This window comes from Halorhabdus sp. CBA1104, assembly GCF_009690625.1.
GTDB lineage: Archaea > Halobacteriota > Halobacteria > Halobacteriales > Haloarculaceae > Halorhabdus.
Map to the genome: position 1 here is coordinate 1,179,066 of NZ_CP033878.1, position 55,834 is coordinate 1,234,899.

Consider the following 55,834-nt stretch of genomic DNA (forward strand, 5'->3'; position numbering starts at 1 on the left):
GTGCTCGACGACAGCCGTCGGATCGGCGAGCGAACCGCCATCGGCAACCGCGTCCTCGTCGGCCCCGTCGATCGGCGTGTCGACTGCACCAGGCTCGACCGCTGGACTCACGTCACCGGCCTCGCTCCGGGCCGAGTGGCCGGTCGGGATCTCTGCCGTCTTCATGTCTCGGCCGGCGGCGTGATAGCCCGCGCGCTTCCCGAAGACGAACAGTTCGGGCAGGGCGTTGCCACCTAACCGATTCGCACCGTGAACCGAGACGCAGGCACACTCACCGGCGGCGTACAGCCCGTCGATGCACGTCTCGCCGTTCTCGTCGGTCTCGATGCCGCCCATCTGGTAGTGCTGGCCGGGTTTGACCGGCATGGGCTCTTCTAAACCATCGACGCCCTCGAAGTCCGCCGCGAGGTGGAGGATGTTCTCTAAGCGATCCATGATCCGCTCTTCACCCAGATGGCGCATGTCGAGGTGGACGTATTCGTCCTCGACACCGCGACCCTCGTTGATCTCGGTGAGTTCTGCCCGCGAAACCACGTCACGCGAGGCGAGTTCACCCTCGTTGTTGGCGTAACCGCGCTCGAACATGAATCGTTCACCCTCCGAATTGTAGAGGATCCCACCCTCCCCGCGGACGGCCTCGGAGATGAGGACGCCCGTCGACGGGAGAGATGTGGGATGGAACTGCACGAATTCCATGTCTTCTAAGGGCACGCCGGCACGGTAGGCCATCGCCTGGCCGTCGCCAGTGTTGGCGACGGCGTTGGTCGTGTGGTCGAACACCTGCCCGAGTCCACCGGTCGCCAGGATGACGCCATCGCGAGCACGGAATCCCTCGACTGCGCCGGTCTTGATATCGTAGGCGGCGACACCGTGACAGGTCCGGTCCTCGGGATCGTCTTCGTCAGTCACCGCGAGATCGGTGACGTACCACTCCTCGTAGACCTCGATCCCGCGCTTTACCACCTGCTCGTACATCGTGTGCAGCAGGTGATGGCCCGTCTCCGCACCGGCGTAGGTCGTCCGTGGATACGAGAGGCCACCGAACGGACGCTGTGAGACCGTCCCATCCTCCTCGCGGGAAAAGGGCATCCCCCAGTGTTCGAGTTGGATCACGTCCTCCCGGGCGTCTTTCGTCAGGGTCTCGATCGCCGGGGCGTCCCCCAGGAAGTCAGACCCTTTCATGGTGTCGTAGGCGTGATCCTGCCAGGAGTCCTCGTCCTGGAGAGCGGCGTTGATCCCACCCTCGGCCGCGCCTGTGTGGCTGCGGACTGGGTGGAGTTTCGTCACGATGGCTACGTCAGCCCCTTCCTCTCTGGCCGCGATCGCTGCTCGTAACCCCGCGCCGCCCGCACCGACGACGATGACGTCGTGTTCATGCATTGTAATCACCAGAATTTGATGTCTTCTTTGATCGCTTCGCGTTTCAGTTCCTGAATGTGCTCGGTCAGGGGGATGTCCTTCGGACAGACCTCCGTACAGGAGAACTGGGTCTGACACCGCCAGACGCCGTGTTCCTGTTCGACGATCTCGAGTCGCTCTTTGCGTCGGTCCTCGCCCTCGCGGTTGTCCATGACGAACCGGTAGGCCTTGTTGATCGCCGCCGGGCCGAGATACTGGTTGTCGCCCGCAGCGACGTTACACGACGAGGTACACGCGCCACACTGGATACACCGTGTCGAGAGTTTGATCTTCTCGCGGTTCTCTCTGGTCTGTCGCTGTTCGTCGAGGGCGTCTTCGGGTTCCTCGTCGGGGTCGAAATACGGCTCGACAGCGTCCATCTGCTCGTAGAAGTGCTGCATGTCAACCACGAGGTCCTTGACGACTTCCTGATGGGGCAGCGGTTCGATCTGGACCGGCACATCGAGGTCGGAAATCTGGGTCTGACACCCGAGCCGTTGGGAACCGTTGACGAACAGCGCGTCCGATCCACAGACACCCTGCCGACAGGAGTGACGGAAGGTGAGACTCGAATCGAACTCGTCGCGGGCGTAGATCAACGCATCGAGCACCGTCATGCCTTCTTCGAGAGGCACGTGGAAAGCATCAAAGCGTGGCGTCGTCTTGCCTTCGACCTCTGGATCGTACCGGTAGACCAGGATCTCGACCGTCTCGACATCTTCGGCCGCCGCGTCCGCCGCTTGCTCCTCGCGGGCGGTCGCCCGTTGGCCTTTCTCTCGGAGCCGTCGCTCCTGGTGAGATTTTTCTCCCGTGTCTGGCACCGACGGTTCCGGGTCGGTATCGGTGGCCGGTGGCGTCTCTGTCTCTACGTCGGCCGCTGCTTGTGGGTCCGGTTCGGCGTCACTGTCGGTACTCATAGGCTAATCCCCGCCATTGCGATTGCCACGCGGAATCCCTGGACGATCAACAGCAGACCAGCAAGCGAGAGGCCAAAGCGGGCGACGCGCTTTTGTGTTCCCGAGATGCCCTGGTTGACCAGCGCGTTGTACACGCCATTGACGCCGTGGAACGTCGCAGTGATGAGAAACACGATCATCGTCAGGAAGTACCCGAACTGACTCATCCGGGCTTGGGTACCTGCAAGCGTGATCTCGGCAGCGTGGTTGACGAAGTGCAACAGGAAGAAGTGAAAGGCAAGCGTGCCGATCAAGACGACAGCCGTGATCCGTTGGAGGAACCAACTCCACCCACCGGATTCGAACGAAGAGTAGTATTCCGCCATCGATCACACCCCCGCAAGGAACGTTGGGACACTGGCGACGGCGATTGCACCCGTGACGATCAACGAGACGTAGAAGCTCAGATCCTGGCGCTCGAGTCCGAGCCCCAAGTCGATGAACAAGAGTCGAATGCCGTTGAGCATGTGAAAGACCGCAACGGCGAGCAACCCGACTTCGAGCAGTCGCACGATCAAGAGGTCTTCGAGCCCCGAGAGCGTCGTGGTGTACAGATCCTGGGGCGCGGCAGCCGGGTCAGCGCCGATAGCAGTACTCAACACGGCGATGTGTGTAAACAGGTAGCCGACGAGCACCCAGCCGGTGAACTTGTGGAGGACCCACGCCCACATCCCGGCGGAAAACTCCCGCCAGCGACCGACGTCCTCGACGGCCCCACGGTCGTACGTTTGTGCCATACGCACAAGCGACGGACCGGACCATGATAGTTGTTGTCCCCAGGTAACGCTTCGCCGGTTCTCAGGCACAGACAGCGTTCCATTTCGTCCGTTTCTTGGCCAGGAGTTCAGAATGGGGGCAAAAGCCGCTCGTCCCAGGAGCGATTATTCGACGATCGTCGAGTCCGCGACAGTGATCGTCTCGGTGGCGACGATATTTCGTGAAGATCTACCGATAGATACCGTGTACTCGCCATCGTCGACCGTCCAGGCCGCGCCGTCTTCGTCGTAGTAAGCGACATCCCGCTGATCGATGTCGAGCGTGACAGTCGTTTCTTCGCCAGCGGCGAGTTCGACCGACTCGAAGGCCGCGAGTTCCTTGGGCGGCCGCTCGACGGAGGGATCGTCCTGGCCGAGATACGCCTGGACGACCTCGTAGCCGTCCCGATCGCCGACGTTCTCGACGGTCACCTGGACGCTGGCTTCGGGGCCATCGCCCGACTCGACGGACACGTCCGTGTATTCGAAGTCGGTGTAACTCAGGCCGTGGCCGAACGGAAACAGCGGCTCGATGTCCGCGTTGTCGAAGTGTCGGTAACCGACGAACACGCCTTCGGAGTACTCCGCCTCGAAGTCGATGCCGGGGTACTGAGCCTCCGTGCTCGCTGGGTAGTGGTCGGTCCGGCGGGCGAAGGTGACCGGCAGGCGGCCGCTGGGATCGACGTCGCCGAACAAGACCGAGGCCGTGACGTGGCCGTCCTCCTGGCCGGGGTACCAGGTCTCGACGATCGCGTCGACCGCACCGGCCCAGGGCATCCGGACCGGGCCAGCCGTGTTGCAGACGACGACCGTCTTCTCGGCCACGTCGGCCACAGCGGCCACTAGTCGATCTTGCTCGTTTGGGAGCCACAGCGAGCGGTCCTCGCTTTCGGAAGCGTTGTCCTGGACGACGACCACGGCGACGTCGGCAGACCCAGCAGCGCGAGCCGCCGCGTCGATCGACGGCTCCTCGTCGTCACCCGACAGTGCATCGTCGATCGCGTCTGGAACCGAAAACCCGAGGGCCCCGTCGTCTTCGTCGTGGGGCTCCTCGATCCGTTCGACGCCACGCTCGAAGGTGACGGTCGTCCCGCTGTCGGTGCGCTCACGGATCCCATCGAGCGGGCTGATGGCAGCAGTGGGATCGACCTCGGAGCTCCCACCGCCACCGATCTTGGCCGTCTCGGCGTTCGGTCCGAGGACAGCGATCGAATCGAGGTCCTCGTCTAGGGGCAGGACGCCGTCGTTCTGGAGGAGGACTGTCCCACGCTGGGCGACGCGACGAGCGATCGTCTCGTGGGCAGGGTCGTTGACCGAGCCCGCTGGTTGCTCGTCGTCGAACATACCAAAGCGGTCCATCTGGGAGAGCGTGCGGGCGATCTTCTCGTCTATGGCGGTTTCGGGGACTTTGCCGCCCTCGATGGCTTCTCGGAGCGGGTCCTCGAAGACGCTGCCCTCGAAGAGATTCGGGTTTGCCCCGTCGGGAAGCCACGGTTTCGCAGCGAGTTCGGCGAGTGTCCCTTTTGGTGCGGCATCCGGCAACGCACCGATCGCCTCGTGGATCCGACTCTCGCTTTCCTGCCACTCGTGGACCGGCACGCCGGGCATGTCCAGATCCAGTCCGCCGTGAGCAGCCGCCACGGCGTCGGTCGTCGCCCACCAGTCCGAGACGACGAAACCGTCGAAGCCCCACTCGTCTTTGAGGATATCCGTGAGTAATCGTTCGTGTTCGGTGGCGTAGGTACCGTTGATCCGGTTGTACGATGCCATCACCGAGGCGACGTCGGCTTCTTTGACTGCGGCTTCGAAAGCCGGGAGATAGATCTCTCGCAGCGTCCGCTCGTCGATCTCGGCGCTGACAGCGTGTCGCTGACGTTCCTGATTGTTGGCCACGTAGTGTTTCGCCGTCGCCATCGCGCCGGCCGACTGGACGCTCTCGATGGTCGCGACAGCGAGTCGACTCGAAAGGTGTGGGTCCTCACTGTAGTACTCGAAGGCACGACCGCACTCGGGAACCCGAATGATGTTGCACCCGGGAGCCAACAGGACGTCCTGATCGGCCCCGCGGACTTCCGTGCCGAGGGCCTCGCCCTGCTCGCGAGCCAGATCAGTATCCCAGGCGGCTGCCAGTGCGATCGAGGCGGGGAACGCCGTCGCGGTGACCGCCCGGACGCCCATCGGGCCGTCGACCAACGAGAGCGACGGAATCCCGACGCGATCGTTGGCTGGCAGGTAGCCCGTCGCCAACTCGGCCGGGTCGCGGTCGCCGTGCACGAGGTCGATTTTCTCCTGTAGAGTGAGCTTCTCGATCAGCGAAGCGATCCGGCCGTCGGGTGAATCCGTTTCAGTCATGGATGAGCTCTGGTCGGGCGTCGGGCCGGCCCACCGAAATAGCGTGACCGTGCTGGAATCGCAACGACCACTGGCGATCAGGCTGACGCCCCTTCGTGTTTCTGCTTCACTCTCCGGGACCTTAGTAATTAGTGAAATCGTTCTTCTAGTATTTAGCACAACACGGGTACGCAGATGCACGGTCACAAATTGCCTCGATCACGGTACTGCTGTACTGCGGTGTCCACCGCACTGAAGCTGTCGAATTAATACATTTAAGACCGCACCAGCCATCGAACGCGTAAATGAGAGACCGGCAAGAAGACACGGATATTGAGCGGGCAATCGTCTATCTGGTCACGTCTTTCGAAGCGTCTGGAGCGAATCCAAAGCCCGTTGTCCTGCACAGCGTTCGCGTTGGCATGGATCTCTACAACCGGGGGTACGAAAAACAGATCGTGATCGCTGGCTTCCTCCACGATCTGATCGAAGACACCGACGTGACGAGAGACGATATTGCGGCCCATTTCGGGGCGGAAGTCGCAGCGATCGTAGCCGCAACGAGCTTCGACAGAGCGATCGAGGACTACACAGAGAGATACCGAGACACGTTCGACAGGTGCGTCGAGATGGGGCGCCCACCAGTACTCGTGAAAGCGGCGGATACCCTCGATAATAGTTCCTACTACCACCTCGCCGACTCGAAGGAATCGAGAGCGAATCTCGTCGAGAAGCTGGCGTCTTTCATCGATCGGTCCGAGCCTTATATTGGCGAGGAACGCCTTCACGAGGAGCTACAGGACAGCTATGCCGCGGTGGTAGCTGCGTGTGACAGCGTAGATGAGTGACTCAAGGCAATATTGATTTCATCGCCAGATAGATGAACGAAGGTGCGAGCTGTGTACGGCTGTGATGCTCGGCTACGTTCTCTCAGAAGTTTTGCGAGGGCAGATGCCCCCAAAGGGAGAATCCTCTTACACTGTTTGGGCGGGCCGCGTGGGCCCAGCAGTGCGAGGGATGCGATTTGAACGCATGGACCACCGGAAAACGATGACCTCACTCCGTTCGGTCTTGCGTCTTCCGAGCCCTCGTTCGTTCGCGATGCTCACTCACGAGGACCCTACGGGAGCGGATATTGCGTCCGCTGCCGTTTTCATGGTGGATTATTTGAATTGGCGGAATTTTTGCTTCTCGACGGTTCAAATTTTTAAAATACTGAAATCGGCATGCGAGGATACCGCACATATTTGCAAATCAATCTAATGGCATAGCCATGCCTCTTTAACCGTGTATCCTGAACTCCCATAATAAGTATCAATGACGTTCAGTGAGAACTCTCGACTCAAATACCCAGACTCGGACACTCCTATCTGGAGGTACGTGGGTTATCCACAGTTCAACTGGATCCTCCAGACAAGACAGCTACACTTCCATCAAGCTGCTGACCAAAAGGATCCTTACGAAGGCGGCATCCCGAAAGCTGTAGAGGAAAAGTACAGGGAGGCCGAGGAAACAAAGTTCTCGTTTGATGAATACAAGGAAGTTGCTGAACACTCAAGGGAAATTACCTTCCTCAACTGTTGGCATATCAACGACGGCGAATCTGCTGGGATGTGGGATCTGTACGGACGGTCAAATCGTTCTATAGCGATTGAATCCACTGTCGGGAACCTTGATGAAGCTCTTGAAACAAGAACTGCTTACCCGATAGGTGCAGGACACATCAGATATGCTGACTACGACTCTTCCTGGGAAGAATTGGACCAGTGGTCAAAGAAAGCGTTGAACGAAGTAGTTTTCCAAGACAGTATCAACTTCAAAGACCTATTTCACTTGAAGAGAGACAGTTTCAGGCACGAACGCGAGTTCAGGATATACGGATATTTTTCTGAATATCTGGACAACGAACTCTTCGAAATGGAGCAGTTGCGTGACTACGAACCGCCTTTAGGAATTGAAGAATCAGATAATTATTCAATCTATGATACAGTGCCGGATGGCAATGGATTCAACGTCGACATTGATGTGGATCAAATGGTTGAGAAGGTCCATGTCGCCCCAGATGCACCCGGATGGGTCGTTGACTCAGTGAAGGCAACGCTATCGAACGCATACGACCTAAATATGAGCTGTTCGGACGTGCAATCCTCGGACCTATATGAGGATCCTTGGGAGAACCAGTAGCCGATTTCCCAAGTGTTGCCCTCTTCGAGGATCTTTACCTCTTTAGCAACAGTTTGCTGTATACACTATCTATATTTCACGAATATATTCTGGAGTTAAATAGGTATGTGAGCCAATATGACGGTGATATACCTGCTAGAATTGACTACCTAACCATGCTTTCAGAGAAGTTGTTGCGAGGGAAGACCGCTCCAGCTCACGGCGCGGCGCGCCGTTCGCTTCGAGGTCGCGTCGCGACCTCGCCGACCTTCCTGCACTTGCGAGGGGCCGCGTGGGCCCAGCAGTGCGAGGGATGCGATTTGAACGCATGGACCCCTACGGGAGCGGATCTTGAGTCCGCCGCCGTTTCCAGGCTTGGCTACCCTCGCACGCATAGGAGAGAACTTCGTTCGTGGGGTTAAATCACGCGGTTTCGATCGGCGGCGAGAGGCAAACGTCGCACCGACCGCCAGCTACTTTTGTGGCCCCTGGGAGCAAAAACCCCGGACCGCAGTCACTATCTTCGACGGCATCACGTACGGATTCCGATTGATGGGCTCTATCCTCGGCGTGTTGGTGGTCGGCGTGACCATCATGGTCGTCGGATATGGCATCAAGACCCAGGCCGGTGGTGGGGCCTACAGCGACCCCTGCTGGGGGAACGGGAGATGGGAACCAGCAGCGGCAAGCCCACCCAAACCAGCGATCCCACCACCAGAGACAGCAACCGCACCAGTCACAGCACCCCAACAATCCGCAAGGTAGCGACCGGCGGCGGCAATAGTCACCCGCCACCGTGGACTTACCCGGCCTGGTCTCCTTTCTGGGCGTGATGGACGAGCACACCCGCGATAACTCGGTCGAGCCGCCCCAACACGGCACACCCGCGGGCTGGGATCCCGATGGAGACCAGTGGACGCACGCGACCCTTCGGCGATCGGTCTGTCACGGCGTCGCCCTGTACAATTCGGGAGCGTATCACGAGTCTCACGACTGCTTCGAAGCCGAGTGGTACAATTACGGACGTGGCTCGACCGAGAGTGCGTTCCTCCACGGGATGGTGCAAGTCGCTGCCGGGGCGTACAAGTATCACGACTTCGACAACGACGCGGGGATGGCGAGCCTCTTCGAAACGGCCCTGCAGTATCTCAGCGATGTCCCACGAGACTACTACGGCGTGGACGTCCTTGCAGTTCGGACCGTACTCACGCAGGCGCTGGATGCGCCAGCATCGCTGGACGGATGGGCGATCTCTCTCGATGGCGGGCAACCAACTGCGAGCGAGGCCGATTACCGATTTGCCGAGTCACTGGAGTAAACGCCCAGCCCAACACCGTCATCGAGTGTCAGCCCATTCGAAAAAGACACGCGGTAGAGAGTGCTCCTCGAAGTCAGGAAAATCTGCGTTGGCTCTCTTTGCCGCCGGGTGTGTCCACTACGGCGTGGATGGGAAGACTGCCGTGTGGTCGATCGGCGAGGCGACACCTGAGTGGCGGAAGGATTCGTTCGGAAAAGAAACCCCAGACGTCGAGGGCTCAAAGGCCCAACGAGGCAGTCAGCAGGCACCCTTCGCGGAAAGCGGCAAGCCTTTGTGGGCCACGGGCGAGGATCGGAACATGGCTGACAGTTACGACACGGTTTCAGTCCCCGAGGAGGGACAGCCCATCGAAGTCCTCGACGAAGAGGCAGACGAACTCGACATTCCGGAAAATCCGATCGTGCCGATCATTCACGGTGACGGGATCGGGAAAGACGTCGGCCCGGCCGCCCAGAAAGTCCTGGACGCTGCCGCCGAGGCCACCGGCCGCGAGATCGCCTGGATGCGCGTCTACGCCGGCGAGTCCGGCCGCGAACGCTACGACGAGAACCTGCCCGACGACACCGTCAACGCGATCGACGAATTCCGCGTCGCGATCAAGGGGCCGCTGACGACGCCCGTTGGCGCGGGCTTCCGGTCGCTGAACGTCGCGCTCCGACAGACGCTCGACTTCTATGCGAACGTTCGGCCGACCTACTATCTCGACGGCGTTCCCTCGCCGATGAAAGCCCCCGAGGAGATGGACATGGTGACTTTCCGGGAGAACACCGAGGACGTCTACGCCGGCATCGAGTGGGAGGAAGGCACCGAGGAAGTCGAGCAAGTCCGGGAGTTCGTCGAGAGCGAGATGGGCTACGACGAGACGATGCACGACGGCCCGATCGGCATTGGCATCAAGCCCATCACCGAGCACGGCTCGAAGCGACTCGTCCGGAAGGCCATCGACTACGCCCTCGAACACGACCGCGAGAAGGTCACGCTCGTCCACAAGGGCAACATCATGAAGTTCACCGAAGGGCAGTTCGGCGAGTGGGGCATGGAGGTCGCCGAGGAGGAGTACCCCGACGAGGAAGTCTTCGCCGCGCCGGACTCGCTGTGGGAGACCCAGGACGAGGTCGACATCCCCGAGGATGCCGTCATGGTCGAAGAACGGCTGGCCGACGCAATGTTGCAGTGGATGCAACTGCGCACCGACGAGTTCGACGTCCTTGCGATGCCGAACCTCAACGGCGACTACCTCTCAGATGCCGCCGGGGCTCAGATCGGCGGGCTCGGCATCGCGCCGGGTGCGAACTTCGGCGACGCCCGCGTGCTGGCCGAGCCGGTCCACGGGTCCGCGCCCAAACGCGCTGGCCAGAACATGGCCAATCCGACCGCGATGATTCTCTCCGGTCGCCTCATGTTCGATTACATGGGCTGGGACGAGGCCGCTGACCTCGTGCGTGACGCCGTCGAGGAAACGATCTCCGCGGGCAAGGTCACCTACGACCTCGAACGCCAACTGGAGGACGCCGAGAAGCTCGGCACCGAGGAGTACGCCGAGGAAATCGTCGCGAATATCGAGGAACTCGCGTAAGACGGACAGTTTATTCGATTTTTTCGCACTCGTGTAAACGCAACGCCCTTTGCTGTCGATCGAGAATTCTCGCCAGTCACGACGATGGACGATTCCGACTATCGCATCGAAGGTAGCGGCGACCGCGAGGACGCCTACGAGGTTCGCTTTGCGGTCTTCGTCGAGGAGCAGGGCGTCGACCCCGATATCGAGGTCGACGAGCACGAAGACGAGGCGATCCACTTCGTGGCCTACGCGGACGACGAGCCTGTCGGGGCCGCCCGACTGCGTGAACCCGAGGCCGGCGTCGGGAAGGTCGAACGCCTTGCCGTCCTGCAATCCCATCGGGGGAACGGACTGGGCAAAGCCCTCATGAACGCCGTCGAGCGCGAGGCCCGTGATCGTGCCCTCACGACGCTGACCCTCCATGGCCAATTGCGTGTCGCCGAATTCTACGAGTATCTGGGCTACGAGCGCGCCAGTGAGGAGTTCATGGAGGCCGGGATTCCCCACGTCGAGATGACGAAGTCACTCGAGGCGTAGCCAGAGCGTTCAAGTCGCTCCCAAGACAGGGGCGTGTATGTACGCGGTCGTCGGGTGTTCGGCTTGCAGTGCACTGTGGGTGGTCGAAGGACGCCCCGAGACGACACAGTGTCCGCGCTGTGGGAAACGACGGCAATTCGACAGGCTCAAGAAGTTCGTCGAGACAGCAGAGGCCGATGCAGCCAGAGAGGTCAGGGCGGCGATGCTCGCCGAGCGCCAGGACCTGGGTGATGCCTTCGATGGACTGGATTCGTACGCGGAGATGGACGACCGCGTCCACGAGGACGTGATCGACGACGAGACGTATCTCGAATCGAAAGGGGTCGATAGCGAGCAGGTAAACGCGGCTGCCGACCGGGCGAGTGCGGGAGCGACGACGGGCCCAAGCCGCCGGGAGGTCGTCGTGGAAGCGCTCGAACGTCTCGACGAACCGGACGAAGATAGGGTGTGTCGGTACGCGAGCGAGCACGGCGTGTCAGAATCGTACGTGCGACAGGCACTCCAGTCGCTGGTCAGGTCGGGCCAGGTGACCGAAGAACGCGGGACGTACCGGCTACTGTGACGGCCGACAGGCGAGTCCGGCTGCCCACAATCGCACGGCTGTCACCACACGAACACTCCGGCCACAGCGCGGGCTGAGTGAAAGTGCCGTGAGCGATCCCGGCATAGCCGTCCCGTGTATCGCACAGTTTGAAGGGGGACGAGAGCAAACTCTGGAAGCGTGACCCAAGGAGACCTCGACGATTCGACCGTCTCGGTGCCGATCGTCGCTGGCCTCGGTCTCGTGGCGACCAGCGTCGTCTTTGCCGGCCGGACGGCTGCCGGCGTGACCGTTCGAATCAGCGGCTACGACGTGATCGCCCTCACAGCAGGCACACTGGCAGTCGGTCTCGGTGTCTGGGGCTTGCTCGCTGCGACTCGGGGGCCTACAGACGGGGTGTGGGCGCACTGTCGGGGTCGGCGGGCATGGCGATGGTCTTTCTGGCTCCACAGGCCCGCTCTGGCCCCCTGTTCGTCGGGACTGGCGCCATGATACTGGTTCTCAGTGGACTGTTTATGATCGCGGAAGGGCTTGGATACGAACTCGTCGCGGTCGACGATGACGAGGATGGTGAATCGAGTACAGCCCAAGAGTCAGAGATGGACGCCTGATTAGCGGCCGAGTTCTTCGTGGGCACTCGAAAGGTGTCGGGAGGCGAGTGCACCCAGCAGAGACAGTTCACCCGCAAGCGACGCGGCGGCAATGACCTCGGCGAGTTCGTCGGCGTTCGAACCGACCGGATCGCCACCACCCGCGACGCCGAGGATCGACAACGCTTCGGACTGGGTTGGCAGTGCGGTCCCACCACCGACGGTCCCCACTTCGAGCGACGCCAGCGTCACGCTGGCGTACAACCCGTCCTCACGGGCTTCCAGACTCGTAATCGCGTTCGATCCCTCGACTACTTGCGCTTCGTCTTGGCCCAGCGCGAGGAACGCGGCCCCGACGATGTTCGCCACGTGGGCGTTAAAGCCCAGACTGCCGGCTTTGGCACTCCCAACGAGGTTTTTCCGGGTGTTGACCGCCGCGATATCTTCGCTGGTCGCGTGAAAGCGGTCCGCGACGACCGCGTCCGGAATGAAGACGTCCGCACCGACCGTGTATCCCCGGCCCTCGACAGCATTGATAGCCGCGGGTTTCTTGTCCGAACAGAGGTTGCCCGACAGCGCCACTAGCTCTGCCGGTGTCTCGTCTTCGACGAGTTCACTCGCTGCGCGGCTCGCGATCGTGACCATGTTCATCCCCATCGCGTCACCCGTATCGTAGCGGAATCGGAGAAACACCGAGTCACCGACGACGTACGGCGTCACGTCCTCGAAGGCAATGTGGGGGTCGGTCTCCTCGGCGACGGATTCGATCTCGGCCTCGTGGTCGCGGACCCAGTCAGCGACCGCGGTAGCCTCGGCAACGTTGTCGACGGTAAATACCGGCGCGCGGGTAATTCCCGACTTCGCGATCGACGTCGTCGCACCACCCGCCTCTCGGATCGCAGTCATACCACGGTTGACACTCGCCACGAGCGCACCTTCGGTCGTCGCCAACGGGACCCGATAGTCGTCGTCGGCTACGTCGCCATCGACCGGGAGCGGTCCCGCAACGCCGAGTGGTACCTGGATCGCGCCGATCATGTTCTCGATATTGGGCTCGGCGTCGGCAGCATCGATCGAATACGAGCCGACCGTCTCCAAATCCGCCTCCGTCTCGGATTCGATGTAGGCTCTACGTGCACTCGCTGCCTCGTCGGCAGGCGCGTACTCGTCGAGTTCGTGCAGACGAAGTTCACCGCTCCGGAGACGCTCGAGGAGGTCAGTCGCGTCAGCCATACGCGTACACTCGACGGCTGGCCTCCTAACAGTTTGCGTTCCGGACGGCAATACCGAAGCGCCTCGAATCCGGAAACCAGTAGCTTGAAGGATCCTATCGTGCCAATTCCCGACGGAATAAGCTCAAACGAGTAGACTGCCATCTAGCGGACTGGAAGTCGCCTCCAATCGCGCCCGGGACATCAACAGTGGCCCTGGAACGGCAAGCCCGGGAAATGTAGAGACTCCCATCATAATGGTGGCGAGAATTCCAGTATATGCTGGAAAGATATCATCTACTAAATTTTCGACGGATATACACCAAAAGTGTGTTAATGCGATGGGTTTTGGCGAGGATACAGAATCTGATATGTGGTAATGGGATGTTGATAGATGTCGAATGAATGGCAACCGGCTAATATATACGAGGTGTTGTCAGATGATCGTGCGCGTCAGATCCTCGTCGCGACCAACGACGCCCAACGATCGGCCCAAGATATCTCCGATATCTGCGATGGAAGTCTCTCCTCGATCTATCGCCGTCTCGATATTCTGTCCGAATATGACTTGCTCGAAAAGGAGATCCGGATCGACCAAGACGGACACCATCACAGCGTCTACGAGCCGGATTTCGAAGCGATCGAAGTCCAACTCGACGACGACGTTATCGAAGTCACCGTCGACCGTGGTGGAGAGACAAACACGCACGTCGAAGAGTGGCAGTCACTCGATTTTTGAGGGTTTGGCGGCCGACTGCCCGGGCAACCAACGTGATCAGAATGGCCGTCGAGTGTGTTCAGTGAGTCAATACGAGTAGTTTGTCGTCAGCCCTGACGAGGCAAAACGGACCTGGCGGCGAGTTGAACGTGTGTGTCTGTTTCTCAGAGATGAGGAGTTTCTCGAAGGGCTTCGAACAGGCCGGGCAAGCAAACCCTTCGCGGTTGGCCAGATACATGGTTTCTCGGTCCTCGCTCAGCAGTTTCAGTCCGTGTCGATACTCGTGGACGTCGAAGCCGCCGTTCACGTCCAGCTGTTCCATACGTGCTGTAGGAAAACGAGCGCCTTCAATCCAGTCGTCCTCAGGCTGCCGCGCCGACGTACAGCGCGACGACCAAGAAGATCCAGACGGCATCGACGAAGTGCCAGTACATAGAGACTGTGCTCACGGACGTGTGACGGTGCTCGGTGTACTGGCCAGCGAGGCCGCGAGCGTAGATAATTCCCAACAGAATGGCCCCGAGCGTCACGTGGGCACCGTGGAGGCCTGTCAACCCGTAGAAGGCGCTCCCGAACGTCCCTTCAGTGATCGAAAAGCCCTCGCCGATGATGAACTCGTAGTACTCGTAGGCTTGGCCGGCGATGAATACGACTCCCAGGGCCAACGTCACGCCGAGCAACTGCATGAAGCGTTTGCGATTCCCTCGGCGGAGATAGACGTGGGCGAAGTGTAGCGTCACACTGCTGGCGATCAGGATTGTAGTGTTGATCAAGACGAGACTGCCAAGCAGGTGGGGCAGTTCCTGGGGCGGCCACGCGCCAGCCCGAATGAAAAAGTAATAGACGAACCCGGCGCCGAAGGTGGCGATCTCCGAACCCAGGAACAGCAACATCCCAAACCGGAGCGCACTGGATGAACGCGTCGCGGTCCCTCGCTCCCAGAAGTCGGCGACGAAGGCGTGATACAACCAGCCGTACATCCCGACCAACAACAGCAGGACGCTGCCTGCGATCGTCGCCGGCCCGACGATCGAGCCAACCAGCGCGTCTTCGCCCATGCCGAGTACCCACAACGCGACCCCGACGTAGAAGCCCGCCCCGCCGACAGCGGTGATGAAGGGCCACCAGCTGGCCTCGCCGAACCCGCGGGGCCAGTCCTCCTCGGCGGGGAGGTGATGGCCGTCGTGTCCGTCTGAATCCTCTACGATGCTCATGGGAACTGCTACCCAACCGACGGCTAAAAAGCCACCTTCGGGGGACCCTTTTGCCGGCGTCCGGCCTGTGAGGGCGCTCCCGGACGCCACCGTTCGGAACTTACAGGTCCCCGACCGCCGTAGGCGCTGGCAATGGACTGGCGCCCTGGACGTGTGCTGGCCCGATCAGCGTCGGCAGGTGGGTGGGTCGTCGCGTTCCTCGTCGTCACTGGATCGGGGCGCGCTCACGGCGGCAGCCTGGGGGCGGCCGCACGGGAGTCAGTCACCGTCCCGACGTGGCTGTTTTTGCTCACCGGCGGGGCGGCCGTCGGGGCGTCGTTCTTGTTGGCCTCGTTCGTCACCGACCGACGCCTGATCGATGCGCTGCACGACTGGCAAGTGGCGATCCCGGTTCCCCGCTCAGGCTTGCCCATTGCCCTGGTCCGCATCGTGGGCGTCCTGGGCCTCGTTGGCATCGTGGCGATCGGCTACCTGGGACCGACCCAGGGACTGGGTAATCTCGCCGTCCTCGCCGTCTGGGTCGGCTGGTGGGCGGGCTATACGGCCACGACATACCTGCTGGGTGGCACCTGGCACGTTCTCAACCCCTGGCGGACGATCGCGACCTGGCTGCCGTCCCTCGATCGATCGCTGCCGAACGTGGGGGCCTGGCCGAGCGTCGTCGGCCTCCTCACGCTCATCTGGATCGAAGTAGTGAGTCCGCTTGCGGACGCGCCCGCGTTGCTCTCGACCGTGGTCTTGGGATACTCCGCCGTGACACTTGGCGGGGCTGTCGTCTTTAGCTCTGAAACGTGGTTCGAGCGTGTCGACCCGGTGACCCGCGTGTTCCACTACTACGGCCACGTCGCGCCGATCGCGACCGGGCAGACGGCAACGGCCACTGATCGAGCGACCCTTGAGGGGGGCCGGCTCTCGGTCCGGGGGCCAGGCATCGGGCTGACGCGAGCCAACCTGGTCGGGGACACCAGTGAGGTCGCCTTCGTCGTCGCGCTACTGTGGTCGACGACCTACGACGGGTTCGTGACGACGCCCGCCTGGCGGGCGATGGCGCGTCCACTGGTCGAGGTGGGTATCCCGGCTCACCTCTTGTATCCGCTCGTCCTCGTCGCAGGGTTCGTGTTCTTCCTTGCAATCTACCGCCTCGCCGCCCAATACGCCCGGCAGACCGGCGAGACGTACACGTCCGCGCGAACTCTTGCCAGGCGATTTGCTCCGCCGCTGGTCGCGATCGCGGCCGGGTACCATCTCGCCCACTACCTGGGCTACTTCCTCTCACTGGTGCCCGTGCTGGTGACGGTCCTCGGTTCGCCGCTATCGGCCCCCGCGACCGTGCCCGTCCTCTCGCTGCCGGGGTGGTTCGGCGCGGTCCCGGTCGCGAGCGTCCTTGCGGGCCACCTGCTTGCGATCTGGATCGCCCACGCGACCGCCTTCGAGTTATTCCCGGGCCGCTTGCAGGCGATCCGAAGCCAGTACCCCTTCATCGCGGTGATGGTGCTGTATACGATGACCAGCCTCTGGATCGTCACCCAACCGTCCATCCAGCCGCCGTTCCTCTGATCATGTCCACCACCAATATCGACGAGATAGCGTTCGACGTGCCCGAAGACGCTGAGGCCCACCGGTGTCCAGAGTGTGGCCGCCCGTTCGTCCGCGAGGAGTTGTTGGCCCTCCATCGCGGCTACGAGCATCCAGACGCTCTGGAAGAAACAGCAACAGCGGCCTTCGAGGAAGCCTACGAATCCGAGAACGACCAGCTTGCGGTCTTCCGTCTCGAGGCCTTGCTCGCGCTGATCGTCCTCTACTTCCTGTTGTTGATGACCTACGCGCTGGTTTGACCGACCGCGGGACAGCTCGGTGACCGACCACTCGTTATTGGTCGCGATCGCCGATCGACACCCCGGCCACCTGCTCGAAGAACTTCACGACCGCAGCCATGTCTTGGCCGCCGTGGCCCATCCCGCTCGCGGCGCTGAACGTTTCGCGGGCGGCAGCGGTCTGTGGCAGGGGAACACCACTCTCGTTGGCTTCATCGACGGCGTATCGGAGATCTTTGAACTGGAGGTCGATCGGGAACCGGGGCTCGAAATCGTCCGCAGCGATGTTTTCACCCTTGATCGAGAACAGCGGCGAATCGACGGCTCCTGCTTCGACGACGGTCAGCATGTCGTCGTAGGCGAGTCCCTGGGCAGTCCCAAAGGCCAGGGCTTCCGCGAACGCACTCATCATGTCCCCGAGCAGGAGATTGACGAACAGTTTCATACGGGTTCCGTCTCCGACCGCGCCACAGTCGACGACAGGCTCGCCGATAGCTGAGAGAATACCCTCGACCTCCGCGATGAGGGTATCAGGACCGGCAGCGAGGACGGTAAGCGTCCCTTTTTTGGCCGGGCCGACCGTCCCCGAAACCGGTGCGTCGACGTAGCGGCCGCCGACGTTGTGGACAGCTTCGGCCGCGGCTGCAGTCGCTGCCGGGGTAACGGTACTCATCTGGAGGACGATCGTTCCATCTGTTAAGCCGTCGAGAACGCCGTCTTCTCCCTCCAGAACGGCCTCTAAGGCCTCGTCGTCAGTAACCATCACGATCACGACGTCGGCTCGTTGGGCGACTTCGGCGGGGGAATCAGCCACGTCGTGGCCGGCATCGGCGAACGGTTCGGTCCGCTCGCGCGTCCGATTGTACACGCACAGCGGATAGCCAGCGTCGCTAACGTTCTGGGCCATCGGCGCGCCCATCGCACCGAGACCGATGACTCCGACTGTTTGGGTCATGCTGATGACGGTTGCTGTCCCAGCGATAGAAACGTAACGAAGGAGGTGTCGAGCGACAACGCTGATAGTGGTCGGGTGAGAACGGGGCCACATGAGCGAGAACGCTTGGGTCGACCAGATTGCCGCCGAACGGATGCAAACCGACCAGGAATTCACGGAAGAAGTGGCAACATCGCCGCTGTCCAGCCAGCAGTGGGGCCTCGTCATGACTGCTGTCGAGTTTCAGATCGATGGGGCGGCACAACCAGAGACAGCCCAACTCGTTGCCGACACGGGGAAACTTTCGAGCGTAATGCCGGAACTCCGGCGAATGGAAGATCGTGGGGGCGGCGGGATTTCGGCCGACAACGCTGGCACAGCGGCCAGTAGCGGCGGGCTGCTCGACGGTATCAAAGGTGCTCTCGGGCTCGGAGGCGGCCAATCCGACGCACTTCAGGCGGCAGCCGAGGAGTTGGTCGGAAAGTACACCGACCGGTTACAGTCACGTCTCGATGAGCGCGGTCGATGGGCAGAGGTCTGTGAGCAGGCCCAAGAATCTTAACCCTCGTCTCCGGCGCGAAACAAGGGTAGCTCCTCGGCCTCGTAAATAGTAAGCAACTCGGTGACCAGTCCGTCGGAAGACTTCCCGTCTACCCGGAGCCCGTCGAGACGCGCGATGGGCTCCTCGTCGAGTTCGACGGTTGGCACACAGGTCGTATTTTTGACGGCAATCGTCTTAAGCGAGGGAGCAGTACGAACGTGCTGAATGGCAACAAGTAGCGAGGGACGCGTACGACAGCAGAGAACGAGCCGAGGTGACCGCTGGTGACCGGTCCACACCAGGGACAGCCACTCGAAACCGCCGGGACGTCTATCGATGCGGCGGCTGCCGCGGTCGTCCTCGTCCACGGCCGGGGCGCGACAGCGGGGAGCATCTTGCAAATGACCACCGAGTTGCCGACCGACGGTGTGGCGTATCTCGCCCCACAAGCGGCCCGAAGCACCTGGTATCCCAACCCGTTCACCGCGCCGGTCGATACTAACGAGCCGGGACGGACCTCGGGCCTGCAAGCGATCCGAGCAGCGATCGACAGGGCTGCAAACGCGGAGATCCCACGGAGCGCGATCGCTCTCGTGGGCTTCTCACAGGGCGCGTGTCTCGCCAGTGAATTCGTCGCACGCGAACCACGACGGTACGGGGGCCTCGCGGCACTCAGCGGCGGGCTCATCGGCGAAACCATCGAGCCCGAAAGCTACGAGGGCGATCTAGATGGGACGCCGGTCTTTCTGGGCTGTAGTGACGTCGATCCACACATCCCCGCCGAGCGCGTCCACGAGACGGCGACGGTCTTTGAACGACTGGATGGTGACGTGACCAAGCGGCTCTACGAGGGCATGGGCCACGGAATCAACGAAGACGAACGGGCGTTCGTCGCCGACATGATTGCCGAACTATCCGCAGGCAACGAACGGGAAACGTAACCGACCGACGAAAAGGCGACGGTCGTTACTTATAAAGGCTCTGTCCGGCACTGCCGGCGACGTCAGCCAGGCCGGCGTAGACCTCGGCGATGCGCTCGCGGACGTCACGACCGCCGACGCGCGGGTCGAAGCGGTCCTTGTTCGGCGACCACTCGACGTCGTTGAAGAACGAATCGCGCTGGTCTTCGACGCCCTCCGGCGGGACAATATCGTTCGCTTCCTCCCGGTAGAGGTCGAACAGCGTTCGCGTGTACTCGTACTGGTAGCGTGTGTCCTTGTTCACCTTACAGATGCCACGGTTCATGAAGTCCGACAGCTGGTCGGGCTGGAGACCCGAGGAACCGTGCAGGACCAGCGGCGTCTCAAGACCGTGATCGGCGAGTGTCTCGTGGATCTCGGTCGCGAGGTCGGGCTTGAGATCGAGGTCTTTGCCCTTGGCGACGCCGTGCTGGGTGCCCACGGAGATCGCCAGCAGGTCCGTGCCGGTCCGGTCGACGAACTCGACGGCCTGCTCGGGATCGGTATAGAAGGCTTCCTCGGCGACGATCTCGTCTTCGACGCCTTTGATCTGGCCGAGTTCGGCCTCGACGAGGATCTCTTCGTCGGCCTGCTCGGTCTTTTCGACGACTGCTTTCGAGCGGGCGATGTTCTCCTCGAAGTCCTCGTGGGAAGCGTCGATCATGATCGAGGACGGAATGGCCGTCTCGACTTGCATGTCGATGAAGTCCATATCCGTCTGGTGGTCCATGTTGAGGAACACGCCGACGTCGTACTGTTGGGCGATGACGTCGATGTAGTTCCCCATCGCGCGTAGCCCCGCCTCGGCGTCGCCGTTGCCGGCAAACCGGCACGCGCCGGCGCTCATCTGGATGAGGAGGTCGGAGTCGGCCTGTTCGGCCCCCTCCATGAGTCCCATCATCGTGTTCGGTTCCGCGACGTTACTTGCGACGAGTCCGAACCCTCCGTCTAGGGCCTCGTCGTACACGTCCGCGAGTTCGTCTCCGCCGTAAAACGCCATCAGTAGGTCACCATCGAGACCTTTCGCTGCCGGCGTTAAAACATATGCGAAAATCGCCGCGACCGTGGGTTCAAATCGGGATGCGTGAGACAGGAGTTACCCGCGCATCGACCACACGCGAACGTCGTCCATCAGTGCTTCCGGATCGAGTTCCCGGATACTCGGCCCCTTGACTTGCACGAGGTGGGCGGAGGTTGCGACGCCCGAACGCAGGGCATCTTCGTCGTCCCAGCCCTGTTCGTAGGCCCACAGCGCACCGGCGAACATCGAGTCCCCAGCTCCGACCGTATCGACGACATCGACGTCTAAGGAGGGCGCATACAGCGTCTCCTCGGGCGTGACGAGGACGGCCCCTTCGGCCCCCATCGATGCGAGCACGCGCTCGTAGCCCCACGACTGGAGTTCCTGGGCGGCTTCCGCACAGTCGTCGATCGTCTCGATCTCGATGCCGGTCGCGTTTGCCAGCTCCTCCCGGTTTGGCTTACAGTATTCGTAGGTGTGTTCCAGCTCGGGCATCAACTCGCCGTGGATGTCTAAGGCCGTCTCCCAGTCGCCGGCTTCGGCGAGTCGATCGACGTCTTCGGCATCCATGCCTGGCGGCAGACTCCCACCGACGTTGATCAGCGACGGATCGTGTTCTTTGAGTGTTTCGATCAACTCGTCGACTTTCGCTTCTGGGACTTCCGGCCCGGACTGGTTGAGCTTGTACTCGTTCTCGGGCGGGAGAACCGTCGTGTTCATCCGGGTCGGATCCTCGACGTCGACGAAGTCCGTCGGGACGTCGTAGGTCTCGAGGTCCTGTTCGATGAAATAACCGGTGAATCCACCGACGATACCCGTCGCGACCGTCTCGGAGTCCAGTGCCCGGAGGAACTGTGAAACGTTGATGCCGTTGCCCCCCGAGTCGAACTGGGCATCACTCGAGCGTTGTACCGTGTTCGCTTCGAGTGCTTCGTCGATAACGATCGTCTGGTCGACCGCCGGATTCGGTGTAACTGTCAGTATCATGGTTCGTTCGTCTCCGAAACGTCGGTCTCGGCCCGACGTTTCCTGTCCCTCGAAAAATTACGCTACTGTCCCTTAAGACAGTCGGTCTTTCCGAGCGCCCCAGAACCGTCCGACGAACGCGGGAGAGGAACTGATCGAGACAGCTTACAGCCGATCGAGTACAGCCTCGGTGAATTCCGTCGTCGAGGCCTCCCCGCCGAGATCAGCGGTTCGTGGCCCGCCTTCGAGCGTCTCCAGCACTGCCTGTCGGACCCGAGCCGCGTCGGCGTCGTACTCGAAGTACTCCAGCATCATTGCCGCAGAGAGGATCATCGCGCTGGGGTTGGCGACGCCCTCGCCAGCGATGTCCGGTGCCGAGCCGTGGACCGGTTCGAACAGCGCGTTGTCCTCGCCAATGTTGGCGCTTGGGAGCATGCCAAGCCCACCGACGAGGCCGGCAGCGAGATCCGAGAGCACGTCGCCGGCGAGGTTCGGCGTGATGATCACGTCGTAGTCCTCGGGGTGCATCACCAAGTGCATCGCCAGGGCGTCGATGAGTGCCTCGTCGTACTCGGCGTCCATCTCCTCGGCAACCTCTGTGGCAGTGTCGACGAACAGCCCGTCGGTCTTGCGCATGACGTTTGCTTTGTGGGCGAGCGTCACGTGATCGGCATCGTGTTCGTCGGCATACTCGAAGCCGTACTCGGCGATCTTTTCCGAGGCGTCTTCCGTGATGAGGCGGGTCAGCGTCGCCACGTCGTCGGTGAGATCCGATTCGATACCGGCGTAGACACCCTGAGTGTTTTCCCGGATGAACACGAGGTCGGTTTCGGGCTTGACGGCGTCGACGCCAGGGTAGGCCCGGGCGGGACGAACGTTCGCGAACGAGCCGACATCCTCGCGCAAGGGGAGGATGATGTCGGCAGCGAGTTCGCCCGCCGCGCCGAACAGTGTCGCGTCGGCCTCGCGGGCCAGTTCGCGTGTCTCCTCGGGCAGGGGCGTCCCCTCTCGTTCGTAGACTGCGTTGCCGGCCCGACCTTCCACGAACTCGAAGTCTCGATCGAGCGCCTTCAGAACGTCCAATGCGGCCGGCAGCACTTCCTGTCCGATGCCGTCGCCAGGGATGGCAGCGATCTCTTTCGTCATGGCGATACCTCTCAGTGGGGACGAAAAGAGGGTGTCGATCCGTCGCACGATCCGCCCGGGAGAACTACACGAGCCGCAAAATCAGGACCCGAGCACAGGACGCTCATCGAGCGTTCCGTCGTTGCGTGGTTGGGCAATCAGGTTTCGTCGGCCAACTCCGCACCCAGCCCCGTGTAGGCGGCCGGCGTCAGCGCGGCCAGTTCTTCTGCGACAGCGGGATCGATATCCAACTCCGCGAACAACGCCCGGAAGTCCGCGAGCGTGACGTCCTCGCCGCGAGTGAGCGCCTTGACCTGTTCGTAGGCGTCACCGTGGCCCTCCCGACGGAGGATCGTCTGGACGGCCTCGCCGATGACTGCCGGCGTTGCCTCGAGTTCGTCTCGCATCACCTGCTCGTTGGGAACGACCTTGCCCAGGCCGCTTTCGAGTTTGCGATAGCCGATCAGGCAGTGGGCCAGGGCGACGCCCATGTTCCGCTTGACCGTCGAGTCCGAGAGGTCCCGCTGGAGCCGGGAGTTGGTGACGTAGCCGGCCAGGAAGTCGAGGTCGCTGTTGGCCTTCGAGAGGTTGCCCTCGCTGTTCTCGAAGTCGATCGGGTTGACTTTGTGGGGCATCGTCGAAGAGCCCGTCTCGCCATCGGCCGATTGCTGGCCAAGGTAGCGATCGGAGACGTACAGCCAGGCATCCAAGTCGAGGTCGAGCAGGACACGATTGGCTCCCTGTAGGGCGTCGAACAGCGCCGCGAGGTCGTCACACGGGTTAACCTGCGTCGTGAGGGGTTCGTGTTCGAGGCCCAGCGACTTGACGAACGACTCGGCGAAGCTCGGCCAATCGACATCGGGGTAGGCAACGTGGTGGGCTGCGTACGTGCCGGACGCGCCGGCGAGTTTGCCCGCGAGGTCGTCACTGGCTTCGATCCGGCCGATCGCACGCCCCAATCGAGACGCGTAGACGGCCATCTCCTTGCCAAAGGTGGTCGGCGTGGCCGGTTGGCCGTGCGTGCGAGCCAGCATTGGCGTCTCGCGGTACTCCTGTGCGAGCTCGACCAGTGCGTCCCGGACGTCCCGCAATGCGGGCAAGAGGACCGCCTCGACGGCCGGTTTGAGGAGCAATCGGTGGGCGAGATTGTTCACGTCCTCGCTGGTGAGACCGAAATGCAGCCACTGATCGGCCTCGAGGCCCGCCGGCTGGCGTTCTCGAAGGAAGTACTCGACGGCCTTGACGTCGTGATTGGTGGCGTCGTAGGTTTCGGTGCCCGCCGTCTCGATCTGTTTGACGAACGCTGCATCCTCATCGTTGAAATCCTCGTAGATGGCCCGGAGCGCCTCGCGCTGGTCGGCGTCGATTTCGAGTGGCGTTGCGTCCAGGTCCGCGAGGGCGATCAGGTACTCGACTTCGACGCGGACGCGAGCGCGGATGAGCGCGGACTCGCTGGCGTAGGGAACCAACGGTTCCGTGTAGCGTGCATACCGGCCATCGAGTGGCGAGACGGCCGAGAGGGGGTCGCGGTCGGTCATAGCTCAGGGTGTGGCCAGTGGGCGATTAAGGTTGCCGGTCCGGAGTTTCGATCGACAGGATTTACTGCACCCACTGAAAACGACCTGATGCCCGGTGGGGTGGCAGAGCGGCCTATTGCGCCTGCCTTGAAAGCAGGTATCCTCACGGATTCCTGGGTTCAAATCCCAGCCCCACCGCTTGTGAGGCAACGAACGTGACTGAACAGCGGTGCAACTGGGGTTGCGCCCTGCCAGTCGCAGTCCCGGAACGGCCGAGCAACGCGAGGCCGCATGCCCGGAACGTCTGGCTCCGGTTCAAATCCCAGCCCCACCGCTTGTGTGGGAACGAACGTGACCGAACAGGGGTGCAACTGGATTTGAAGTAGAGAAGGTGGAGCGTGAGCGTAGCGAACGACCACCTTCGCGTGGTTCAAATCCCAGCCCCACCGTCAGACTGCTCTCGTCGTCTGACGAGTCCTGCCTCGCAAGGCTCGCCAGGACACCGTATTTTGACGCGAGCAATCCGCGAGCGTCAAATCCGTCAACTGGGATTTGAAGTACGGCAGACGCGCCTAACGAAGTGAGCACGTTTGCCATCGGGTTCAAGTCTTGATCGACTTGTTACTCTCGTCGCTCGAAGATTGCCTCGCTATGCTCGGCAAGATGCCGTTTTTGACGTGAGCTGACCCGGAGTGCCACAGACAGCAACCGAGTCAACGATAGCAAGAACTTTGTAGTGCGTGAACAAACACCATGAGTTAGGGATGTCTCCCGAAACCTGTGCCGTCTGTGGCGGGACAGTCCCGTTCGACAGCACGGTACATCTGCTCGTCCATACTCACGACGAGGGGGGAGCGATCGATTACTACGTCTGTCAGTCCTGTTACGAGGAAGATGTCGCGCCCCTGGTAGCCTGAATTTCTTGATTGTACACCCAGTGGTCGTGGTATCACGGCTCTCGGAAGGGTTATCCGCCTATCAGCCCTACAATTGTTTGCAATGGCAGACGGAAAGGTGGATTTCTTCCACGACACTGGCGGTTACGGTTTCATTACGACTGAGGACGCCGAGGATGACGTTTTCTTCCACATGGAGGACGTTGGCGGCCCGGACCTCGAAGAAGGACAATCGATTGAGTTCGATATCGAACAGGCCCCCAAAGGGCCCCGCGCGACGAACGTCGTCCGCGCATAACTCATCACGCCGCTGCCTGATGGCAGCACTGTGATTGCGATCCATTACTTCAGAAAGACTACGTAGCGAGCGACAGCCTCGTGGTGGGATGTTGAGACGGCAACCGATCAGTGGACGCTTCCGTGACAATTAAGTTGTGTATACAACTATTTTGGCCATGTCCGATCGTGAGTTCATCGCCTGGCACGTGTCCCTGGCGGGGCGAGCCCTCAGCCGGACGATCGAAGACGAACTGTCGGCATACGATCTGGGCCGCGGCGAGTACCGCGTCCTGTTCGCGCTCACCGAGCGCGAGGGAGTTACGCAGACAGATCTCGTCGAGAAACACCATCTGGAGAAGAGTTCGATCGCCCGGGTCGTCGCCCAACTCGAGTCGAAGGGCTACGTCGAGACACGGCCGGACCCCGAGGATCGTCGCCGAAAGCGACTCTACCTGACAGAAGCCGGCCGTGATCTTCGCGAGGAGGTCACGGCGGTGAAGGATCGCGTCGACTCACAGCTAACCGACGGGCTGTCGCCGACTGAAGAAACCAGGCTCGTCGAGTACCTGCGGACGGTGTGTCGGAATCTGGACGTAGCGTTGCCGGAGGATGAATCGTGACCACGAAATCCATACGGCGTCGTCTCCGGGACCGCATCTCGCTGTCGCCCTCGGCAGGCGCTGCGCTCTGGGTGATCGTCGCCTCGGGGACGCTGACGGTGATGGCGGGGGCGATCCTCGGCCCGGTGGTCAACCAAATCCAGTCCGGGCTTGGCGTCAGTCAGTCCCTGGCCGGGCTCATCATCACGACCCACGGGCTGTTTATCGTCCTCACGAGTCCGATCGCCGGCGTCCTCATCGATCGATACGGTCCGCGAAAACCGTACATCCTCGGGCTGATCGTCTACGCCGTCGCCGGCGGTGCCGGACTCGTCGTCACATCGTTCCCTGTCTTGCTCGTCACGCGGGCAGCCTTGGGCGTCGCCGTCGCCTTCGTCTACACGGGCGTGACCGTTCTCATCTACAATCTCTACGAGGGGAGACGGAAAGACCGCGCGATGGGGCTTCGCGCGAGTGCCAACAGCGTCGGCGCGTCGGTCTGGCCGCTCGTCGGCGGGATCCTCGGGACGCTCTCCTGGCAAGTACCCTTCGGCGTCTATCTCATCGGCCTGCCACTCGGCGTGTTAGCGTTCCTCTTCGTCCCCGAGCCGGCGATGGCGTCGACCAGTTCGGAAACGGACGAGTCAAGCAGTAGTCTCGGAGCGCTCGTGGACGTGATCACGGGGACGCCGCTGCTCGTTTTCGTGTACCTGCTGTACTTCCTGGCGAACGTCCTGCTGTATTCGATCATCGTGTTCTATCCGGGCGTCCTGGCGACCTTCGGCATCGAGTCGTCCTTCCAGATCAGCCTGTATCTCTCGGCGATGGGCGTCGCCGGCGGCGTCAGTGCCGCGCTGTACGATCGGGTCCGGCAACGGTTCTCATACGGGCAATTGGCGCGAATCGCGCTGGTCCTCTGGACGATCGGCTTTGCGATCGTGCCGATCGCGGAATCACCACTCGTCGCTATTCTCCCGGTCGTCCTGTTCGGACTCGGCCAGGGACTGGTCTTTCCGACGGCGATGCTCTGGGTTGAAGAACTGGTCCCACCCGACCGGAAGGGGCAGTTCAGCTCCTACATCGCCATGTTCGGCTACGTGGGACAGTTCCTCTCGCCGGTACTGTTCGGTCCCGTCGCCGCCGGTTTTGGAGTCGCTGCGGTCTTCGGCGTGGCTGCCGGCGTGGTCGCCACGCTTCTTGTCGGAACGACCGTCTGGTATCTAGCCTGATCAAGTGTCGTTCGCTGGCCCGTTGTCCGTCGAGGACTCACCGACAACGACTCGATCAGGGATGTCGGGATCGGGCTCGCGGCCGACGGTCAGCAATCGCTCGGTGAGGGTCAGATCTGCCTTTGCGGGGTCTGGTTTCTCCATCGTCTCGTACTCGACAGCTATCCCCTCCTCGGTCGAAGCGAAGCGAGCGATACTCAACCGGAACGACGGGTGAAACACCGGCGGGAGCAGCCCCGCAATGACGGGACGGCGATGGAAGCGTTTGAGCCACGAACCAGTGTTGACGATCGCCCGGCCGTCGACCGTCTCGACCGAGGGTCGATGGGTGTGCCCGTAGCAGAAGACCGCGATCTCCGGGTTTGCCTCGAAGAGGTCAGTCGCCGCGTCGACGTAGGGCTCGCTCGGGTCGACGGTGAACTCCGTCTCGACGAGGCCAAACCGGTCGATCGTCCGCTTGAAGTCCTGAAGGATGAACCGCGAGGGAATCCAAACGAGAACCAACACGCCCACGATAGCCACGTTGATGGCCAGCACGGCGAGTGCGAGCGTTCCGGCCGACCCCAAGCGGCCGAAGGTACCCTCGATCGTCTGGGTCGGTAGCGACCAGACGCCGACCAGATCGAGGCCGGCGGCGATCGCGACCAGCGCGCTCAAGTTGAACAACAAGAGAAAGGGGACAGCAGCGTACCGGAGGAGGGGATGCATCTCGTTGTAGAAGTACTTCGAGAGGAACCAGACCGGGACGCGCTCGGTCGGGGTCACTGCCTGGATATCTTTCAGCCAGTTGCCTCGTCCGCGGTCGGACACCTGCCCGGCACGACTTGTCACCAGCGTGTTGTAATAGTAGCCTAAGGGCTTCTCGTGGGGATTGCCAAAGTCTTCGAATCGGTTGTTCGGGTCGCGTTGGTTGCCGTGTTCGAAGTATAGCAGGCGGTCATCGATCGAGCGCGTGAGGGACTGGTCCTGGGCGAGATCGACGTTGTAGGCGGCAAATCGCTCGACGTAGGCGTCGTAAGCGGCGAGTTCGTGATCGTGGTTGCCCGGCAGGAGCGTGATTTGAATGTTTTCGCCCGTCGCGCGCAGTTGTTCGAACAGCTCCGGATACCGCTCGACCAGGGCGTCGAACTTCTCGATACCCTCGATCGTGGTGAACTCCCAGAGCCCGAAGGCGTCCCCGTTGATGAGTAATTCGGCGTTCTCGTCGGTCTCTTCTAAGCGTTCGAGGAAGGCGAGCAGCTCGTCGAGAAACTCGACGTGTTCTAACTGTTCGTCGCCACCGATATGGAGGTCGCTGATCGCATAGTAGACCGGTTCGGCGTCGGCCATCGTCTGAGCGTGCGCGCCCAGCCCCAAAACATCTCGGGAGTGGCCTTGGCGATTCGCAACTACTTTGCTGGCGGCCCGCGCCCCATCGCACATGAAGCTCGCCGGAATGGCCTCGAACAGGGGGCGCAACCTGCTGAATATCGCCGACTGCGCGCCGGGTGGAGCGGAGTTCGCCGTCATCCTGACCAACGATGCCGACGCGCCGGTCCTGGAGGAAGCCGCCGACCGTGGTATCCCGACCGAAGTCGTCGAACAGGGCGAGGACGAAAGTCGGGCGGACCACGAACAGCGCGTTCTGGATGCGCTGGCCGACTACGAGTTCGATCTCGTGGCCCTGGACGGCTACATGCGCATCCTCAGCGAGACATTCCTTGAGGGCGCGCCGACGACGTTGAACGTCCACCCCGCACTCTTGCCGGCATTCAAGGGCATGAGTCCCCACGAGGACGTCCTCGATGCGGGCGTCAAGACGACCGGCTGTACCGTCCACGTCGTGGACGATTCTGTCGACGATGGCCCAATCGTCACCCAGGAACCCGTGCCCGTCCACGAGGGCGACTCCGTCGACGATCTCAAGAACCGAGTCCTCTATGAGGCCGAGTTCAAAGCCTATCCGCGCGTGATCGAGTGGTTCGCCGAGGATCGCGTCGAGATCGACTGGGATGCAGGCACGGTCGCCGTCGAGGGCGACGACGGCGGGGCCTATCCCACACGGCGGCTCGATAGCGACGACCGCGTCCGTCAGCTCCGGTACGGCGAGAACCCCCACCAGAACGCCGCCCTCTACGCTGATCGCACCTGCGACGAGGCCAGTGTCGTCCACGCCCCCCAGCGCAACGAGGGCGCCAAGGGCATGGGCTATAACAACTACAACGACGCCGACGCCGCGCTGAACATCGTCAAGGAGTTCGACGAGCCGGCCTGTGCGGTCATCAAACACACCAACCCGGCGGGTTGTGCGGTCGCCGACTCGATCAGCCAAGCCTACGCCGACGCCCTTTCGACCGACCCCAAGAGCGCCTTTGGCGGGATCGTCGCCCTGAATCGGGAGTGTGACGCGGCGACGGCCGAGCAGATCATCGACTCGTTCAAGGAAGTCGTCGTCGCGCCTGGCTACACTGACGATGCACTGGACGTTCTCTTCGAGAAGGACAACCTCCGAGTCCTGGACGTCACAGAGCAGTTCGACCCCACCGAAGCCCTGACCGAGAAGCCGATCGTGGGCGGGCGGCTCGTCCAGGATCGGGACCTGCAGACGGTCACCGCGGACGATCTGGAGGTTGTCACCGAGCGCGAGCCGACCGACGAGCAGATCGAGTCGCTCCGCTTTGCCTGGCAGACCATCAAACACGTCAAATCGAACGCGATCCTCTTCGCGAAAGGCACCGAGACAGTCGGCGTCGGCGCGGGCCAGGTCTCGCGGGTCGATGCGGTCGAAATCGCGAAGATGAAAGCCGACAGCGACGCCGAAGGCAAGGACGCCGAGGGTGCCGTGATGGCCTCCGATGCCTTCTTCCCGTTCCCGGACGGGATCGAGGCGGCCGCCGAGGCAGGTATCGAGGCGATCATCCAACCCGGCGGGAGCGTCAACGACGACGACGTGATCGCGAAAGCCGACGAACTCGATATGGCAATGGTGTTTACGGGATCGCGCGCCTTCCGCCACGATTGAGTCTCGGAACGGGACTGCCCCTCGCGCTGAGACGGCAGCAAAATGAAGTCGTTTTATATAAGCGGACGGAACCGCTTTACGCACGCATGAGACGGAAATCGTTCGCCCTGATAGCCCTCGCAGGACTGTTACTTCTCGCGGGGTGTAGTAGTGGGGCTACGACGACAGACACAGGGTCAGACCAGATAACGAAGGCGGACGTGCTGTCGGCGATGGAGTCGACCGAGACGTTCCACGTCGACTCCAATACGACGACGGAGACGAACGCCAACGGGAGGACCCAGACCCAGACGGTCTTGCTTTCGGGGCAGTTGGATCGAGCCACCGAAGAATTGCAGATTAACCAGACAGTAGAGGCGAGGGGGGCGACTCAAAAGATCGGTATCTACCTGATTGACGGAACTCTCTACCAGCACGGCGCCGCCTACACCGCTCAGTACGGTTCCGAGTGGGTCCAGAGCAATCAGACCACTGGCGTCTTTTCCCAAATTGACTCGCTGAGCCGTCAGCGATCCCTGCTCGCGAACGCGACAGTTACCCGGAACGGCACTGAAACGGTCAAGGGAACCGAAACACACGTACTTGAGGCTGATGTCGACATTGACTCGGCCCAGGCGGCGTTGCAAGCCCAACTCCAACAGCAAGTGCCCGGAAACACCGAACTAAACGTCAGTGACGTGACCCAGCGACTCTGGGTCAACCCGGAGACAAATCGACCGATCAAGACCGTCACAGAAATGGACTACACTGTGAGGATGGCCGGCCAGTCCATCAATCAGTCGATGCAGGCCACGATGACTTTCGACTACGAGCGTTCGGTCTCGATTACTCTACCAGACGGGGCTGAGGACGCAGTCGATATCGCCAATCAGTAGCTGACCGCGACCAGCGACTGAAATTGAGTTTATTTTCAAGCGAGGGTCGTCCACAGAGGGTGGCTCAGAGTTACCCGCGAACAGCCGCGTTTTTATTCACGTAGCTGTGAATGCGACGACAATGAGGAAGTCACGATGGGTGGGCCTCGCGGTGGCAGTGCTGGTCGTCCTCTCTGGTTGTGCCGGCAACTCCGCGACGACCGAGGGGCCACCAGTCACGGCCGAAAACGGGACAGTCCCCGCGGCGGGTGACGTACAGACAGCGGCCCTCTCCGCAATGAGTAGCGTCGATGGGTACACAGCCAACCAGACCACGACGATCGTCCGGCAAACGGACGGGGCAAATCAAACGACAACCGTGTCGGTCAGCTATGCCGTCAACCGGAGCGAGCAAGCCCTCGTTTCGAACCGGTCGACGACCGGCCCCGACGGAACAGCGACCGAAACTCGCTATCTGGTCGACGAAACACTCTACCAACACAGCGAGACATTCACTGCGGAGTACGGCACGGCCTGGATCAGTCGCGACCTTTCGGATAACCCGACTCGGTACTGGGAACTGTCCGATCAACTGTGGCGCTACCAGTTTACGATGGGCAACGCCACGCTCTCGAACGTCAGCACGGCGACCGTCGACGGGAGGGAGACGTACGTCGTCACGGCCAGCGTCGACACGGACGAGCTGAACACCGCACTCAGAGAGTCACTCGATCTCCCGCCGGGAGTCGCGCTCACATCGGAGGGCAACGTGAGCCTCGAAGCGACGTTCTGGATCGATACGGATACGTATCGGCCGGTCCAAGTCGAGCGAACACTCACTGAGACACGAACGAACGACGGGGAGACGGTTCGGGTCACGCGAGACGTAAAGACGAGCCTCGCCTACGGCACTGTCTCCGTGTCGCTTCCTGATGCCGCCGAGAACGCCCAGGCGATCGGCGACCAGTGACCGGCAGTTGGCAGCACCTGAGGGCTGAATCGGGCGCACCTGCGGCGTTCGTGCTTGCTGCCCACTAAAGCGCCTAATTTTATCAGCACGGGGGCAGTTCGAGCGAATACCCAGCGATGACAGCCATTCGACTCGTCGTTGCCCTCCTGGCGGTCCTCGCGGTGGCCGGCTGTCAGGCGCCGATGGCCGAGCCACAACTGGATGGCTCGATTGCCATCGCGGGTGAGAACATCTCAGTGGCACCCGAATCGGTCTATGCCGGCGTTCGGGCTGTCGCAGACGCCGATGTCACGCCGCCAGCGCGCATCAGCGTTCTCCCGAACGCATCGGCGTTTCGATCACTGCCGGGGTTCAGTGCTGGACGTCTCCCTCGGTTCTACGAGGTCGTTGGCTTCCACAACACAACGGTCCCCGATGGCTCGACGCTCGATCGAATGGAGAACGGTGCAACCTATAATACGGGACTGATCTACATCCTCCCAGCACCGGATGGCGATCCCGGGAGCACCGAGTGGGTGCTGGCCCACGAGTTCGGCCACTACGTCAATCTGCAACTCGGTCGCGTGGGCGATCTCGGTGCCAAACTGGGGTCTTCGGCGGACGAAGCCTACGTCGCCAGGGCAATCAGAGAAGGGGCGACCGTCTTCACGACGGACACGTACCTGAAACGCTATGGTAACCGCACCGAGCCGACAGCCCCGATGTACGAACGGCTCATCGGGACCCTTCCGGCCGGAGAGTATGCCCGATTCGGTCTCAGCAAGTACGTCCACGGCTATCGATACGTGTCGAGTCGGGTCGAGGACCCGAGTGGACTCGATAACGTCTTCGAACAGCCGCCCACGACCAGCGAACAACTGCTACACGGGTATGCTCCCGGCGAGGAACCGCCCGCAGAATTGAACGTGACAGTCGAAGCGACTGAGACATGGGGCGTCAGTGGGACCGATCGCCTTGGCGAAGCCTTCGTCCGGTACGCCTTAGAGAACGGCGTGGACAGCCAACGGGCGGCCGATGCCGCGGCCGGGTGGGGCGTCGATCGGTTGTACTATCTCAGGCCCGCGAGCGGCGGCAATACGTCCTACGCTTGGACCTTCCGGTGGGACGACGCGGCCAATGCCAGTGCGTTCGAGCGCACGGTCGAGGTGTATTTCGAGGAACGCGCCGACAGGCACGAAACGGGCTGGAAGCTCGCCAACACCTTCGCATCCGTCCGAGAACCGACCGATCGGACGACGGTCCTCCTGTTCGGGAACCGGTCTCTCGTATCCGAAACGGAGAGTACCGCGACAGGACAGGGCCAGGTGCACATCGGCCTCCCGGAGAAACCGAGCGTTGATGGGGAAGCCAGTCAGTGAGCGGACAATCCGACGGACCCACGCGACGGCCGAGAGACGACTCCGATAGGCTAAAGCGCGCCCGGCCGATGCCAACAAGCATGCCCTATCACGAAGCGGCGAACTTTCTTTTCGACCTTCGCCGGTTCTCGCCGCGGCCGGGGACCGAAGCGACTCGGGAGTTGCTCGCCCACCTGGGTGACCCCCAGGAGTCGCTGACTGCCGTCCAGATTGCTGGCTCGAACGGGAAAGGCTCTACTGCCCGGATGCTCGAATCGATCCTGCGCGAAGCTGGCCTCGACGTGGGGCTCTACACGTCGCCACACCTCGAAGACGTTCGTGAGCGGATCACGGTCAACGGACGAAAGATCTCGACGGCAGCGATCAGTACGTTCGTCGAAGCCGTCGAGCCGTACGTGACCGAACACGCGGCGTCCGGCGACGCACCGACGTTCTTCGAGACGATGACAGCCCTGGCGGTGTGGGAGTTTAGCCGCCGGGACGTCGACGTTGCCATCTTAGAGGTCGGTATCGGCGGGCGTCACGACGCCACCAGCGTCGTCGATCCCGTCGGGAGTGCCCTCACCAGCGTCACGCTCGAACACACTGACTTCTTGGGCGAGACCATTCCCGAGATCGCCCGGGACAAGGCCGCCGTCGCCCCGGACGATGCGGCCCTCGTGACGGCCGCCACCGGCGAGGCACTGGCGACGATCGAAACCGAAGTCGACGACGTGTGTCGCGTCGGCAGGGACGACGACGCAGCGATCACAGTCGAGTACGATGGTCGTGAGGGACTCCGAAGCGTCGTCTCCCTGTCGGGACCGGACTGGTCGGTCGAGACGCGTCTCCCACTGCTGGGTGCCCATCAGGCCCAAAACGCCGGTGTCGCCGCAACGCTCGCCCGCCAGGTTGCCGACGTGACAGAGACAGCGTTGGCCGCTGGGCTCGGCCGTGCCACCTGGCCCGGTCGCTTCGAAGTACTCGGCCAGGAACCGCTGGTCGTCCTCGACGGCGCACACAATCCCGGCGGGTGTGAACGCGTCGCTGAAACCCTCGAGGACTTCGAGTACGACGATCTGCACCTCGTCGTCGGCGCGATGTGTGAGAAAGACCACCGTGGAATGGCCACCGCGCTCCCAGCCGCCGATCAGGTGACGGCCTGTGAACCCGCGATCGATCGTGCGGAAGACGAGGCTGTCCTTGCGCGGGCCTTCAGTGAGCAGACAGACGCGACCGTCCGGACCCGGTCTGACGTGGCTGGAGCGCTCGACGACGCCATCGAGGGGGCCGACCCCGACGACGCCGTCCTCGTCGTCGGCTCGCTGTACGCCGTCAGGGAGGCACGGACTCGCTGGACGCGCTCGACGATCCCAAAGCGGGTCGAATCGCTTTCGGCAGGGGCAAAGACCCTCGAAGACGCCCATGTCACCGAGGCAGGCGTCCGTCACATGCGCGGGAAGGCAGCCCATCGAGTGCTCAAGACGCGGGTCCAGCCCCGACAGGCCCAGTCTCTCAAGGAAGCGCTACTGGCCGTGGGCGGGGAGTGTGCGATTTCCGGCCTGGCCGAGCAGGAGCAAGAGCGTGCAGACGTTGTGATGATGGGCACACTCGAACAGTTCCAGCGACTGACGGCGAGGCTGGCCGACCAGCCCGACGGGCTCGGGCCGCTTGCCGACCAGCTCCGGGACACGCTCGGGTTCGGCCCCGCGGACGACACCGCCGAGTATCCATGGAGTGACGGGACGGCAGTCATGGGGATTCTCAACGTCACGCCGGACAGCTTCCACGACGGCGGGGAGTACAACGCCGTCGAGGACGCACTGGCCCGCGCCGAGGAGATGATCGAGGCAGGCGTCGATATCGTCGACGTGGGCGGTGAGAGTACGCGTCCGGGGGCCGAGCCGGTCGCCGTCGAGACCGAGCGCGATCGCGTCGTCCCCGTGATCGAGGCGCTCGCCGAACGGGACGTGTCCGTCTCGGTCGATACCCGGAAAGTCGACGTCGCAGCGGCTGCCCTCGAAGCGGGGGCCGACATCCTCAACGACGTCTCCGGGCTGGACGATCCTGGCATGGCCGAGCTGGCTGCCGAACACGACGCGCCGGTGGTCGTGATGCACAGTATCGATACGCCGGTCGATCCGGACCACGAGGTCCATTACGACGACGTGGTCGAGGATGTGATCGACGAAGTGACCGAACGCATCCTCCAAGCCGAGAGGGCGGGTCTGGATCGATCCCAGATCCTCGTCGATCCCGGGCTCGGGTTCGGCAAGACGCCCGCCGAGGACTTCGAAATCCTCGATCGGCTGGGAGAACTCGAGGCCCTGGGCTGTCCGATCCTAGTCGGGCACTCTCATAAGTCGATGTTCGGCCTCGTCGGCCGGGACGCCGACGAGCGGTACGATCCGACAGTCGCTGGGACGGCCGTCGCAACCGAGCGTGGCGCGGACGTGATCCGTGTCCACGACCCAGCAGCCGGGGTTGCTGCCGTCGACGTCGTCGAGGCTGCGGCCGATCCCGACGCGTTTTCGGAGTGAAAAGCGCCCTCTCCGTCGGCGCTCAAAACAAGCCGTGTGCGGCGATGACGTCGCGGTAGACGTCGAGATACGCGTCGACGACAGCCGCGTGGTCGTAGGATGCAAACGAGTCGTCGAACGACCAGCGTTCGAGACTCCCCGACTCGACGATCGCGTCGGCCAGTTCCTGTGGGTCGGTCACCCGGAAGCTGCGGTGGTGGTTCTCGATGAGTTCGTGGGCGCTGGAGTTGGCCTGGTACTCGACGATGCCAACGGACCCGGCCCCAAGCGCCCAGAGCAACTCGGTGGCGAAGTACTCCCGGTAAGCAGTGTGGACGAAGGTGTGGGCTCCTCGATAGATCGCGACGCGTTCCTCCCGAGAGACCTCCCCGACGAAGGTGATCCGGTCGTCGATCCGCAGGTCTGTGGCCTGGCGCTCGTAGTCGTCCCGGAGCGGCCCGTCGCCGACGATCGTTGCCGACCAGTCCCGGTCGCGCAACTCCGCTAAGGCCAACAAGAGACTGTCGACGTTGGCACTCTCGTCGAGCCGATGGGCGAAGGCGACTTCGACTGGCTCGGCTGGGTCGACCGATTGCACCAGCGAGAGGTCGATCCCGTTGGGGATCTGTTCGGTCCGGCCGTCGTCGATCCCGCGCTCACGGACCTGGGTCCGGACGAGTTCCGATGGCGTGATCACCGCTGCCGCTTCCCGGAGTGACTGAGTGACGGTCCGTGAGTCGGCCAGCCCCTCGTCGCCGTACCACTCGACGATCAGCGACGCACGGGCGAGCGTCCCACCGGTCGAGGCCCCGAAGACCGCTGCTGGCGGGCGCGGGGCGACGTGGATCACGTCCGGGCGATGCCGAGCCAGCAATACTGGGAGCCGGGCCGCAAACGACGTCCGGGCCGGCGAGACCGTCACCCCGTGATAGGTCACGCCGTCGATCGTCCGCTGGTCGTCGTACTCGTCCCACCAGGCGGCACAATAGACGGTGACGTCGTGGCCGCGATCGGCCAGCTGGTGAGCGACGCGCTCGAGGCGACGTGTTCCCTCGGTGTCCCGATGACGGGTCGTCGTCATCGACACGAAAGCGACCCGCATACTCGCCGTGAGAACGCCGGCTCTCAAAAACCCCCCGTCTTCCCCACGGGCGAGGCGCTGTCAGGCCACTGGAGAGGACACACTGGTCAGTTTCACACTGTGAACATCGAGGGGAAGTATTTTCATCTCGACGGAGAGTTTCCGGTATGACCGCCATCGAAATTGAAAATCTCACGAAACGGTATGGATCGGAACCCGATGCCGTCCAAGCACTGGACGGACTGGACCTCACCGTCCGGGAAGGCGAAGTGTTTGGCTTTCTCGGCCCGAACGGGGCTGGAAAGTCCACGACCATCAACATTCTGCTGCACTTCATCGATGCGACGGACGGAACGGCGACCGTCTTCGGCCACGACGTCGGCGAGGAGTCCATGGCCGTTCGATCGAAGACCGGCGTCCTGCCGGAGGGATTCGAGGTGTTCGACCGGCTCACGGCTCGGGAACATCTGGAGTGGGTGATGGACGCCAAGGGTGTCGAGGACGACGCCGACGCAATTCTCGAAACGGTCGGGCTCAGCGATGCTGTCGATCGGCAGGCCGGTGGCTTCTCGAAGGGCATGGGCCAGCGGCTGGCCCTCGGGATGGCACTGGTCGGCGATCCAGATTTGCTAATTCTGGACGAACCGTCCTCGGGGCTGGATCCGACGGGGATGCAAGACGTTCGGAATATCATCCTCGACCTCGCAGAGCAGGGGACGACCGTCTTCTTCTCGAGTCACATCCTCGCCGAAGTCGAGGCAGTCTGTGATCGCGTCGGCATCCTCAATCAGGGCGAACTCGTCGCTCTGGATACGATCGAAGCCCTCCAAGAGCGTGACAGCGGCGTCGAAACGATCGAAGTGACGGTCGAAACGGTCCCGGAGACGGAAGGGATAGACGAGTTCGACGGCGTACAGCGCGTCAACACCGATGGGGACACCGTGATCGCAGTCTGTGCGGACACGACAGCCAAAGTCGACGTCGTGCGCTGGCTGGACGAACGGACAACGGTGACGGACATCATCTCCGAGGACACGTCTCTGGAAGAACTCTTCCACCGGTATACCGGGGAGGATCCCACGAACGAGCAGCCAGCAAAGACGCCGGAGACGCCGGCCGAGGCCACGGGGGCAAGCCAATGAGTCTCCTCGCCGTCGCGCGACGGGACTTCCTTGACGTCCGACGGGCCAAACTCGTCTGGGCCCCGGTCGCGCTGTACACCGCGTTCATGCTGCTGTTCTTCTGGGGCCAGAGTACCTCCGCTGACCCGGACTTTTATCCGATTATCTGGGGCCTCGTCGGTCTCGGTGGCGTCCTGCTCGTGCCATTGATCGCGCTGGTCGCCGCGTACCTCTCGATCGCTGGGGAACGGGAGTCCGGGCGGATCAAGTTCACGCTCGGCGTTCCCGTCAGTCGGACGGCGGTCATCGGGGGGAAGCTGCTGGCCCGTGGGGCCGTCGTCTTGCTCGGGCTCGCTGTCTCGCTGGCGCTGGTCGTGCCGATCGCGATGGTCTTCGTTCCCGAGATGACGATCGAATACGGCGATTATCTGGTCTTTGCAGCCATGACACTCGCGTACGCGCTGGCGTACGTCTCGGTGGCCGTCGGAATCTCGGCGGTCACGGCCAGTCGATCGCGGGCGATGGCCGCCGGGATCGGGTTCTTCTTCGTGTTCAACATCGGCTGGAACTTCCTCCCGGTCAACCCGATGCAGATGATCGAGTTCGTCCTCGATCAGTTCGGGATGACGGCACCCGAGGAAGTGCTCGAACTGGTCTTCAGCCTCAGCCCGACCGGGGCCTACCTGAACGCGACCAAGCTCTACATGCCAAACCGGTTCCTCGAAGGGGTCGGCAACGTCGTACTCAGTGACCCGCCGTTTTACATCCAGGGCTGGTTCATGGTCGTCATTCTGGCCGCCTGGATCGTCGTCCCCCTCGTACTGGCCAACTGGCGGTTTTCGAGGGCTCAGCTCGGGTAGTTTCGGGGCCGAGATCGGAGCCCGGACAGACTGGCGCTCCGCTCAGATAACGCCGGTCACTTCGGCGGCTTCCCGTGCAGCGGGCTCGCTCATCCCGTTCCCGAGGATCGTATAGCGGTCACGGATCTCGTGGGCGGTGGTCAACGCCTCGATGACCGTCGCGTCGTCGATACCCAATTCTGCGGCAGTCGTCGGCGCACCGATGTGGACCAGTGCATCCCGAATGTCCCGCCATTCTCCATGCTCGCCGCTGTGGAGGTATTCGACCATGATCGAGCCGACGCCGACCTGATGGCCGTGCAAGGCCGCGTCTGGAACGAGGCGGTCAAGCTGGTGAGAGAACAGGTGTTCGGCCCCCGATGCCGGCCGGGAGCTACCCGCGATGGACATCGCAACCCCTGAGGAGACTAAGGCCTTGAGGACCACCCAGGCGGATTCTTCGAGACCCTGTTTGATCGAACCGGCTTGATCGACCAGTAGCTCGGCAGTCATCCGGGAGAGAGCACCGGAGTACTCCGAATAGGTTACGTTCTGGAGGCGTTGGGCGAGTTGCCAGTCCTTGACGGCCGTGTAATTAGAGATGATGTCGGCACAGCCGGCCGTCGTGAGACGCCAGGGGGCATCCGCGAGAATACCGGTATCAGCCACGACAGCGACTGGGGGATTCGCTGCGACACTGTGGCGCGTCCCATCTTCCGGAACCGAGGCGCGGCCGCTGACGATGCCATCGTGGCTGGCTGCAGTGGGCACTGAAACGAAGCCCGTTCCGAGTTCGTCGGCAGCCATCTTCGTGATGTCGATCGGCTTGCCCCCGCCGACGCCGATCAGGTAATCGGCCTCGGCGTCTTCGGCAGCGTCGATGACTCGCTGGACGGCCTCGAAACTCGCCTCCTCGATGATCGTCACTGCGGGGTCGTGACCTCGCTGTTCGAACTGTTTGCGGACCGTCTGACCGGCGACTTCGTTGGGAATCTCGCCGGTCACGATCAGCGGCCGACCGGAGAGGTGAAGCTCCTCGACAGCTTCTGCGGTCCGTCCGAGGACGTCGTGACCCACGAGGACGTTCCGGGGCAGGCGAATCCAGATCGACTTCTCGAACATGTCCCGACCGTCGCCGCCGGTGCTCATAATCCTTTGCCGTCACGAGACGATCCGGCCCGGACTGTCACTTGGCCACGTCGGCCCGCTCGGTCATCGTGTCGAGCGCTCTCTGCGCCCAGTCATCCCAGGCGAACCCACGATCGGCCATGCACGTCTCCGGGAGACTGGAGGACAAAAGCCAGCCGACGTACCTTATGCTATCACGGGGCGTCCGTCGCGTGGACGGGTTTTCGGTCGCTCGCGATCACTCATCGAGAGCCGATGACCATCTCGATGGATTCGCGATCCGGACCCTCGGCCTGTCCCGTTCGATCGCTCTCGCGGTGCTCGGCGACGGTCGCCGCAAGCGCCTGCTCGTGTGGCGTCGACTCCCACCCCAGAGCCTGAAGTTTTGCCGTCGAGAGCAGATGTGGCTGGTCGCGATACAGTGGGAAGTCCTCGGGGGCGACCATTCCCGCGGCGAGTTCGTTCCCGCTCACGCCGACCGGGCGGGCGTTGCGGTCCATCGCATCGGCGATCAACTCGACCCACTGACCCAGCGTCGGAGCGTGGCGATCACCGACGTTGTAAGCCTCGCCCGCCTCGCCGCGTTCGGCGACGATCCGGAGTGCGCTTGCGACGTCCTCGACGTAGGCGAACTGCCAGAGACTGAGGCCATCGCCCGGCACGGCGACCCGATCGTAGGAATCGACGCGATGCAACCAGTAGTCGAATCGCTCGGTATAATCGTACGGCCCGTAGACGACCGTCGGGCGGACGCTCAGTGCCCTGACGCCATCCTCGGCGGCAGCGAAAACCGCACGGTCGCCCTCGGCTTTGCGGTTGCCGTAGGTGCGTGCGGAGTCGTCGGTCGCCTGCTCGTCGGTACACGGCGAAAGGGGCGTCTCGGCTTCCCGTTTCGGGACCCGCTCTTGGCCGTAGGCCGACCCACTGGAGACGTAGACGTAGGCTTTGGCGTCGGCGAAGACGTCGGTCGCGACGCGGACGTCTCGCGGGTGGTAGGCCACGCAGTCGATGACGACGTCGGGATCGATCTGTTCTCGGGCGGCTTCGAGGGCGTCGTCGTCGGTCCGATCGCCCTGGACGTGCCTGACGCGATCGTCCCCCTCGAAGGGGTTCGCGTGGCTCCCCCGGTTGAACAGCGTCACGTCGTAATCGTGATCGAGAAATTCCGTGACGGTATGGCGGCCGATAAATCGCGTGCCACCGATGACGAGTACGTCGTCCATGGCTCACTGCTGGGCCGGGCCAGACAAACCCGTGTCGTTCCCCTCACCAGCGGGACCGCGATTGGACCACTGCCCTCACATCGAGACGATGGGTTCGTTCGATGTCTCCAGACTCGGAGGCAAGTCGGTCTCACCGGTCAGATGCAGGTCGACGTGGCGGGCGACGTCTCGCCCGCTGCCGATCGCCCAGACGATCAGGGATGGGCCCATCTCGGCGTCACCGGCCGCGAAGACACCATCGACGTTGGTCATCATCGTCTCGTCAGTTGCGAGCGTGCCGTCGTCGTTGATAGCCACGCCGAGCGGTTCGAACGGGCTAGATTCGGGGGCTTCGAACCCGACTGCCAGCACGACGAGATCGGCGTCGATCTGGACGTTTGACTGCGTGACAGTCTTCTGTGGCGGGCCGGCCCCGCCTTCTTCCCACATGATGCGGTCGGCGAGGATCGCATCGACGCTTCCATCGCCGTCCTGATCGACGAACTCGTTGGTATCGACGCAGTACTCTTCGACGGCACCCTCTTGTTGGGCGTAGGTCTTCTTGTAGGTCTGGGGCTGGTCCGGCCAGGGGTTGTCAGGCGGCCGCTCGACTGGCGGTTTGGGCAGCAGTTCGATCTGGACAACCTGCTTGGCACCCTGTCGGTGGGCGGTCGCAACACAGTCGGCACCAGTGTCGCCACCGCCGAGCACGACGACGTTTTTCCCCTCGGCGTCGATGTCCGGACCCGGCACGTCTTTCCGGGCGTTGCGGCGGTTCTGCTGGGTCAAGTAGTCCATCGCGAAGTGGATCCCGTCCAGATCCCGGCCCGGCAGGTCGAGATCGATCGGTTTCTGAGAGCCGACGGCGACGACCGAAGCGTCGAAGTCGTCTTCCAAACGCTCGACCGGCACGTTCCCGCCGACCTCGGCGTTCGTCTCGAAGGTGATCCCTTCCGCACGAAGTTGGTCGACACGGCGCTGTACGCGGTGTTTTTCGAACTTCTGGTCGGGGATACCGTAGCGCATCAACCCACCGACTTCGTCGGCACGCTCGAAGACCGTCACGTGATGGCCCGCACGGTTGAGTTGCTGGGCGGCCGAGAGACCGGCCGGACCGCTCCCCACGACCGCGACCGCGTAGTCGCTCCGAGTCTGGGGCGGTTCGGGTTCGATCCAGCCTTCCTCCCAGCCTCGATCGACGATCGCCCGCTCGATGGACTTGATCGTCACCGGGTCGTCGTTGTACGCGAGCACGCAGGAGTTCTCACACGGTGCCGGACAGTTGTAGCCCGTAAACTCCGGGAAGTTGTTGGTCGCGTGCAGGCGTTCGAGTGCTTCCTTCCAATCCGAGCGGTGGACGAGGTCGTTCCAGTCGGGAATGATGTTCCCGATCGGACAGCCACTCATACAGGTCGGCGTCCCGCAGTCCATGCAGCGTTCGCCCTGCTCTTTGAGGTGGTCTTCGTCCCACTCCGATTCCCACACTTCCTCGTAGTCCTGCTTGCGTTCCTCGGGGTCGCGCTTGCCGATCGGTTGGCGACGGTGGCGACGGTACCCGCCGGGATGGCGTTCGGCCATCAGTCATCACCCTCCGTTGGGAACGAAGGGGTCGATGGTTTCGGCGGCGGCGACGCCCGCACGTCCTCGCCGTCTTCGAGCTGTTCCTCGACGACGGCGGCGAAGGCGTCGGGCATTACCTTCACGAACTGGGAGACGTAGGTGTCCCAGTCGGCCAAGATCTCCTCGGCGCGCTCGCTGTCGGTGTAGCGGGCGTGATTTTCGACCAGCCGCCGAACCATCTGGCGGTCGCGCTCGTCTAGTTCCGCAAGGTGGACCATATCGTGATTGACGCGTTGGTCGAAGTCACCAGCCTCGTCTAAGACGTAAGCCTCGCCGCCGGACATCCCGGCCCCGAAGTTCTTGCCCGTCTCGCCGAGGATCACGGCGACGCCGCCGGTCATGTACTCACAACCGTGATCGCCGACACCCTCGACGACGGTCTTGACGCCGGAGTTGCGGACGGCAAAGCGCTCGCCGGCCTGGCCGTTGAAGTAAGCCTCGCCGTCGGTTGCGCCGTACAGCGCAACGTTGCCGGCGAGAATGTTCTCACTGGCCGCGTAGCCGGCTTCGGCCGGCGTCTCGACGATCAGTTTCCCGCCCGAGAGCCCCTTCCCGGCGTAGTCGTTGACGTCTCCCGTCATATCGATCGTCACGCCGGGGGCCAAGAACGCGCCGAACGATTGGCCACCGGTGCCGTCGAGATCGAGCCTGACGGTATCGTCTTCCAGTCCGTCTTCGCCGTGGGCCTTCGAGAGTTCGGCACTCAACATCGTACCGACGGTGCGATCCTCGTTGGTGACACGCGCCTCGATGTCGACGTCGTCGCCACGCTTGACGGCCGGCTGTGCCTGGGCGATGAAGTCGTTGTCGATCTTGTCGGCGAGCTTGTGATTTTGCCCCCGCGTCTTCCGGCGGTCGTCCTCGCTGTCGGGTCGCCAGAGCAGTTCCGAGAGGTCGACGTGCTGGGCGCGCGGGTGATCGACGTCTTTCTGTTGAAGGAAGTCGGTCTGACCGATCAACTCGTCCATCGTCTCGACACCGAGTTCGGCCATGATCTCCCGCACTTCCCGGGCGATAAAGCGCATGTAGTTGGCGACGAATTCGGGGTCACCCGGGAAGTTGTCTCGCAGCTCCTCGTCCTGGGTCGCGACGCCGACCGAGCAGGTGTTGCAGTGGCACTTCCGGAGCATCACACAGCCACAGGTGATCAGCGGTGCCGTCCCGAAGCCGTACTCCTCGGCCCCGAGCAGTGCCGCAATCGCGACATCGCGGCCGGTCTTGAGCCCGCCGTCGACCCGGACGCGGATACGCGACCGAAGGTCGTTGTCCAGCAGGATCTGGTTGGCCTCGGCGATGCCAAGTTCCCAGGGGAGGCCGGCGTTCTTGATCGAGGTCTTTGGCGAAGCCCCGGTCCCGCCCGACTGGCCCGAAATCAGAACGGCGTCAGCCTTGCCTTTGGCGACGCCCGCGGCGATGATCCCCACACCGGCCTCACTGACGAGCTTGACGTGGACGTCCGCGTCGCGATTCGCGCACTTCAGGTCGTGGATGAGCTGGGCGAGATCTTCGATCGAGTAGATATCGTGATGGGGCGGCGGCGAGATGAGCGGGACGCCGGGCGTCGTCGAGCGTGTCTCGGCGATCAACTCGCTGACCTTCTCGCCGGGTAGGTGGCCGCCCTCGCCGGGCTTTGAGCCCTGGGCCATCTTGATCTCTAAGTGCTCGGCGTTGACGAGGTAGTTCGAGTCGACACCAAAGCGGCCGGAAGCGACTTGCTTGTCCGCACACTCGCGTTCGGTCCCGAACCGGTCGGTCGGTTCCCCGCCCTCGCCCGTCGAGGCGAACCCGCCGACGCGGTTCATGCCCGCGGCGAGGGTCTCGTGGGCCTCCGGGCTGATCGACCCGAAGGACATCGAGGAACTGAAAAACCGTTGGGTGATCTCCTCGACGGGTTCGACGTCTTCGATCGGGATCGACTCCCGGTGGTCGGTGTCAAAGTCGAGCAAGCCCCGCAGGGTCTGGAGGCGCTCGTTTTGCTCGTTGATCATCCCCGCAAACTCCTGGTAGGCCTCGTAGTCGCCGTGATTGGTGGCGTACTGGAGTTTGCCGATCGTGTTGGGGTTCCACTGGTGGAACTCCCCGTCCCGTCGCCAGTACAGTTCCCCACCCTGCTCGAGTTCGAGATTGCCAGCCACCGACGCCTCGAAGCCGTTCTGGTGGCGTTCGAGGACGTCTGCTTCCAGTTGTTCGAGGCCGATACCGTCGGTCCGATTTTCCGTTCCCTCGAAGTATTCGGCGACGAAATCGCTGTCCAGGCCGACAGCTTCGAAGATTTGGGCACCCTTGTAACTCTCCAGGGTCGAAATGCCCATCTTGGCCATGACCTTCTGGATACCGTCTTCGATGGCGTGGCGGTACTGCGCTAAGGCCGTCTCTCGGTCGACCTCGAGCGTGCCGTCGTAGACGAGTTCCGCGATCGATTCGTAGGCCAGGTACGGCGTCACGGCGTCGGCACCGTATCCCACCAGCGTCGCAAAGTGGTGGACGGCGTTTGGTTGGCCGCTTTCGAGGACGATGCCAGCGTGCGTTCGGAGCCCCTCACGGACCAGGTGGTGGTGGACGCCGCCGACCGCGAGCAGGCTCGGGATCGGGACCCGATCCGGGCCGGTCGCTGCGTCCGAGAGGATGACGATTTCGGCCCCGTCTTCGATCGCCTCGCGAGCGGCGGTGCGGACATCTTCGACGGCCGCTTGCAAGTCAGTCTCGTCGGGATCGTAGGTGATGTCGACCGATTCGGACCGGATACCGTTTGCCTCGATGTCGGCGATTTTGGCGTGTTCGTCCCGTGAGAGAATCGGCGAATCCAACGCCAGCTGCCGGCAGTGCTCGGGTGTCTCGGCGAGCAGGTTGTTCTGGCGGCCAATGTGTTGTTGGAGCGAGGTGACCGTCTCCTCGCGGATGTAGTCGATCGGCGGGTTCGACACCTGGGCGAACAGTTGCTTGAAGTACGTAAAGAGGGTCTTGTTCCGACTCGAAAGGACCGACAGCGGGGTGTCGTTACCCATCGCGCCGATCGGGTCTTTGCCTTCGGCAGCCATCGGCTCGATCAAGCGCTCGACGTGATCGAGCGTGTACCCGAAGGCACGCTGGTAGGTGGTAATGTCTTCCTCGACGTAGCTTGGCGGCTCGACGTCGCCGGGGTCGACGTCCGCGAGCGTGACGCGGTTCGCTTCGAGCCAGTCGCCGTATCGGTCGTCGGTCAAGCGATCGAAGATCTCGTCGTCGGGGACGATCCGCCCTTCCTCGGTGTCGGCGTAGAACATCTGACCCGGTTCGAGGCGATCTTTGCGCTCGACCCGCGAGGGGTCGACCTCGATCGCACCGGTCTCGCTGGACATAACCAGCCGATCGTCCTCGGTGACGAGGTACCGACAGGGACGCAGGCCGTTCCGATCGAGAATCGCACCGACGTTTTGCCCGTCGGTAACGGCCACGAGCGCGGGGCCGTCCCAGGGCTCGTTGATGGTCGAGTGATACTGATAGAAGTCTTCGCGGTCGGCCGCGAGTGTCGGCGACTCCTCCCAGGCCTCGGGTACGAGCATCCGCAAGGCGTGGGGCAGCGACCGGCCACCTTCGACGAGCAATTCGAGAACGTTGTCGAGGACGGCCGTGTCACTCTGGCCCTCTTCAGTAATCGGTTTGAGCTTCTCGATGTCGTCGCCAAACACCGGGCTTTCCAGATCGGCTTCCCGAGCCTGCATCCAGTTGAGGTTCCCGCGAAGGGTGTTGATCTCGCCGTTGTGGATGATGTTCCGATAGGGATGGGCGAGCTCCCAGGCACCCAGGGTGTTCGTCGAAAACCGCGAGTGGACGAAGACGAGGCTGGTCTCGACGCGCTCATCGGAGAGATCTTCGTAGTAGGTCCGAACCTGCGCGTTGGTCAACAGCCCCTTGTAGACGAGCTTCTGGCGATCGAGCGAGCAGATATAGAACCGGTCGTGGCCGGCAGGTTCGGTCGATTCGACCCGGTTCTCGATGACGTTCCGGAGCACGTACAGCGCCGTATCGAGTTCCTCAGTGGAGAGATTCGCTTGCGGTCGAACGAAAAACTGCTGGACGTCTGGTTCACTGTCCAGCGCTGTTTCCCCGAGTCCTTCGTTGTCGGTCGGCACCGAGCGCCAGGCGACGACCTCGAACCCCTCGTCGACGACGGCAGCCTCGATGGTCGCTCGGAGCTCGTCGGTCGAACGGTCCTTGGGAAAGAACACCTGCCCGACACCGTAGTCGTCGAAGTCGCCGAGCCCATCGATCTCCTCAGCGAAGAAGCCATGTGGCTTTTGAATCATGATCCCGGCCCCGTCACCGGTGTTTTCCTCTGCCCCCCGTGCGCCCCGGTGGTCGAGGTTCTCCAGCAGCGAGAGGCCATCCGAGATGATTTCGTGTTCCTTCTCACCTGAGAGGTTGAGGAGGACGCCGACGCCACAGTTTGCCTTCTGGGCGGTGGCGTCGGCAAGCCCCCGCTCGGAGACAGATGCGTTTGGATCGCTCATTGTGGACCTAGTTCGTGGATATACGCATAAACAATCGGGTTGCGTGCAGGAATTGCGCGCCCATCTCACGTACTCGGACGTGTGCCCTAGTTTCTCGTCGGGAGTCCACCGATCGTCCCGTTTCGATCGTGGCTCTCGCTGGATTGTCCAGAAACATTCTCGCTGCGGAGAAAACAGCATTATCAACCGGGAAAATCCCCAACACTCGGCCACTCAACGGTCCAGTGATTTCGTCATCGTCTCGGCAGGCAGGCCGCGCCACTCCGTGGCCGATGAGTGTTCGTAGCCGTTCGCTTCGAAGAACTCGAAGGCAATCGTCGGTACTGCAGCCCGAACGGACTGGGCGCCAGCCTGCCCCATCTGCGCTTCGATCCGCTGCAGGAGGACGGTCCCGAAGCCTTCGCGCTCGTACTCGGGGCTCGTGAAGATCCCCCGAACGACCCCCGCATCGGCGGAGAAGACGGCGTAGCTCACTGGCGTGATGGGCGTCTCAGCGACGAGCACTGTCGTCGCGTCTTCGTCGATCCAGGCCTCGAGGGGGTCGTCGGTCCCAACGACTAAATCAGCGTAGACGTCACGATCGTAGACGTCGCTACAGCTGGCCTCGATTGCCTGACTGCGAAGGATCCGAAGTCCGGGCACGTCCCCACGCTCGGCCGCTCGTACGGTGACATCCATTCGTCTGTCCCACCAGTAGCCACCCGAAACGTAAAATCACCATGCCGGCAGCGACGACCCGCTCGTGGCCACGAGGGAGACGACTCACCGCCGGACATTCGTCTCCAGTCTGCCGATTGTCCGACCCAAGTCTGACGGTGATTTATATGCAGTCCACAGCGACGATGTGACGGGGGCACCCGAAACGTCACACGCTCCCCTTCCCTTCGTTCTGAGACCGTGCCGATCGACGAAACTCACCGTCGCTGCGTTCAGCCGTGCGAAGAGTAAGGGAACGCTTTTGATTGCTCTTGTCGAACAGTGTTCCAGATTACGGCCCTCGAAGCCAGTTGTGCCCTCCAGAAAGCATGGACGCCGACGCATCGTTGCCACAGCCGCGATACGAATTGCTCGACGGACCCCCGGGTATCCGATTCGTCGATCCGATCGATGGCGGCCAGTTCTCACTGTTTACCCAAGCGCCGTGTGAGCCAGTCGAGCGATCGACGGACGCCCTCCCGATACCGATCGACACAGCCATCGAGATCGGTACACCGACGCTTCAGACGCCGTATCTCGTCGGCGTCTGGGTTCGGGACAGTGAGTTTACGCTCGTCGATCAGTGTACGGGTGGTGAGACCGTTTCCCTGGAGCACGGGGAGTATATCGTCGAGTTCTCGGCCGTCCAGTTGAAGGTGTATCTCGGGGTCGAGGGTCCCTTCGAGATCGATGCGACCGGCGAGGCAGTGACGTTTTCGTTCGAGCAGGCGTCTGAGGTGGTTCTGGGCGTTCGCTCGTATCACGAGCAGCCAGCCCGTACGATCACGACGACAACGGATCCGCGTGACCTGATGCACGCAATCTCGCAATTTCGTGCGTCGTTGCTGACCAGGAGTCCCGAACGTTCGTTCCCGACCTTACGTGGGCACCCACCGTTGCTCGAACTCGGCGAAGAACTATCCATCCCGGCCGGTTCGGCCCTCTCGGAGCCATCGGCCTTTATCGAAGTACCAGTCAGATGGGATCGCATATTGCCCGTCACGTCGCTGGCGTATTATTTGGATGGGGCAGTAGTTCCCGGCCGGGAGCCGCGACTGGTTGTCGATGGTGAGACGTTTCCCCTCAGTGGTCCGGCGGGATTCGAACAACGCGTCGAAGCCATTCTCAAACACGTCTTCGCGCTCGATTGCATCACGCGCACCGAAGGTCTGTACGACGTCGAGTTGCACGAACGCTCACTCATCGAAGACCGGGTTACCCTCGACTTTGCCGAACTGTACGACGCCCCGATCGCCGACCGAATCTCGGCGTACATGGACGTTCCCTTCGACGTCGTTGCACCGGCAGTCCCCGAGTGGAAACTGACAGCCGATGTCGAGCCCGATCCAGACAATATCCCGGTATTGCCGTTCCTGGCCTCTGATCTCGCCGTTATCCGAGTGCCAGAAAGCGACGACATCGAATCTCGCACCATCGAAGACACGTCGCCGGACATCGAGACGTTCTTCCGGGAAGATCCAGTCTTGGTCCGTGGACAGACGAGTGTCGACCGCTCGAGCGCCACGCCCGAGGGCGCGTCAATCTCGGATCGGGTGTTCCACCCGGAGCCCACCGACAGCCTGATACAGACGTTCGTCGGTGAGGGGATCCCGGTGGGCGCGACGAAGATGACCCCCACGGCGTTTCGCCGACGGCTGGCGTACGAACCAGCCGAACCTGGGCGGATCCAGATCGACGTCGTGAACAACGAGACAGCGATGAGCGAGGAGTCGGCCGTCTCTGACGTTTACGGGACCCGCGAGTGGATCGACTTCGACATTTCTGTCCACACGGAACTGACGAAAGCGGAACTCACCGAGGTCCTCGAAACCGAGACGGACTTCTTCCACTACATCGGTCACGTCGAGGACGAGGGCTTTCGCTGTGCGGACGGCCACTTGGATGCGGAAACGCTGTCCGACATAGACGTCGGGGCGTTCCTGCTCAACGCCTGCAGGTCCTACGACCAGGGACGGGCGCTCGTCGACGCCGGCGCGCTCGGCGGCATCGTCACGCTGGCGAACGTGCCCAACCCCACGGCCACCGAGATCGGAAAGAACCTGGCGCGGTTGTTGAATACTGGGTTCTCGATCGCGAATGCGCGTTCAGTACTGGGGGAAGATGAAAAGTTAGCAAACCGATATTTAGTAATAGGTGACGGAAATGCGAATATCGTGAAGAGTAAGATTGGAAGTCCTGTTCTTATGCAGATTACTGCAACATCGGATGAAACGATCAATTACGATATCAGGGGGTTTCCATCTCCCAACCACTCGGTGGGTGGATTAAGAACCTGGAATGTTGATCTCCCCGTTGGAAATTGTATCAGCCCGATGTATATTACGGATATTGAGATTACAAAAGAGAAATTTAGACGTATCTGCGAAAAAAATGATTCTCCACTAATTTTTGACAGTGAATTGGTGTGGAGTACCGAGTTCCTAAACGGTCGAATTTAAGGGCCTAAAGTAACATCTGCGAAGTCGGCCGAGGCCGCGCCCATCTGTGTCAACAACACGAGCAGCATGAACAGGACGCCGATTAGTCGCGGGTGCTTTGCCAGGAAGGCCGTTTCCGCCGATTCTGATTGGCTCATGGCCGCCTACGGGTTTTTCCAAAAGTCATAGTGTATTTCTAAAGGTATTTAATACTAATATAATTAATATAAATGCAAGATTCGTATAGGATATCCAGCTAATCCACCCAATGTGACAGTATCCCTACTATTTTCAATTATATAAGAGCGAAATGGGGGGTGCCGAAAGGTTCTTAATTGTTAGTAATGTAATCGATCGCAAGGACCAGGGATGACCGAAAAACGCGCAATTCGAAGACGAGAGGGGCACACGTGAGCGACGATCACGCGCCGAAGGGTGGCGACGGGACGGCAGCAAATGTGCTCTGTGCGTGCCCAGCCATCGGGAACGCGAAATCCGATCACTGCCGGGACTTGCTGACGCGGTCCGGACAGCCAGGGACAATTCTTGGCGTGACGATCGCCTCCTCACCCGGGGAGCGCATGAGTGAGTGGAGTGGCGTGATCGATCCCGTGCAAACCGACCTCTCGTTTATCAACGTCTCCGATGGCGGCCGGTCGGCAGCCATGTCGGCTGACGGATTTGGCGGCCAGCACGGCGCGATGGTCAACATGGTCGAAATCGACAGCGTTGACCTCCAGCAGCTCGGGACCCAGATCACAACGCAGCTCGATGAAGCAACAACCGAGCCGGTGGTGCTCTGTCTGGACTCGCTGACGGATCTGTTACAGTTCGGATCCGAGCAGACGATCCATCGCTTCCTCAACGTCATCACGACGCGGGTTGGAGAGGCCGACGCGATCGCCCACTACCATATCGATTCAGAAGGCCACCCCGCCGCGACGATCGAGACGCTGACGCCGCTGTTCGACACCACAATCCAGGGAAACGAATCGCTGTAAGTCACAGTCAAGAGAGGACGTTTCTGTCACACGCACGCAGATCGAAGTGCCCGATCATTTTTGTCCTCGCCAGGGTATGCTTCGGTACGATGGCCGCGCCGCCCGACGTCGTGTTGGTATACGCACCCGACGAGACGAAGCGTCGATCGATCACGACGGCCCTTCGAGACCGCTGGTCGGTCCGAACTGCCACAACGCCAGAGGCAGCCGCCAGCAGTCTCGACGAGACGATCGCCGTGGTCGTCGGGACCGACGGCACCAGTATCGAAGACCCCCGCACGAACAGCCCCAGCGAGTGCGATCACATACAATTACTGTGGCTCGCCAGCAGCGAGGCCGAGGTCCCAGCCAGCGGCGGCAACGTGCTTGCTGACGATGTTTCAGCGGATGCGCTTCGACAGACCGTCGCTCGACTCCATCGACGCGCGCGGTACGATCGACTGCTCACGACGTGTTACGAATTGTCCCGTGCGCGAAGCGAAGCGAAAGCGGATGAGTCGGCGTCGGCGGAAGATATCGCGGCGGGCGATCGTGAACTCGAATCGGTACAGCGCGACCTGGACGAACTCACAGCGGAGTTAAACGACGTCGAGGCGTTCGACGTGGCACTCGACGAGTAACCAGTCGTTGAGAAGTCAAACGGCCCGAATCCGACTGCGACGACGGGCCTCTTATTCCAGGTATGGCAACGTGTCGGCCGTCGCCGCAATCTCGTTTCGTTTGCACTCATCAACGCGGTGGTGTCCCAGATACCCTCGACTAACGCCTGTCGCTGGGCGTCATCGACGCTGACCTCGACGGTCTGATCGCCGTAGGTAACGGTCTCGCTTGCAACGTCGATGTCGATATCGCCGTCGGGGTTCTCCTCGACCCACTCCTGTAAGTCGGCGATCGTCTCGTGGTCGGCCGTCACGGTGGGCATGCCCAGCGCGAGGCAGTTGCCCGCGAAGATTTCGGCGAAGGACTCGCCGATGAACGCGTCGATCCCCCAGCGCATCAACGCCTGGGGGGCGTGCTCCCGTGAGGAGCCACACCCGAAGTTGTCGTTGACGACCATGACTGAGGCGTCCCGGAACTGGTCCTCGTTCATCGGGTGCTCTTTCTGGTTGTCCACTTCGACGGCTCCGCCGTCTCCGTCTCGCGACTCAGCTGGAGTCGCGCTGTCGTACCGAACGTCGAAAAAGGCGAACTGCCCCAGGCCATCGAAGGTGACGACCTTCATGAACCGCGCGGGGATGATCTGGTCGGTGTCGATGTCGTTGCCCCGGATCGGCACGCCGGTGCCGTTCACTGCCCGGACTTCGGGGATGTCGGCGTCGAAGTCGCTCATGCGGGGGTCACCTCCGGCAGTTCGCGCACGTCAGTCACTTCCCCGGTGATCGCCGCGGCGGCGACCATCTGGGGATTCATCAGCACCGTCCGCCCGTCTTTGCTGCCCTGCCGGCCGACGAAGTTCCGGTTCGAGGAGGATGCGGAGGCCTCGTCACCCTCCAGCTGATCCTCGTTCATGCCCAGACACATCGAACAGCCGGCGTTGCGCCACTCGAAGCCGGCCTCCCGGAAGGTCTCGGCCAGGCCTTCCTCCTCGGCGGCCTGCTGGACGCGCTGGCTCCCGGGGACAACCATCGCCCGGACGCTGTCGTCGACTTCCCGGCCCTCGATGATGTCTGCGGCTCGACGCAGGTCGGGCAGGCGCGCGTTCGTACACGAGCCCAGGAAGACGACATCGATGTCGTAGCCCGCCATCGTCTCGCCGGGCTCGACGCGCATGTGTTCCTGGGCGCGCCGGGCGGTCTCCTGCTTGTCTTCTTTCAGGTCCTCGGGCGCAGGAATCGGATCGGTGATGCCGATGCCCTGACCGGGGGTCGTGCCCCAGGTGACGACCGGTTCGAGTTCGCTCGCGTCGATGTGAACCACGTCGTCGTACTCGGCCATCTCGTCGCTCCGGATGGACTCCCAGTAGGGTTTCAGTTCGTCGAAGGCCTCGGGATTCTCCTGGAAGTAGTCCGTCTCTTTCAGCCATTCGTAGGTGGTCTCATCGGGGTTGACGTAGCCCGCGCGAGCGCCACCCTCGATGGACATGTTACAGATGCTCATCCGGCCTTCCATGTCCAGGTTCTCGATGGCCTCGCCGGCGTACTCGTAGACGTAGCCGACGCCGCCGTCGGTGCCCAGTCGGCGGATGATCTCTAAGATGATGTCCTTGGCCTCGACGCCCGGACCCAGTTCACCGTCGACTTCGATTTTGCGGACCTTCTGTTTCTCCATGGCGATGCACTGGGTCGCCAGCACGTCCCGAATCTGGGAGGTGCCGATGCCGAAGGCCAGTGCGCCGAAGGCGCCGTGGGTCGAGGTGTGGCTGTCGCCACAGACGATCGTCTTCCCGGGCTGGGTGATGCCCTGCTCCGGGCCGATGACGTGGACGATACCCTGATCGCCCGTCGTCGGGTCCGAAAAGTCGATACCCGCATCGCGGACGTTTGCCTCCAACTCGCCCATCATTTCCTCGGCCGCGTCGTCGCTGTAGGGCCGGGACTGATCGCTCGTCGGGACGATGTGATCGACGGTCGCGTGAGTCAGATCCGGTCGGGCAACCTCGATATCGCGCTCGCGAAGCATGCCGAAGGCCTGTGGGCTGGTAACCTCGTGGATGAGGTGGAGTCCGACGAATAGCTGATCCTGCCCGTTGGGTAGGGTCGTTACCTTGTGGCGATCCCACACCTTGTCGTACAGCGTTCCCTGACTCATACTCGTCCGTCCGTTGTCTGCGTTCGATAGCGTGCGTTCATTGTGTCGCGTCGATCACTCCGCCTGCTCGTCCCAGGAGAACAGGTCCCGCAGGGACTCGCCGACGTTTTCGATGTCGTGATTCTGTTCTGCGTCTCGCAACTGCTTGTAGCTCGGCCGGTTGGTCTGGTTCTCGGCGATCCACTCCTTGGCGAACTCGCCGTTCTGGACCTCTTCGAGGATCTGCTCCATCCCCTCGCGGGCCGAATCGTCGATGACGTACTCCCCGCGGGTGAGGCCACCGTACTCGGCGGTATCGGAGACGGAGTTCCACATCTCCATCAGCCCGCCCTCGTAGATCAGATCGACGATCAGCTTCATCTCGTTCATGACCTCGAAGTAGGCCATCTCCGGGCTGTATCCGGCGTCGACCAGCGTTTCGTAGCCGACCTTCATCATCTCGGTGACGCCGCCACAGAGGACGGCCTGCTCGCCAAAGAGGTCGGTCTCGGTTTCCTCGCGGAAGGTCGTCTCGATGACGCCAGCTCGCGTACAGCCGATCGCCTTCGCGTACGCGAGGGCCGCCTCCTTGGCCTGGCCGCTCTCGTCCTGGTAGACCGCGACCAGACCGGGCGTGCCCTCGCCGCGCTGGTAGGTCCGCCGGACCAGGTGGCCCGGGGACTTCGGGGCGACCATCGTCACGTCGACGCCCTCCGGCGGTTCGATCTGGCCGTAGTGGATGTTAAAGCCGTGAGCGAACTGGAGGGTGTCCCCCGGCTCCAGGCTGTCCTCGATGTCGTCGTAGACGGCCGGCTGGACCGTATCGGGGACGAGCATCACGACGATGTCGCCGTCCGCTGCGGCGTCAGCCGGCGTCTTGACCGTCAGACCGGCGTCTTCGGCGACCGGGCGATCCTCGTTGCCCTCCGGCAGGCCAACGACCACGTCGACGCCGCTGTCGTCGAGGTTCTGGGCGTGAGCGTGGCCCTGGCTGCCAAAGCCAAGGACCGCTACCGTCGTGTCTGCGAGATACGATTCGTCTGCGTCGTCGTCGTAGTATACTGTCGCGTTGAATTCCTCGGTCATGGTTGTCGTCTCCGTGTCTGCGTTGCGTGGGTGTCAATCTATCGTGTCGTCATGGCCAGGCGAGCGGTGGCGTTACTCACCGCTCGCGTACCCGTTTGCGTCCATCGTCTCCGCGCCGCGTTCGAGGGCTGCTGCACCAGTGCGGACGACTTCCTCGACCTCGAACTGTTCGAAGGCCTCGACGGCGGCGTCGATCTTCTGTTTGCTGCCCGTGATCTCGACGGTCACGGCGTTGGGCGAGGCGTCGACCGCCTGGCCGTTGTACATCTCCGCGACCGACTGGACGTCGTCGGGCTTTTGGCCCCGAACTTTCACGAGGGCGAGTTCCCGCCGCATCGCCTCGGGCTCGAGTTCCTCGACGGCGATCGTCGGGATGAGTTTCCGGAGCTGTTTTTTGGCCTGCTCGACGCCAGGCTCGGGTTCCTCGATGACGATCGTCATCCGGGCAACGCCGTCGTCGGTCGTCGGCCCGACAGTGAGGCTCTCGATGTTGAACTGCCGGCGGCTAAAGAGCCCGGACACTTCAGCGAGGACGCCGGGCTCGTGTTTGA

At 62.3% G+C, this 55,834-nt stretch carries 53 protein-coding genes, 2 tRNA genes and 1 pseudogene (2 of these 56 only partly in view); 29 read left to right on the forward strand and 27 right to left on the reverse strand.

Annotation, left to right across the window (positions count from 1 at the left end; all coding sequences use genetic code 11):
- From Hrd1104_RS06030 to Hrd1104_RS06050, 5 genes are all read right to left on the reverse strand, one after another.
- A protein-coding gene (locus Hrd1104_RS06030) for an FAD-binding protein (RefSeq protein WP_154551898.1) crosses the window boundary here: on the reverse strand, positions 1-1,380 show its 5' portion. It extends 462 nt beyond the left edge of the window; 1,380 of the gene's 1,842 nt are visible here — the first part of the coding sequence; it begins with the start codon at positions 1,378-1,380; its stop codon lies off the left edge, out of view.
- A 5-nt stretch (positions 1,381-1,385) separates the two neighbouring features.
- Positions 1,386-2,315 (reverse strand): succinate dehydrogenase/fumarate reductase iron-sulfur subunit, encoded by a 930-nt coding sequence (locus Hrd1104_RS06035; RefSeq protein ID WP_154551899.1) that lies wholly within the window; start codon positions 2,313-2,315, stop codon positions 1,386-1,388.
- The gene (locus tag Hrd1104_RS06040; protein ID WP_154551900.1) at positions 2,312-2,680 is read right to left on the reverse strand and encodes a succinate dehydrogenase hydrophobic membrane anchor subunit; all 369 of its coding nucleotides are present in this window, start codon (positions 2,678-2,680) and stop codon (positions 2,312-2,314) included. The genes Hrd1104_RS06035 and Hrd1104_RS06040 overlap by 4 nt, the downstream gene beginning before the upstream one ends.
- Positions 2,681-2,683: 3 nt before the next feature.
- Complete coding sequence (gene sdhC / locus Hrd1104_RS06045; protein ID WP_154551901.1) at positions 2,684-3,091, reverse strand: succinate dehydrogenase, cytochrome b556 subunit; 408 nt, start codon at positions 3,089-3,091, stop codon at positions 2,684-2,686.
- 144 nt (positions 3,092-3,235) lie between these two features.
- A complete protein-coding gene (locus tag Hrd1104_RS06050) occupies positions 3,236-5,461 on the reverse strand; it encodes a beta-glucosidase (RefSeq protein WP_154551902.1) in 2,226 nt (741 codons plus the stop codon).
- A gap of 284 nt (positions 5,462-5,745) precedes the next feature.
- Here Hrd1104_RS06050 and Hrd1104_RS06055 point away from each other — a divergent pair, with 284 nt between their 5' ends.
- Both Hrd1104_RS06055 and Hrd1104_RS06060 read left to right on the forward strand, forming a co-directional pair.
- A complete protein-coding gene (locus Hrd1104_RS06055) occupies positions 5,746-6,288 on the forward strand; it encodes an HD domain-containing protein (protein ID WP_154551903.1) in 543 nt (180 codons plus the stop codon).
- A 469-nt stretch (positions 6,289-6,757) separates the two neighbouring features.
- Entirely contained in the window at positions 6,758-7,624 is an 867-nt protein-coding gene (locus Hrd1104_RS06060) for a DUF2971 domain-containing protein (RefSeq protein WP_154551904.1), read from the forward strand.
- 284 nt (positions 7,625-7,908) lie between these two features.
- Here the strand turns inward: Hrd1104_RS06060 and Hrd1104_RS06065 are convergent.
- A tRNA-Leu gene (locus Hrd1104_RS06065) sits at positions 7,909-7,992 on the reverse strand.
- Positions 7,993-8,155: 163 nt separating this feature from the next.
- Here Hrd1104_RS06065 and Hrd1104_RS06070 point away from each other — a divergent pair.
- From Hrd1104_RS06070 to Hrd1104_RS13440, 7 genes are all read left to right on the forward strand, one after another.
- A complete protein-coding gene (locus Hrd1104_RS06070) occupies positions 8,156-8,368 on the forward strand; it encodes a hypothetical protein (protein WP_154551905.1) in 213 nt (70 codons plus the stop codon).
- A gap of 67 nt (positions 8,369-8,435) precedes the next feature.
- A complete protein-coding gene (locus Hrd1104_RS06075; RefSeq protein ID WP_154551906.1) occupies positions 8,436-8,921 on the forward strand; it encodes a DUF309 domain-containing protein in 486 nt (161 codons plus the stop codon).
- 298 nt (positions 8,922-9,219) lie between these two features.
- Positions 9,220-10,497: an NADP-dependent isocitrate dehydrogenase gene (icd, locus tag Hrd1104_RS06080; RefSeq protein WP_154551907.1), complete on the forward strand. Its 1,278-nt coding sequence runs from the start codon at positions 9,220-9,222 to the stop codon at positions 10,495-10,497.
- A gap of 84 nt (positions 10,498-10,581) precedes the next feature.
- Complete coding sequence (locus Hrd1104_RS06085) at positions 10,582-11,019, forward strand: GNAT family N-acetyltransferase (RefSeq protein ID WP_154551908.1); 438 nt, start codon at positions 10,582-10,584, stop codon at positions 11,017-11,019.
- Positions 11,020-11,056: 37 nt separating this feature from the next.
- Complete coding sequence (locus tag Hrd1104_RS06090) at positions 11,057-11,581, forward strand: DUF5817 domain-containing protein (protein WP_154551909.1); 525 nt, start codon at positions 11,057-11,059, stop codon at positions 11,579-11,581.
- A 159-nt stretch (positions 11,582-11,740) separates the two neighbouring features.
- On the forward strand, positions 11,741-12,052 hold the full coding sequence (locus Hrd1104_RS06095) for a hypothetical protein (RefSeq protein WP_195837640.1): 312 nt from the start codon (positions 11,741-11,743) through the stop codon (positions 12,050-12,052).
- Positions 12,049-12,171: a hypothetical protein gene (locus Hrd1104_RS13440; RefSeq protein ID WP_255473545.1), complete on the forward strand. Its 123-nt coding sequence runs from the start codon at positions 12,049-12,051 to the stop codon at positions 12,169-12,171. The genes Hrd1104_RS06095 and Hrd1104_RS13440 overlap by 4 nt, the downstream gene beginning before the upstream one ends.
- Here Hrd1104_RS13440 and hmgA read toward each other — a convergent pair whose 3' ends face one another.
- Complete coding sequence (hmgA, locus tag Hrd1104_RS06100) at positions 12,172-13,383, reverse strand: hydroxymethylglutaryl-CoA reductase (NADPH) (RefSeq protein WP_154551910.1); 1,212 nt, start codon at positions 13,381-13,383, stop codon at positions 12,172-12,174. It lies immediately after the preceding gene.
- 411 nt (positions 13,384-13,794) lie between these two features.
- On the opposite strand from hmgA, the gene Hrd1104_RS06105 reads away from it, so the two are divergent.
- A complete protein-coding gene (locus Hrd1104_RS06105; RefSeq protein ID WP_154551911.1) occupies positions 13,795-14,100 on the forward strand; it encodes a helix-turn-helix domain-containing protein in 306 nt (101 codons plus the stop codon).
- Positions 14,101-14,158: 58 nt separating this feature from the next.
- On the opposite strand, the gene Hrd1104_RS06110 is transcribed toward Hrd1104_RS06105, so the two are convergent.
- Positions 14,159-14,401: a flagella cluster protein gene (locus tag Hrd1104_RS06110; RefSeq protein WP_154551912.1), complete on the reverse strand. Its 243-nt coding sequence runs from the start codon at positions 14,399-14,401 to the stop codon at positions 14,159-14,161.
- 40 nt (positions 14,402-14,441) lie between these two features.
- Positions 14,442-15,293: a heme-copper oxidase subunit III gene (locus tag Hrd1104_RS06115; RefSeq protein WP_154551913.1), complete on the reverse strand. Its 852-nt coding sequence runs from the start codon at positions 15,291-15,293 to the stop codon at positions 14,442-14,444.
- Between the two features lie 132 nt (positions 15,294-15,425).
- Between Hrd1104_RS06115 and Hrd1104_RS06120 the strand changes: the two genes are divergently transcribed.
- Positions 15,426-16,850: a hypothetical protein gene (locus Hrd1104_RS06120; RefSeq protein WP_229770555.1), complete on the forward strand. Its 1,425-nt coding sequence runs from the start codon at positions 15,426-15,428 to the stop codon at positions 16,848-16,850.
- 2 nt (positions 16,851-16,852) lie between these two features.
- The gene (locus Hrd1104_RS06125) at positions 16,853-17,128 is read left to right on the forward strand and encodes a C2H2-type zinc finger protein (protein WP_154551914.1); all 276 of its coding nucleotides are present in this window, start codon (positions 16,853-16,855) and stop codon (positions 17,126-17,128) included.
- Positions 17,129-17,162: 34 nt separating this feature from the next.
- Here Hrd1104_RS06125 and Hrd1104_RS06130 read toward each other — a convergent pair whose 3' ends face one another.
- A complete protein-coding gene (locus tag Hrd1104_RS06130; RefSeq protein ID WP_154551915.1) occupies positions 17,163-18,062 on the reverse strand; it encodes an NAD(P)-dependent oxidoreductase in 900 nt (299 codons plus the stop codon).
- Between the two features lie 91 nt (positions 18,063-18,153).
- Between Hrd1104_RS06130 and Hrd1104_RS06135 the strand changes: the two genes are divergently transcribed.
- Positions 18,154-18,603 carry a DUF5799 family protein gene (locus Hrd1104_RS06135; protein WP_154551916.1) on the forward strand — a complete coding sequence of 150 codons (450 nt, stop codon included), beginning with the start codon at positions 18,154-18,156 and terminating at the stop codon, positions 18,601-18,603.
- Here Hrd1104_RS06135 and Hrd1104_RS13055 read toward each other — a convergent pair.
- Complete coding sequence (locus Hrd1104_RS13055; RefSeq protein ID WP_195837641.1) at positions 18,600-18,749, reverse strand: hypothetical protein; 150 nt, start codon at positions 18,747-18,749, stop codon at positions 18,600-18,602. The genes Hrd1104_RS06135 and Hrd1104_RS13055 overlap by 4 nt on opposite strands.
- Before the next feature lie 117 nt (positions 18,750-18,866).
- Here Hrd1104_RS13055 and Hrd1104_RS06140 point away from each other — a divergent pair, with 117 nt between their 5' ends.
- Positions 18,867-19,523 (forward strand): alpha/beta hydrolase, encoded by a 657-nt coding sequence (locus Hrd1104_RS06140; protein WP_154551917.1) that lies wholly within the window; start codon positions 18,867-18,869, stop codon positions 19,521-19,523.
- Positions 19,524-19,548: 25 nt separating this feature from the next.
- Here Hrd1104_RS06140 and fba read toward each other — a convergent pair whose 3' ends face one another.
- The 4 genes from fba to purB form a co-directional block, all read right to left on the reverse strand.
- A complete protein-coding gene (gene fba, locus Hrd1104_RS06145; protein WP_154551918.1) occupies positions 19,549-20,541 on the reverse strand; it encodes a class II fructose-bisphosphate aldolase in 993 nt (330 codons plus the stop codon).
- A gap of 96 nt (positions 20,542-20,637) precedes the next feature.
- Positions 20,638-21,549: a 1-phosphofructokinase gene (pfkB, locus tag Hrd1104_RS06150; protein ID WP_154551919.1), complete on the reverse strand. Its 912-nt coding sequence runs from the start codon at positions 21,547-21,549 to the stop codon at positions 20,638-20,640.
- A gap of 144 nt (positions 21,550-21,693) precedes the next feature.
- Positions 21,694-22,674 carry an isocitrate/isopropylmalate dehydrogenase family protein gene (locus tag Hrd1104_RS06155; RefSeq protein ID WP_154551920.1) on the reverse strand — a complete coding sequence of 327 codons (981 nt, stop codon included), beginning with the start codon at positions 22,672-22,674 and terminating at the stop codon, positions 21,694-21,696.
- Positions 22,675-22,811: 137 nt separating this feature from the next.
- Entirely contained in the window at positions 22,812-24,191 is a 1,380-nt protein-coding gene (gene purB, locus Hrd1104_RS06160; RefSeq protein WP_154551921.1) for an adenylosuccinate lyase, read from the reverse strand.
- 93 nt (positions 24,192-24,284) lie between these two features.
- Between purB and Hrd1104_RS06165 the strand changes: the two genes are divergently transcribed.
- The 5 genes from Hrd1104_RS06165 to Hrd1104_RS06180 all read left to right on the forward strand — a co-directional run bounded on the left by Hrd1104_RS06165 (position 24,285) and on the right by Hrd1104_RS06180 (position 27,173).
- Positions 24,285-24,368: transfer RNA gene (locus tag Hrd1104_RS06165), tRNA-Ser, on the forward strand.
- Between the two features lie 566 nt (positions 24,369-24,934).
- Positions 24,935-25,087: a hypothetical protein gene (locus Hrd1104_RS13060; protein ID WP_195837642.1), complete on the forward strand. Its 153-nt coding sequence runs from the start codon at positions 24,935-24,937 to the stop codon at positions 25,085-25,087.
- A gap of 82 nt (positions 25,088-25,169) precedes the next feature.
- Positions 25,170-25,364, forward strand: coding sequence for a cold-shock protein (locus Hrd1104_RS06170; RefSeq protein WP_154551922.1), 195 nt, complete (start codon positions 25,170-25,172; stop codon positions 25,362-25,364).
- Positions 25,365-25,521: 157 nt separating this feature from the next.
- Positions 25,522-25,965, forward strand: coding sequence for a MarR family winged helix-turn-helix transcriptional regulator (locus tag Hrd1104_RS06175; protein WP_154551923.1), 444 nt, complete (start codon positions 25,522-25,524; stop codon positions 25,963-25,965).
- The gene (locus tag Hrd1104_RS06180; protein WP_229770556.1) at positions 25,962-27,173 is read left to right on the forward strand and encodes an MFS transporter; all 1,212 of its coding nucleotides are present in this window, start codon (positions 25,962-25,964) and stop codon (positions 27,171-27,173) included. The genes Hrd1104_RS06175 and Hrd1104_RS06180 overlap by 4 nt, the downstream gene beginning before the upstream one ends.
- Here the strand turns inward: Hrd1104_RS06180 and Hrd1104_RS06185 are convergent, their stop codons facing one another.
- Positions 27,174-28,502, reverse strand: coding sequence for a metallophosphoesterase (locus Hrd1104_RS06185; RefSeq protein ID WP_154551924.1), 1,329 nt, complete (start codon positions 28,500-28,502; stop codon positions 27,174-27,176). It abuts the gene before it with no gap.
- Positions 28,503-28,593: 91 nt separating this feature from the next.
- Between Hrd1104_RS06185 and purH the strand changes: the two genes are divergently transcribed.
- From purH to folP, 5 genes are all read left to right on the forward strand, one after another.
- Entirely contained in the window at positions 28,594-30,174 is a 1,581-nt protein-coding gene (purH, locus tag Hrd1104_RS06190) for a bifunctional phosphoribosylaminoimidazolecarboxamide formyltransferase/IMP cyclohydrolase (protein WP_154551925.1), read from the forward strand.
- 212 nt (positions 30,175-30,386) lie between these two features.
- Complete coding sequence (locus Hrd1104_RS06195) at positions 30,387-31,049, forward strand: DUF6612 family protein (RefSeq protein ID WP_154551926.1); 663 nt, start codon at positions 30,387-30,389, stop codon at positions 31,047-31,049.
- 121 nt (positions 31,050-31,170) lie between these two features.
- Positions 31,171-31,998, forward strand: a complete 828-nt coding sequence (locus tag Hrd1104_RS06200) for a hypothetical protein (RefSeq protein ID WP_154551927.1) — start codon at positions 31,171-31,173, stop codon at positions 31,996-31,998.
- Positions 31,999-32,114: 116 nt separating this feature from the next.
- On the forward strand, positions 32,115-33,356 hold the full coding sequence (locus Hrd1104_RS06205) for a hypothetical protein (RefSeq protein ID WP_154551928.1): 1,242 nt from the start codon (positions 32,115-32,117) through the stop codon (positions 33,354-33,356).
- An 80-nt stretch (positions 33,357-33,436) separates the two neighbouring features.
- A complete protein-coding gene (folP, locus tag Hrd1104_RS06210) occupies positions 33,437-35,875 on the forward strand; it encodes a dihydropteroate synthase (protein WP_154551929.1) in 2,439 nt (812 codons plus the stop codon).
- Between the two features lie 22 nt (positions 35,876-35,897).
- Here the strand turns inward: folP and Hrd1104_RS06215 are convergent, their stop codons facing one another.
- The gene (locus Hrd1104_RS06215) at positions 35,898-36,956 is read right to left on the reverse strand and encodes a glycosyltransferase family 4 protein (protein ID WP_154551930.1); all 1,059 of its coding nucleotides are present in this window, start codon (positions 36,954-36,956) and stop codon (positions 35,898-35,900) included.
- 146 nt (positions 36,957-37,102) lie between these two features.
- Here Hrd1104_RS06215 and Hrd1104_RS06220 point away from each other — a divergent pair, with 146 nt between their 5' ends.
- Both Hrd1104_RS06220 and Hrd1104_RS06225 read left to right on the forward strand, forming a co-directional pair.
- Entirely contained in the window at positions 37,103-38,077 is a 975-nt protein-coding gene (locus Hrd1104_RS06220) for an ABC transporter ATP-binding protein (protein ID WP_154551931.1), read from the forward strand.
- On the forward strand, positions 38,074-38,916 hold the full coding sequence (locus Hrd1104_RS06225) for an ABC transporter permease subunit (protein WP_154551932.1): 843 nt from the start codon (positions 38,074-38,076) through the stop codon (positions 38,914-38,916). The genes Hrd1104_RS06220 and Hrd1104_RS06225 overlap by 4 nt, the downstream gene beginning before the upstream one ends.
- Before the next feature lie 42 nt (positions 38,917-38,958).
- Here Hrd1104_RS06225 and Hrd1104_RS06230 read toward each other — a convergent pair whose 3' ends face one another.
- The 5 genes from Hrd1104_RS06230 to Hrd1104_RS06250 all read right to left on the reverse strand — a co-directional run bounded on the left by Hrd1104_RS06230 (position 38,959) and on the right by Hrd1104_RS06250 (position 48,013).
- Complete coding sequence (locus Hrd1104_RS06230) at positions 38,959-40,017, reverse strand: NAD(P)-dependent glycerol-1-phosphate dehydrogenase (RefSeq protein ID WP_154551933.1); 1,059 nt, start codon at positions 40,015-40,017, stop codon at positions 38,959-38,961.
- Between the two features lie 248 nt (positions 40,018-40,265).
- Positions 40,266-41,246, reverse strand: a complete 981-nt coding sequence (locus tag Hrd1104_RS06235) for an NAD-dependent epimerase/dehydratase family protein (RefSeq protein ID WP_154551934.1) — start codon at positions 41,244-41,246, stop codon at positions 40,266-40,268.
- A gap of 75 nt (positions 41,247-41,321) precedes the next feature.
- Positions 41,322-42,803: a glutamate synthase subunit beta gene (locus Hrd1104_RS06240; RefSeq protein WP_154551935.1), complete on the reverse strand. Its 1,482-nt coding sequence runs from the start codon at positions 42,801-42,803 to the stop codon at positions 41,322-41,324.
- Entirely contained in the window at positions 42,803-47,335 is a 4,533-nt protein-coding gene (gltB, locus tag Hrd1104_RS06245; RefSeq protein ID WP_154551936.1) for a glutamate synthase large subunit, read from the reverse strand. Before gltB ends, Hrd1104_RS06240 begins: the two co-directional genes overlap by 1 nt.
- A gap of 213 nt (positions 47,336-47,548) precedes the next feature.
- Positions 47,549-48,013, reverse strand: a complete 465-nt coding sequence (locus tag Hrd1104_RS06250) for a GNAT family N-acetyltransferase (protein WP_154551937.1) — start codon at positions 48,011-48,013, stop codon at positions 47,549-47,551.
- 347 nt (positions 48,014-48,360) lie between these two features.
- Between Hrd1104_RS06250 and Hrd1104_RS06255 the strand changes: the two genes are divergently transcribed.
- A complete protein-coding gene (locus Hrd1104_RS06255; protein ID WP_154551938.1) occupies positions 48,361-50,490 on the forward strand; it encodes a hypothetical protein in 2,130 nt (709 codons plus the stop codon).
- Here Hrd1104_RS06255 and Hrd1104_RS13065 read toward each other — a convergent pair.
- The gene (locus Hrd1104_RS13065) at positions 50,487-50,627 is read right to left on the reverse strand and encodes a hypothetical protein (RefSeq protein WP_195837643.1); all 141 of its coding nucleotides are present in this window, start codon (positions 50,625-50,627) and stop codon (positions 50,487-50,489) included. The two genes, Hrd1104_RS06255 and Hrd1104_RS13065, sit on opposite strands and share 4 nt — an antisense overlap.
- Before the next feature lie 252 nt (positions 50,628-50,879).
- Between Hrd1104_RS13065 and Hrd1104_RS06260 the strand changes: the two genes are divergently transcribed.
- On the forward strand, positions 50,880-51,470 hold the full coding sequence (locus Hrd1104_RS06260) for a hypothetical protein (RefSeq protein WP_154551939.1): 591 nt from the start codon (positions 50,880-50,882) through the stop codon (positions 51,468-51,470).
- 89 nt (positions 51,471-51,559) lie between these two features.
- On the forward strand, positions 51,560-52,090 hold the full coding sequence (locus Hrd1104_RS06265) for a hypothetical protein (protein WP_154551940.1): 531 nt from the start codon (positions 51,560-51,562) through the stop codon (positions 52,088-52,090).
- 51 nt (positions 52,091-52,141) lie between these two features.
- Here Hrd1104_RS06265 and leuD read toward each other — a convergent pair.
- The 4 genes and pseudogenes from leuD to ilvN form a co-directional block, all read right to left on the reverse strand.
- Positions 52,142-52,800, reverse strand: a pseudogene (leuD, locus tag Hrd1104_RS06270) (3-isopropylmalate dehydratase small subunit).
- Complete coding sequence (gene leuC / locus Hrd1104_RS06275) at positions 52,797-54,218, reverse strand: 3-isopropylmalate dehydratase large subunit (RefSeq protein WP_154551941.1); 1,422 nt, start codon at positions 54,216-54,218, stop codon at positions 52,797-52,799. Before leuC ends, leuD begins: the two are co-directional and overlap by 4 nt.
- A gap of 54 nt (positions 54,219-54,272) precedes the next feature.
- Positions 54,273-55,283, reverse strand: coding sequence for a ketol-acid reductoisomerase (gene ilvC / locus Hrd1104_RS06280; RefSeq protein WP_154551942.1), 1,011 nt, complete (start codon positions 55,281-55,283; stop codon positions 54,273-54,275).
- A gap of 72 nt (positions 55,284-55,355) precedes the next feature.
- Positions 55,356-55,834, reverse strand: partial view of an acetolactate synthase small subunit gene (gene ilvN / locus Hrd1104_RS06285; protein ID WP_154551943.1) — the 3' portion only. It continues 139 nt past the right edge of the window; the window shows 479 of its 618 coding nt (coding positions 140-618); the start codon falls outside the window, past its right edge; the stop codon is at positions 55,356-55,358.

What these genes read in the sequence shown, in the direction of transcription:
- Hrd1104_RS06195 (WP_154551926.1), top strand. Translation starts at nt 30,387, where the DNA reads ATGGAGTCGACCGAGACGTTCCACGTCGACTCCAATACGACGACGGAG.
- Hrd1104_RS06055 (WP_154551903.1), top strand. Translation starts at nt 5,746, where the DNA reads ATGAGAGACCGGCAAGAAGACACGGATATTGAGCGGGCAATCGTCTAT.
- sdhC (WP_154551901.1), bottom strand. Translation starts at nt 3,091, where the DNA reads ATGGCACAAACGTACGACCGTGGGGCCGTCGAGGACGTCGGTCGCTGG.
- Hrd1104_RS06090 (WP_154551909.1), top strand. Translation starts at nt 11,057, where the DNA reads ATGTACGCGGTCGTCGGGTGTTCGGCTTGCAGTGCACTGTGGGTGGTC.
- Hrd1104_RS06155 (WP_154551920.1), bottom strand. Translation starts at nt 22,674, where the DNA reads ATGACGAAAGAGATCGCTGCCATCCCTGGCGACGGCATCGGACAGGAA.
- Hrd1104_RS06040 (WP_154551900.1), bottom strand. Translation starts at nt 2,680, where the DNA reads ATGGCGGAATACTACTCTTCGTTCGAATCCGGTGGGTGGAGTTGGTTC.
- Hrd1104_RS06050 (WP_154551902.1), bottom strand. Translation starts at nt 5,461, where the DNA reads ATGACTGAAACGGATTCACCCGACGGCCGGATCGCTTCGCTGATCGAG.
- ilvC (WP_154551942.1), bottom strand. Translation starts at nt 55,283, where the DNA reads ATGACCGAGGAATTCAACGCGACAGTATACTACGACGACGACGCAGAC.
- Hrd1104_RS06135 (WP_154551916.1), top strand. Translation starts at nt 18,154, where the DNA reads ATGAGCGAGAACGCTTGGGTCGACCAGATTGCCGCCGAACGGATGCAA.
- icd (WP_154551907.1), top strand. Translation starts at nt 9,220, where the DNA reads ATGGCTGACAGTTACGACACGGTTTCAGTCCCCGAGGAGGGACAGCCC.
- Hrd1104_RS13065 (WP_195837643.1), bottom strand. Translation starts at nt 50,627, where the DNA reads ATGAGCCAATCAGAATCGGCGGAAACGGCCTTCCTGGCAAAGCACCCG.
- Hrd1104_RS06175 (WP_154551923.1), top strand. Translation starts at nt 25,522, where the DNA reads ATGTCCGATCGTGAGTTCATCGCCTGGCACGTGTCCCTGGCGGGGCGA.
- Hrd1104_RS06235 (WP_154551934.1), bottom strand. Translation starts at nt 41,246, where the DNA reads ATGGACGACGTACTCGTCATCGGTGGCACGCGATTTATCGGCCGCCAT.
- Hrd1104_RS06070 (WP_154551905.1), top strand. Translation starts at nt 8,156, where the DNA reads ATGGGCTCTATCCTCGGCGTGTTGGTGGTCGGCGTGACCATCATGGTC.
- Hrd1104_RS06265 (WP_154551940.1), top strand. Translation starts at nt 51,560, where the DNA reads ATGGCCGCGCCGCCCGACGTCGTGTTGGTATACGCACCCGACGAGACG.
- Hrd1104_RS06250 (WP_154551937.1), bottom strand. Translation starts at nt 48,013, where the DNA reads ATGGATGTCACCGTACGAGCGGCCGAGCGTGGGGACGTGCCCGGACTT.
- pfkB (WP_154551919.1), bottom strand. Translation starts at nt 21,549, where the DNA reads ATGATACTGACAGTTACACCGAATCCGGCGGTCGACCAGACGATCGTT.
- Hrd1104_RS06225 (WP_154551932.1), top strand. Translation starts at nt 38,074, where the DNA reads ATGAGTCTCCTCGCCGTCGCGCGACGGGACTTCCTTGACGTCCGACGG.
- Hrd1104_RS06255 (WP_154551938.1), top strand. Translation starts at nt 48,361, where the DNA reads ATGGACGCCGACGCATCGTTGCCACAGCCGCGATACGAATTGCTCGAC.
- purB (WP_154551921.1), bottom strand. Translation starts at nt 24,191, where the DNA reads ATGACCGACCGCGACCCCCTCTCGGCCGTCTCGCCACTCGATGGCCGG.
- leuC (WP_154551941.1), bottom strand. Translation starts at nt 54,218, where the DNA reads ATGAGTCAGGGAACGCTGTACGACAAGGTGTGGGATCGCCACAAGGTA.
- purH (WP_154551925.1), top strand. Translation starts at nt 28,594, where the DNA reads ATGAAGCTCGCCGGAATGGCCTCGAACAGGGGGCGCAACCTGCTGAAT.
- Hrd1104_RS06230 (WP_154551933.1), bottom strand. Translation starts at nt 40,017, where the DNA reads ATGTTCGAGAAGTCGATCTGGATTCGCCTGCCCCGGAACGTCCTCGTG.
- folP (WP_154551929.1), top strand. Translation starts at nt 33,437, where the DNA reads ATGCCCTATCACGAAGCGGCGAACTTTCTTTTCGACCTTCGCCGGTTC.
- Hrd1104_RS06125 (WP_154551914.1), top strand. Translation starts at nt 16,853, where the DNA reads ATGTCCACCACCAATATCGACGAGATAGCGTTCGACGTGCCCGAAGAC.
- Hrd1104_RS06215 (WP_154551930.1), bottom strand. Translation starts at nt 36,956, where the DNA reads ATGCGGGTCGCTTTCGTGTCGATGACGACGACCCGTCATCGGGACACC.
- Hrd1104_RS13440 (WP_255473545.1), top strand. Translation starts at nt 12,049, where the DNA reads ATGATACTGGTTCTCAGTGGACTGTTTATGATCGCGGAAGGGCTTGGA.
- Hrd1104_RS06240 (WP_154551935.1), bottom strand. Translation starts at nt 42,803, where the DNA reads ATGGCCGAACGCCATCCCGGCGGGTACCGTCGCCACCGTCGCCAACCG.
- Hrd1104_RS06170 (WP_154551922.1), top strand. Translation starts at nt 25,170, where the DNA reads ATGGCAGACGGAAAGGTGGATTTCTTCCACGACACTGGCGGTTACGGT.
- fba (WP_154551918.1), bottom strand. Translation starts at nt 20,541, where the DNA reads ATGGCGTTTTACGGCGGAGACGAACTCGCGGACGTGTACGACGAGGCC.
- Hrd1104_RS13060 (WP_195837642.1), top strand. Translation starts at nt 24,935, where the DNA reads ATGTCTCCCGAAACCTGTGCCGTCTGTGGCGGGACAGTCCCGTTCGAC.
- Hrd1104_RS06035 (WP_154551899.1), bottom strand. Translation starts at nt 2,315, where the DNA reads ATGAGTACCGACAGTGACGCCGAACCGGACCCACAAGCAGCGGCCGAC.
- Hrd1104_RS06205 (WP_154551928.1), top strand. Translation starts at nt 32,115, where the DNA reads ATGACAGCCATTCGACTCGTCGTTGCCCTCCTGGCGGTCCTCGCGGTG.
- Hrd1104_RS06115 (WP_154551913.1), bottom strand. Translation starts at nt 15,293, where the DNA reads ATGAGCATCGTAGAGGATTCAGACGGACACGACGGCCATCACCTCCCC.
- Hrd1104_RS06120 (WP_229770555.1), top strand. Translation starts at nt 15,426, where the DNA reads ATGGACTGGCGCCCTGGACGTGTGCTGGCCCGATCAGCGTCGGCAGGT.
- Hrd1104_RS06060 (WP_154551904.1), top strand. Translation starts at nt 6,758, where the DNA reads ATGACGTTCAGTGAGAACTCTCGACTCAAATACCCAGACTCGGACACT.
- Hrd1104_RS06130 (WP_154551915.1), bottom strand. Translation starts at nt 18,062, where the DNA reads ATGACCCAAACAGTCGGAGTCATCGGTCTCGGTGCGATGGGCGCGCCG.
- Hrd1104_RS06220 (WP_154551931.1), top strand. Translation starts at nt 37,103, where the DNA reads ATGACCGCCATCGAAATTGAAAATCTCACGAAACGGTATGGATCGGAA.
- Hrd1104_RS06110 (WP_154551912.1), bottom strand. Translation starts at nt 14,401, where the DNA reads ATGGAACAGCTGGACGTGAACGGCGGCTTCGACGTCCACGAGTATCGA.
- Hrd1104_RS06075 (WP_154551906.1), top strand. Translation starts at nt 8,436, where the DNA reads ATGGACGAGCACACCCGCGATAACTCGGTCGAGCCGCCCCAACACGGC.
- Hrd1104_RS06185 (WP_154551924.1), bottom strand. Translation starts at nt 28,502, where the DNA reads ATGGCCGACGCCGAACCGGTCTACTATGCGATCAGCGACCTCCATATC.
- Hrd1104_RS06200 (WP_154551927.1), top strand. Translation starts at nt 31,171, where the DNA reads ATGAGGAAGTCACGATGGGTGGGCCTCGCGGTGGCAGTGCTGGTCGTC.
- hmgA (WP_154551910.1), bottom strand. Translation starts at nt 13,383, where the DNA reads ATGGCTGACGCGACTGACCTCCTCGAGCGTCTCCGGAGCGGTGAACTT.
- Hrd1104_RS06085 (WP_154551908.1), top strand. Translation starts at nt 10,582, where the DNA reads ATGGACGATTCCGACTATCGCATCGAAGGTAGCGGCGACCGCGAGGAC.
- gltB (WP_154551936.1), bottom strand. Translation starts at nt 47,335, where the DNA reads ATGAGCGATCCAAACGCATCTGTCTCCGAGCGGGGGCTTGCCGACGCC.